This window comes from Novosphingobium sp. PASSN1, from assembly GCF_002278815.1.
This window is the reverse complement of record NZ_NKIS01000011.1, coordinates 1-56,098: the sequence shown is the minus strand read 5'-3', so window position 1 is coordinate 56,098 and position 56,098 is coordinate 1. Positions and strand designations below refer to the sequence as shown.

Genomic DNA, 56,098 nt, shown 5'->3' with positions numbered 1-56,098 from the left:
CTGATCGGTTCGACCAAGAATGGCGGCGTCGTCGCCCGAGCGGTCTATTCCGCCGGTCCAAACCGCGGCAAGGACGTGGCCGAAGCGTTCTACAACAACAACGTTTCGGTCTACACGCGGATCCGCGATGTCGGCAGCTTCGTCAACGATGCCAAGCTCAACTGGCAGGGTGATCTCGGCGCGATCAAGGCCAACCTCACCGCCGGCTGGTTCTACATGAACCAGAAGGTCGCGATGGACTGGCACCCCAACCAGTTCAACGCCTCGCTGACCCCGTCGGCCTCGCCGATCGATCTGCTTGATGCGGCGGGCAACCTGCTCAGCGCCAATGGCTTCACCGGCTACAACAACAACTGGGGCGGCTGCTGCGCCCGCACCTACGACTATACCTTCACCGACAACGCGCCTTACGCCGACTTCATCTTCGATGTGGGCAAGTTCGAACTCGACGCCTCGGTCCGTCACGACATCAACCGCGGCACGGGCTCGGGCATCAATGCCAACCCGCTGACGGGCGATCCGGTGACGCACTTCCTCACCCAGAACGCGGTGAACCCGGTGACCGGCGCGTCGCAGTCGGTCAGCCTGCCCTACTATCTGCCCGATGGCGCGCGTGAGGTGATCAACTACACCAAGGCCACCACCTCGTGGTCGGTGGGTGCCAGCTTCAAGCCGGCGGACAACCTCAACCTGTTCGTCCGCGCTTCGAAGGGCGTCCGCGCCAACGCCGACCGCCTGACCTTCAGCGGCTACTTCAACGCTGATGGCACGCTCAATGCCAAGGGCAACACGGCGGTTTCGAACAACGTCTATCAGTACGAAATCGGCCTGAAGAACCGCGGCAGCATCGGTGGCGCACGCTACACGGTCGAACTGACGGGCTATCACAGCCACTTCAACATCACGACCTTCGAGCTCAGCCAGACGATCTGCCCGATCGTTACCGGCAGCCCGACGACGTTCACCTGCATCATCTCGGACAAGTACAAGACGACGGGTGCGGAGTTCTACGGCACGCTCAGCGCAGGCGGCTTCAGCCTCCTGGCGAACATGACGTACAACAAGTCGAAGAAGCAGCCCTCGGCGCCGGGTTCGGTGTTCCGCCGTTCGAACAACATTCCCGACCTCTCGTACACCTTCGCCGCCAACTACGACTTCAGCGACATGGTGGCGATCGGCGCGAACATCACCGGCGTGACCAGCACGCTCGATGGTGCGGGCAACCAGTGGCCGGGCGGCAACGTGGTCGGCGCGAACATCAAGGTTCGTCCGCTCAAGAACCTCGAACTGGGCCTCAACGCCTACAACCTGTTCGACAAGCTGACCCCGCTCGGGCCGGCCGGCACGGACTTCAATGCGGGCAACGGCCGCTTCGTCGGCGGTATTTCGCCGGTGTTGGGCCGCAACGTCAACGCCTCGGTCCGCTTCAGCTTCTGATGGCTGAAGCCCGCCCGCAAGGGTGAGGTGACTTCAAAAGGGGTGGGTGCGGCCAGATGGTTCCGCACTCACCCTTTTTTGCGTAAGGAACAGCCAGTGCCGGAAACACGGCGCGGCGTAGTGGAAGGGATTTGCGTGGTGAATCAGGGTGATCGCCGGATCCGTTCGGTGCTCGTCGTCGGCGGCGGCTCGGCGGGCTGGATGTCGGCGGCCATGCTCGGCACGATGCTCAAGCGCGATTGCAAGGTCACCCTCGTCGAATCCGATGAGATCGGCATCGTCGGCGTTGGCGAGGCTACGATCCCGCCGATCCGCCTGTTCAACGAGACGCTGGGCATCAGCGAGGCGGACTTCATCCGTGAGACGCGCGGTACCTTCAAGCTCGGCATCGAATTCGTCGATTGGGGCAGCGTTGGCAGCCGCTATTTCCACCCGTTCGGCCCGCACGGGCGCAATTTCGATATGGTGCCGCTTCACCAGTACTGGCTGAAGACGCGCGAGGAGCCGGGCGCGTTCCCGCTCGAAGAGCTTTCGATGGCGTGGCAGATCGCGCGCGCAGGCCGCATGGCGCGCCCCGTGCCCGACCAGCGCTCGCTGCTCTCCACTTTCGATTATGCCTATCATTTCGACGCCTCGCTCTACGCCGCGTTCCTGCGCCGCCATGCCGAAGCGCGCGGCGTCACTCGCGTCGAAGGCAAGATCGAGGGCGTCTCCCTGAACGGTGAAACCGGCTTTGTCGAAAGCGTCACGCTGGAAGGTGGCCGCAAACTGGAGGCCGATCTCTTCATCGATTGCTCGGGCCTGCGCGCGCTGCTCATCGAAGGCGCGCTCAAAACCGGTTTCGAGGACTGGAGCCACTGGCTGCCGTGCGACCGCGCGGTTGCCATGCCTTGCGCCAGCGCCGGTCCGCCCACGCCCTACACCCGCTCCACTGCCCGCGAGGCCGGGTGGCAGTGGCGCATCCCGCTCCAGCACCGCATCGGCAACGGCTATGTCTATTCCAGCCAGTTCATGGAGGATGACAAAGCTGCCGAATTGCTCGCTTCCCGGCTCGATGGCGCAGCGCTGGGCGATCCGCGCTTCGTGCGCTTCCGCACCGGGCGGCGCAAGCAGCACTGGAACCGCAATGTCATCGCCGTCGGCCTGTCCAGCGGCTTCCTCGAACCGCTCGAATCCACCTCGATCCATCTGATTCAGGCCAATATCTCCAAGCTCATCGGCTTGTTCCCGGACCGCGATTTCGGTCCCGCGACAATCGATGAATTCAACCGCATCGCCCATGCCGAAACGGACCGCATCCGCGATTTCCTGATCCTGCACTACAAGCTGACCCAGCGGCAGGACCACGAGCTTTGGCGCTATGTCTCGGCGATGGAGGTGCCGGAAACGCTGGCGCTCAAGATGGAGCATTTCCGCCGCAATGGCCGCCTGATCGCGCGCGAGATGGATCTGTTCGCGCCGCCGTCGTGGCTCGCGGTCCACATCGGCCAGCACCATTATCCCGAAGGGCTCGATCCCCTCATCGAGCATCGCGGGATCGACGCGCGCGAGTACCTCGCCAAGCTGCGCGCCGGCATGGCGGCGGAAGCAGCGCGGTTGCCCAGCCACGAAGCCTATATCGCGGGCCTTACCGGCGCGGCGGCAGCGGCCTGAAGCCAGTGGCTGATCCGGCCACCGCCCCAGCTACCGCCGAAGTGTGGCGCGAACGGGCACGCGCTGCGCGCGCCATGCAGGACATGGCGGGCGCCGATCAGGCGATTGCCGAAGCCGCGCGGCTTGCCCCCGATGATCCGCTGACGACCTTCCTGCGCGCGCAATCGGCCTACGAACTCGGCTACCCCGCCGCCGCGCTGTTCGCCAAGGCGGTGCAGCTCTGGCCGGACAACCCCGACGCGCTGCGCAACCACGCGCTCGCGCTCGCCTCCGAAGGCCATCAAGCAGAAGCCGAGGCCATGCTCGCCCATGCGCTCGCCGCCCGGCCAGACTGGCTCGACGGCCAGCGCGTCCTTGCCAGCTTGCGCTACAGCTACGGCGATGCCGAAACGTATGACGCGGGCTTTGCCGCAGCGGTGAAGGCCATGCCGCGCCATCAGGGCCTCTGGCTCGGCTGGTTCACCTTGCGCGCCCAGCAGCGCGATTGGCCCGCTGCCCGGCGCATCCTCGATGCCGCCACTGCCCAGCTTGGCGAAACGCGCGCCCTCGCGGTTGCCTGCGCCTTCCTTTCCAGCGAAAGCGGCGATCTGGCGCAGGCGCAGGCGCGCCTAGCGGCGCTAACCGGCGCGGACGATGAATTCCTCGCGCTGTGCCGCATTCGCACTGCCCTGCGCGCGGGTGATGCCGCCGCCGCGCGCGATCTGGCCCTGCCGCTCACCGCCACGCGCCTGGCCGGGCAGGTATGGCCTTATCTTTCCACCGCCTGGCGCCTGCTCGGCGATCCAAATGCCGCGTGGTTGGACGGGGGGCTCGATGGCGATCCCGTGCTCCACGGCGTGCTCGATCCCGGCCTTCCCGCAGCCGAGATCAGCGATCTCGCCGCGCTGCTGCGCCGCCTCCACACTGCTTCGCTGCCTTATGCCGAACAATCGGTGCGCCACGGCACCCAGACCGACCGTTCGATCCTGCTGCGCCACGAACCGCTGCTCGGCACGGTTCGCGCGAAGCTGATGGAAGCGCTGCGGGCTTTCGTCAGCACCCTGCCGCCGCCCGATCCGCGCCAACCGCTGCCCCATCCGACTCTGGGCCGCCCGCGCGGGGGGCTGCAAATCTCGGGCAGCTGGTCAGTGCGGCTCGGGGCAGGGGGCTTCAACGTCACGCATAGCCATCCCGTCGGCTGGCTTTCCGCCGTGCTCTATGTCGGGCTGCCGGATGATCCCGGCCCGGCGCCCGCCGGAGCGCTGCACCTCGGGGCGCCGCCGCCCGAGCTTGGCGTGCAGTTGGAGCCCTATGCAGTAATACCACCACGCGCAGGTCAGCTAGTGGTCTTCCCCTCATTCCTGTGGCATGGCACCTATCCGTTCGCGGCGGGAGAACGGCTCAATATCGCCTTCGATGTGGTTCCCACCTCCGCCTGAAGACACCTTGATACGATGACCCATTTACGATGACTGGGCCCAAGACCCTCAAGGAACTCGCCGAGATCGCCGGTGTCACCAGCGGCACGGTTTCGCGCGCGCTTTCGGGTTCGAATCTGGTGACGCCTGCCACGCGCGACATGATCGTGGCGCTGGCGCGCCAGCATGGCTTCACGCCCAACGCTACCGCGCGCAACTTGCGCATGCGCAAGACCAACACCATCGGCGTGGTCATCCCGCTCGGCCACGAAGTGCGCCAGAACATCTCCGATCCGTTCTTCATCACGATGCTGGGCCTCTTGGCGGACAAGCTGACGGGGCGCGGCTACAGCCTGCTCCTTTCGCGCGTTGTGCCCACGGACGAGGACTGGCTGCTCAAGCTGGCGCGCTCGGGCCAGTCGGACGGGATCATCGTGATCGGCCAGTCGGACCAGTCGGCCGTGCTTGACCGGGTCGCGGAACTTTATCGCCCGCTTGTGGTCTGGGGCTCGCATATCGCGGGGCAGGCGCATTGTTCGGTGGGGTCTGACAACTTCCGCGGCGGCGCGCTGGCCGCGCAGCACCTGATCGAGCGCGGCTGCCGCAACATCGTGTTCTTCGGCGATCCGCGCGCCATCGAAATCGGCCAGCGCCTCGAAGGCTGCCGCTCGGTCGTCTCCAAGGCGGATGGGGTGCAGTTCGGCGTGGTGCCCACGCACCTTGTCGCCGATGCCGCGCAGAGCGAGATCGCCAAGTACTTCCGGTCGAAGGCCCACCGCCCGGACGGCGTGGTCGCCGCGTCCGACGTCATTGCCGTCACCGCCATGCGCGTGCTGGCCGAACAGGGGCTGTCGGTTCCTGTTGACGTCAAGGTGATCGGCTACGACGGCCTGCCGCTGGGCGAACACACCATGCCCCCGCTGACGACCATCGCGCAGGATCTGGAGCAGGGCGCGGAAAACCTCGTCACCAGCGTGATCCAGCGCATCGCGGGGGAGGAAATACCCTCCGTCGTTCTCCAGCCGCGCCTGCTGCTGCGGGAATCTACCTGAGCGCCAACGCCAGCGCGCCCAGCAGCCCGGCGTTGTCACCAAGGCCCGGCGGCACGATCAGTTCGTCGATCTTGCCCACCGTATAGCCGCCGTTCGCCGCCAAGGCCTCGGCACGGATCAGGTCCAGCAGGCCTTCCGTTCCCGTAACACCCCCGCCCAGCACGATCCGCGCGGGTTCTATCACCGTCTGGAATGTCGCCAGCGCGCGGCCGATGTACCACGCGATGATCCGCTTGCCGGGATGCCCTTCCGGCAATTCCGAAAGCGATTTGCCCCACCGCGCGATAACTGCCGGTCCGCAAGCGAGCCCTTCGAGGCAATCGCCATGAAACGGGCAGGTGCCCGCGAAGTCCAAGTCCTCCGGATGGCGAGGCATGCGGATATGCCCCATCTCGGGGTGCGAAAGCCCGCGCAGCAAGTGCCCTTCGCTGCAAAAGCCGCCGCCGATCCCGGTGCCGATGGTGAGATAGAGCACCGAACCTAATCCGGCCCCGGCCCCCCACAGCGCCTCCGACAGCGCCGCGCCGTTCACATCGGTATCGATGGCCACCGGCACGCCGAACCGCTCATGAAACGGTGCGGTCAGGCTCGCCCCGCTCCAGTGCGGCTTGGGCGTGGGGCGCACGCAGCCGAAGTTCGGCGAAGCGGGATCGAGATCAAGCGGCCCGAACGAGGCAATGCCGAATGCGGTGTACTCTACGCCCTGCGCCGCGAACCATTCCGCCGCCGCGCCCAGCGTTTCTTCCGGCGTCGTTGTCGGGATGCGTTCCCGCGCGTGGATGGTGCGCTCTGCGTCCGCCACGCCGAGCACGAATTTGGTGCCGCCCGCCTCGATCAGGCCGTAGCGCGCGCCCGTCATGCGGCCACCTCGGCGCGCGTACCATCCAGCACCAGCTTGAACACGGGTGCGGGCACCCCGGCAAAGTGCGCCCGCCGCCACGCGGCATCGCCAAAGTCATTGCCTTTCAGCGAATTGGGGTAATCCACAAAGCCATGCACGGTGAGCTCGCCCGTCACCCACCAGCTATATGTCTGCACCGGTGCCTCGGCCGGATTGCCAGCGACGAGCCCGCTGCCATTGAGCGGCAGCCACGGCCCCTCCATCCGCTCTGCCACCATGCCATACAGCCCGTTCGGCCCGCTGGGGCCATCGGGCGCAAACACCTTCCGCTGCGTCGACCAGAACAGGTAGTAGCGCCCGGCATGGAACACGATGTGCGGCCGCTCCTGCTCGTTGTTGAGCCCGTCCGCGCTCAGCAGCGGCGGCAGCACCGCCCAGCTATCGCCCTCACGCCGCAGCAGGCCTATGCAGCCGTTCCACGGATTGACCGAACCCTTCAGCGAACCGGTGAACAGGAGGTAGTCCGCCCCATCTGCTGGATCGCGGAAATGCGCCGGATCGCGGAAACCCTTGATCATGCCCGGCACGCCTTCTGACGCCGTCACCAGCACATAGTGCGGGATCGGCCCACCCGCGATCTCGCGCGGTGCGCTCCAGCCTGCGATGGTGAAGGCGGCTGCGTCCGCAGTCAGCGTGCCCGTGGTCTCGAACATGCGCTGGGTGAACGTGCGCGGTTCCTCGCCGCGCAGGCCCGATGGTGTCCAGTAGAGCGTCACCGCGCCCGCCTCGGGATCATAGAGCGAAGAACCCGCCCATTCGCGGCTTCCGGGATTGAGGTCGTCCGGCAGCGCGTTGCCATGATCGCGCCACTGCCCATCGCGTTCCGCCATCAGCCGGATGCGGACAATGTCGTGCCGCGCTTCGGGGTCTTCCCCGGCAGGCGCGGACAACACGAACCACAGCGTCCATCCCTCGACCACCGCCGTGCTGCCATCCGCCAATTGCAGCGGCCACAAGTCCCACAGATCAAAGCCGGGCAAGGGATGATGCAGCGCCTTGCCATCGACAAGCGGGATCTGATGGTGCGGCCCCGCTTGCAGCGCGCGCAAGTGCTCGCCGGTCCAGAGCGTGGTCGAGGAAGTGAGTACGGGCATCGAACGGGGATCCTGAAGCAATCGATTGGAAATGGCCGCAGCCATCGGAAAGGCGGGGACGGTGGAAACTCAAGGCATGACGAGGCCAGCCCCGCCGCAAGCGGTTTCGCGCAGCACCAGCGGCGGCGTGCCGTCGGGCTTGCGGTAGGTGAGGGCGTCCAGCACTGCATCGGCGCGGCCTGCCGGGCACAGCGCGACGACCGCGCCGCCAAAGCCGCCGCCGGTCATCCGCGCGCCGCCTTCGGGGCCGATCAGCGCGCGCAGTTCGGCCACCAGCGCATCGATCCGGGGCACGGTGATCTCGAAATCGTCGCGCATCGAACTGTGCGAAGCCGCCATCAGCGCGCCCATGCTGACGAGATCGCCCGCCGCGAGCGCCTCGCTTGCCGCCAGCACTCGGGCGTTCTCGGTAATGACATGCCGCGCCCGTGCCGTGGTCAGCGGATCGAGCCGCGCGCGTTCCAGCATGGCCAGATCGGCATCGCGCAGCGCCGCCACGCCCATCGCCGCCGCCGCTGCCTCGCACTGCGCGCGCCGTTCGTTGTAGGCGCCTTCGACCAGCCCGCGTTCCACGCCCGAATGGACTATCAGGATCTGCGCGCCCGCGGGCAGCGCCACTGGCTGCACATTCAGCGAGCGGCAATCGATCATCAGCGCATGGCCCCCCCGCCCCGCGGCCGAAGCCAGCTGATCCATGATCCCGCAGCGCACGCCGACATGGTCGCACTCGCCCGCCTGCGCCATCAGTGCCATGTCTGCGGGCGCAATGGTCAGGCCCGAAAGCGCCGCCAGCGCCGTGCCGATGCCCACCATGAGCGAGGCGGAGGAGGAAAGCCCCGCGCCCTTCGGCACCGTTCCGCTCACCGCAATGTCTGCGCCGGTCAGCGTGTGCCCGCGCTCCGCCATCGCTGTCGTCATGGCGCGAATGTAGTCCGCCCATGGCTCGGCGGGATTGCCTGCGAATGGCGCGTTGACCGGCCATTCCGCCGTGGCTCCGCCAAAGTCGCAGGCCATCACCCGGATCAGGCCGTCGCTGCGCGGGCTGGCGGCAATGCGCGATTCCACGCTGATGGCGGCGGGCAGCACGAAGCCGTCGTTGTAATCGGTGTGCTCGCCGATCAGGTTCACCCGCCCTGGTGCGCGCGCGAGAAGGGCAGGGCGCGCGCCGAAGGCTGCCGCGAATTGCTGCGCGAGGACGCTCATGTGCCGCTCCTGAAATGCGGGCCGCCACAAGCACGCAGCCGCTCGGCGGCTTGCTCGGCGGTCAGATCGCGCTGCGTCTCAGCCAGAATCTCGAACCCCGCCATGAACTTGCGCACAGAGGCAGAGCGCAGCAGCGGCGGATGGAAATGCGCGTGCAGTCGCCAGTGGGCTGTCGCCTCCTGCCCGAACGGCGCGCCGTGCCAGCCCATCGAATAGGGGAACGGGCACTGGAACAAGTTGTCATAGCGCGTGGTGAGATCGGCGAGGATCACCGCCAGATCGCTGCGCTGCGCATTGGTCAGGTCCGGCAGCCGCGCGACATCGAAACGCGGCAGCAGCAGTGTCTCGAACGGCCAGACAGCCCACCACGGCACGATGGCCAGCCAATGCTCGGACTGGCAGACCACGCGCGGGCCATCCGCTTCCACCTCGACCAGCTCCGCCAGCATGGAGAGGCCCTTCTCGGCCAGCCATGCCGCCTGCGTGCGGTCTTCGGTCGCAATCAGCTGCGGGACATGGCTGGTTGCCCAGACCTGCCCGTGCGGATGGGGGTTCGAACACCCCATCATCGCGCCCTTGTTCTCGAAGATCGAGACCACGGAATAGCGCTGACCAAGGTCCGCCGTCTGCGCGCACCAGCAATCGATCACCGCGCGCAGTTCGTCTTGCGAAAGCTCGGGCAGCGTGCGGCCGTGATCGGGCGAGAAGCAGATCACCCGCGCCTCGCCGGTCGCCTGCTCGGCGCGGAACAGCCCGCTGCCCGCTGCGGGCGCGGGCGTGTCGGCCAGCAGCGCGGCAAAGTCGTTCGCGAACACGTAAGTCCCGGTATAGTCGGGATTGCGCTCCCCGTTCACCCGCGTGTTGCCTGCGCAGAGATAGCAGCCGGGATCATGCGCGGGCGGGCGCGTCACATCGGGCACGTCTTCCGCGCCCTGCCACGGCCGCTTGGCGCGGTGCGGGGACACCAGCAGCCAGGTATCGCTCAGCGGATCATAGCGCCGGTGCGGATGCTCCGCCGGATCGAAGCTCATGATCGCACCTCCAGCACCAGCACGGCCTCACCCGGCATTGGTGGAACCGCAAAGCCGACGCGCGAAAGCCAGCCGCCGTCCATGGTCATCAACTCGCCCTTGTCGGACGCAATCGTGTAGCTGCGCCCCGGCACCGCCATCGGAAGCTTCAGGTTGGGCTGGTGCCGCATCGTCGTGGGCGACGTGCGCGTCACCAGCACGACCATGTCCTCAGCCGAACCATGCGCCTGCCACACGGCGCCGTCACCCACTTCGCCCATCCAGACGCGGCCCTGATGCAGCCGTTCCCGCAGCGCCTTGTAGTGCTCGATTCCAGCCATCAGTTCCTTGCGCTCGGTCTCACCCAGCTTCCTCGCATCGAGTTCCACGCCGAAATGCCCCGGCAGCGCCACGCCGCAGCGAAACGCCATCGATTGCGAACGCCCGGTCGAATGCGCCGGGCTTGCCCCCACGTGGCTCCCCATCACTTCGGGCGGCATGAACTGGAGAAACCCGCGCTGCATCCCCGCGCGCGATACGGCGTCGATGCAGTCCGAGGTCCAGAAGCGGTGCGTGCGCTTCATGATCCCTGCATCGATCCGCCCCCCGCCACCGGCGCAAGCCTCGATCTCCACGTTCGGGAAGGCCGCCCGCAGCCGGTCCATAAGCGCATAGGTCGCCAGCACTTGCGCGCGGTAATGTGGGTGGTTCCCGGCATGGACGAGATCGCGGTTGTGGTCCCACTTGAGGTAGCCGATCGGCAGCTCGCGCAGCAGCGCGGCGATTGCGTCGAACAGGTACGCGCTCACCTCGGGCCGGGCGAGATCGAGCACCAGCTGATTGCGCGCCTCGAGCAGCGGACGCCCATCCACATGCAGCGCCCAATCGGGATGGCGGCGATAGAGGTCGCTGTTGCGGTTGACCATTTCCGGCTCGACCCACAGACCGAATTCCATGCCGAGGTCGGTCACCGTCTTCGCCAGCGGTCCCAGTCCGCGCGGGTATTTGCGCGTGTCGACCGTCCAGTCGCCGAGCGAGGAGGTGTCGTCATCGCGCTTGCCGAACCAGCCGTCATCGAGCACGAAGCGCTCGATCCCGATGCTGGCCGCTGCCCGCGCCAGGTCCATGAGCGCGGCTTCGTCGTGCTTGAAGTAGAAGCCTTCCCACGTGTTGATGTGCACTGGCCGCTTGGCGGCACCTTCAGGCCCGCCCGGCCATGTCATCCGCGCGCGAATGCCGCGATGGAACGCGTGGGCCACGCCGTTCTGCCCCTCGGCAGAGGCCGTTGCCAAGACTTCGGGGCTCTGCAGCACCGCGCCCGGCGCAAGAATCGCTTCGCCCGGGGCCAGCCATTCGCCCAGCTGCCATTGGTGCCGCCCGTCATCGACCCACTCGATGGTCTGCACCGAATTGCCCGACCACGCGATCTGCGCGCCATAGGCGCTGCCATCGCCGCAGGTCACCACCGCGCCGGGGAAGCAATCGTGCGAGGTCAGTCCGCGCCGGTTCTCGCGCCGCCAGATGCTGCGGGTGAGCGGATCGCGCACGGGCACGAATTCGGAATTGTGCCGCCCGGCCAACGAATGGACTTCGGCGGCATCCTCGGGCAGCGGCAGCGCGGCGGCGGCCAGCCACTGCACGTGCAGCGGTGCATCGCCAAGGTTGGAAAGCGCTGTCCGCACGGTCATCACATCGGTCGCGGGATCGAGCGAATAGCTTGTCGTCACCGCGATCTTCGCCACTGTATCATGCAGCACGAAGCGCACGGTCTGCGCATCGGGGCGCTCGACCTTGCATTCGCCCGCCTGAAACGACCAGTCGCGCCCGCCCCGGTCCGCCAGCAGCGCGCTCTGGCCAAACCAGCCCATGCCGAAGCCGGGAAACACCGTCAGCGGCTGATCGAAATGGAGCGAAAAACTCGGTTCGGGCCGCTCGCTGCGCAAGCTGGCAGAAGGGCGCGCGCCGTCCGGCAGACGCGGACCCCAATATCGCCACAGCGGTGCCTCGCCGGGGGGAAGTTCCCACACGGCGCTGCATCCGGGGCTTTCCAGCGCGATGATCTGCGGCGTTGCCTCAGGCATGTGCCAGCCCTGCCGCCCGGCGCGGATCGGGCACGCGCAGCATCGTTACCGCCGCAGCTACCAGCAGCACACCGGCAAAGGTCAGCGCATTGCGCGGGTCTGCGCCGAGCACGTGGTTGTAGATCCACCCGAAGGTCAGCCCGTTCAGCAGCATCGGAATCACGATCATCATGTTGAAAATGCCCATGTATACGCCGGTCCGCTCTGGCGGGATCGATCCGGCGAGGATGATGTAGGGGTTGCCCATGATGCTCGCCCAGCAAAAGCCCAGCGTCACCGCGATCAGTAGAAGCGGGGTGTGGCTGCCGAGGTCCGGCATGGCGAGCGCGGAGAAGATCGGCCCCGGCGCGTTCGCCGCGCCCGATACGTGGGCCAGCGCCGCCATGCCGATGCCGCCCGCAGCAAGGCAGGCCATGTGCACGCGCGAGGCACCCAGCGCGCGCGAGATCGGCACCATCGCGAGCGCCGCGACAAAGCCGACGAGGTTGTAGAACGCGCCCAGTTGCTGCGTCGTCAGCACCGCCGCGCGGAACGCCTCGCTGCTCTTGTCGGCGGTATCGTAGATCGAACGCCCGATCGAAAGCGAGCTGTACGACCAGTAGATCGAGAAGCCGTACCACTGGAACAGGCTCATCCACGCCATGCTGCGCATCGCTTGCGGCATTTCCACGATGGCGCGCCCAATCTCGCCCAGCGTCGCGCCCGCCGAACGCGGGGCGGCGGCAATGCGCGCCTTCTCGTCCTCGCTCAGCGGCAATTCGGGCACGCGCCAGATCGACCACAGGATCGTGGTGATCGAAAGCACCGCGCCGATCATGAACGAGATGTGCGTGATCGTCGGGATATTGTGCGCGTCCACCGCATTGCGATCAATCCCGACCCAGTAGACGAGGATCGAGGGCGAAAGGAACGCAAGGCACTGCGCCAGGCCGGTGAACGCGCTCTGGCTCAGGTAGCCGATCTCGTGCTGGCTCTCGTCCAGCCGGTCGCTGACATAGGCGCGGTAGGGCTCCATCGTGATGTTGTTGCCCGCATCGAGCAGCCACAAGAGGCTCGCCGCCATCAGGATGCTGGCAGAAAACGGCATGAACAGCAGGCCAAGGCTGCACATCACCGCGCCGATCAGGAAATAGGGCGTGCGGCGGCCAAAGCGCGAATTGGTGCGATCAGACAGCGCGCCCACAAGCGGCTGGATCAGCAGGCCGGTCATCGGCCCGGCGAGTTGCAGGATGGGCAGATTGGATTCATCCGCGCCGAGCCAGGAATAGATCGGCACCATGTTGCCCTGCTGCAGACCAAAGCTGAATTGCAGGCCGAGGAACCCGAGGTTCATCTCGACGACACGCAGCAGCGAGAGGATCGGCTTGCGCTTGGTCTCCGTCCGCTCGGTTCCGGTTGGGGTGGCTATGCTCAAGGGCTCTCTCCCGCGCGACTCTCGATGGAGCCTTTGCCCACCCGCTTACCCTAAGGTTTACCGTGATTCAATCGAGTGAATCAAATTGTTTGCGTTCACTCCGCCTCGTCCGTCCACGCCACGGCCGGCTTGGCGCGCCGGTCCACCGTCAGGCGGAACACATCGGGCCGGGAATAATGGCCCACCGGATCGAAATCATAGCGTGCGCGGGCGATTTCGGCGGGATCGATCTCGGCATAGAGCACCGTTTCGCCGCTGTAGTCCGGCCCTGCCAGCACTTCGCCCAGAGGCCCGATGATCAGGCTGCCGCCGCGCATCAGCACGGTGTCGGGGTCTTCGCCCAGCACGCATTCCTGCCCTTCAGGCAGATTGCGCCGCTGCAGGAACTGGCAGGCGGAGAGCACATGGCAGCGCCCTTCGAGCGCGATGTGCCGCATGGTCGAAACCCACCCGTCGCGGTCATCGGCGGTCGGCGCGCAGTAGAGCGTCACGCCCTGGCCATACATCGCCATGCGCAGCATCGGCATGTAGTTTTCCCAGCAGATCACCGCGCCCACGGTGCCCAGCGCAGTTTCCACCGCAGGCAGGGTGGAGCCATCGCCAAAGCCCCAGACCAGCCGCTCCGCCGCTGTCGGCATCAGCTTGCGGTGGTGCGCCATGGTGCCGCTCGCGCCGTCGATGATGAGGGCAGTGCAATAGAGCGTCGAACCCAGCCGTTCGATCACGCCGATCACCACGACCATGCCCGCCGCGCCTGCCGCCTCGCGCACCAGCGCAATCTCCGGCCCGTCCAGCGCTACGGCTGCGGCAAAATACCGTGCAAAAGCCTCGCGCCCCTCCGGCTGCCGCAACCCGATGGGCGCGCCAAACCGCGCGCCCTTGGGATAGCCGCCGATGAAGGCTTCGGGAAACACCGCCAGCCGCGCCCCTGCCGCATGGGCCTCTGCAATCAGGCGGGCGGCCTTGGCTGCGGAAGCGCCGCTGCCGGCCGGATCAGATGCTGCCTGCACAACGGCGGCGCGAAAGGGAGAACTGCTCATGGGCCGCAAACCTAGCAGCGACAATTCGTTCCCGCGATTGCTATCTGCACACTGCGCAAGCTACCAAGCGCATGGGAGAACGGGAGAGAGGCATGAGCGAAGCACCGGCAAGCGGCGTCTGCCTTGTCATCGGCGCGGGTGACGGGCTCGGCGGTGCCATCGCGCGGGCCTTTGCGCGCACCGGCCTCACCGTCTGCGTCACGCGCCGCGCACGCCATATCAATCAACTCGAAGCGCTCTGCGCCGAAATCCGCGCCGAGGGCGGCCAGGCCCATGCCTTTGGCGTAGACGCCCGCTCCGAAGAGGAAACCGCGGCTTTGTTCGATCAGATCGAGCGCGAGATCGGCCCCATTGCCGTCACCGTGTTCAACATCGGCGCCAATGTCCGCTTTGGCATCCGCGAGACGACCGCGCGCGTGTTCCACAAGGTCTGGGAAATGGCCTGTTTCGCCGGTTTCCTCGCGGGCCGGGAAGCCGCGCGCGTGATGGCCCCGCGCGGGGAGGGCACGATCCTGTTCACCGGTGCAACCGGCTCCTTGCGCGGCGGCGCGGGGTTTGCCGCTTTCGCGGCTGCCAAGCACGGCCTGCGCGCGCTCGCCCAATCCATGGCGCGCGAACTCGGCCCCGAGGGCATTCACGTCGCCCACGTCGTCTGCGACGGCGCCATCGACGGCACCTTCCTGCGCTCACGGGTTGAAGACGTTGCCCCGCTTCTCGCTGAAGATTCCGTGCTCAAGCCCGAAGACGCCGCACAGGCCTTCGTCTGGCTGCACCAGCAACCCCGCTCGTCATGGACGCACGAGCTTGACCTTCGCCCTTGGCAGGAGCGCTTCTGACATGACCAAAACTCCCGAAACCCGGACCGTCGAGTTCATTTTCGATTTTGTGAGCCCCAACGGCTATCTCGCGTGGTGGCCCTTGAAAGAGATTGCCGCGCGCAAGGGCGCAGCCATCACCATCACGCCCGTGCTGCTCGGCGGCATGCACAAGCTGACCGGCAATGCGCCGCCGTTCGTCCGCGATGCTGACGTGAAGGGCAAGAACGCCTATGCGCAGCTCGAAATGCAGCGCTTCATCGCCCGCCACGGCCTGACGAAGTTCCGCATGAACCCGGCTTTCCCGTTCCGCTCGGTCGAACTGCTGCGCCTGCTTCTCGCCGCCATCGATCTCGGCTGCGGCGAAGCCTTCGCGGAAGCGTTCCTGCGCGCGATCTGGGAGCAGGGTCTCGATCCGTCAGACAGCGCCGCCATTGATGCCGTCATCGCTGCCGCCGGCCTTCCCGCCGCTGCGCTCGCTGAGGCCAGCCAATCCGCCCCGGTCAAGGACCGGCTCGCGGCCAACACGCAGAACGCGGTCGATCGCGGCACCTTTGGCATCCCCACCTTCTTCGTGGGTGATGAGATGTTCTTCGGCAAGGAACGCCTCGCCCAGATCGAGGAACTGCTGGGCTAGGCGGCCACGGGAATCGGCGGCAGGCCCTCGTCGCCGCGATCCACATCCGGCCCGGCCTGCGTGATCGGCGGTTCAGCCTCGGCGGTCATGTTCCCGCTGCGCTGCTGCGTGCCCCACCGCACCTTTACCCCGTGCAGCGCCGAGCCGACCGCACGGATCACGACGGCATAGAGTAGCTGGCGATAGCCAAAGCGCATCGCCAGCATGCGCAGCACCGGCAGGCGGCCCTCCCGGCCATCGATGCGATAGGCCAAGGCCCCGCAGGCGCATTCCACCACCGAAAAGACCAGCCAGAACGCCAGCATCCGCGTCAGATCCTCTGACATCACACCCCAGCCGTGGCTGAACGTGCGCAAGCCTGCATCGGCAAGGCCCACAACCAACGCCACGTCGACGATCGGTGAGATCAGCCCAAGCCCGATCTGGAACAGCCACGCTTGCGGCAGTCCGAACCATGCCAGACCGCGCGGCTGCCCCTGGCCCATCACGGCGGCGTGCTTCCACAGGCACTGCAAGGTGCCAAAGGCCCAGCGATAGCGCTGGCGGAATAGTGCGCGCACGGTCTCGGGCGCTTCGGTCCACGCGATCGCATCGTATTCGCAGGCCACCCGCCAGCCCGCGCGCTGGATGGCGATGGTCAGATCCTGATCCTCGGCCAGCGTGTCCGATGGGTAGCCGCCCACCGCGTCCAGCGCCGCGCGCCGCCACGCGCCCACGGCGCCGGGCACCACCGTCACCGCGCCCAGCGCCTCCAGTGCGCGCCGCTCCAGCGCCTGCGCCGTGATGTATTCCAGCGATTGCCAGCGGGTGAGCCAGTTGACCCGGTTGCCGATCTTCGCATTGCCTGCCACCGCGCCGATCCCGGGGTCGGCAAACCACGCGGCCAGCTTCGCAATCGTGTCCGGTTCGAAGCGGGTATCGGCATCGAGCGCGACGATCACATCGCCTTTCGCAATCGCCAGCCCCGCGTTCAGCGCGCGGGCCTTGCCGCCGTTTTCCAGTGTCAGCAGGCGCACGCGCGGATCGAGGCCGAACGCCTCCCGCACAATCGCGCTCGTGCGGTCGGACGAGCCATCGTCGATCACGATGATCTCGACCCGCATCCCCTGCGTGGCCAGCGCCCGGCGCACCGATGCCGCGATCACGCGTTCTTCGTTGAAGGCCGGGATCAGCACCGAGATGAAGCGCGGCACAAGGTGCGCTGGCGCTGCCACGCGGTGCAGGCCCTGCGCGATCCGGCGGGTCTGCCAGACGGCCAGCGCCGAAAGCAGCAGCACGCGCAGCAGCCCGAGCGCAACCGCCGCCACAAACAGCCAACCGATGGCCCCGCGCCCCACGCGCAGCGCCTCGAACAGCAGGCCGTCCATGCTTGCGGGCTTCGCCTTGCTGCCTGCCACCACCGGCATCGCGGCATCGCGGGTCAGCCCGGCGAGGGTTGAAACCGGCACGAATTCATAGCCGCGCGCACGCAGTCCGCGGATGATGGCGGGCAAGGCCGCCACGGTTGCGCTGCGATCACCGCCCGAATCATGCAGCAGCACGATCCGGCGCGCATAGCTGGTGGTCCCGGCCTCGATCTGGGCAATCGTGCGCGCGGTGATCGTGGCGGCATCGGTGGTCTGCCAATCCAGCGGATCGACATTGAGCCCCACGGTCAGATAGCCCAGCTTCGCCGCAATCTGCGCAACCCGCAATTCGGCTGCCGTATCTGGGTCTGCGTCACCCAGATAAGGCGCGCGGAACAAGTGCATCGAACGGCCGGTATAGGTTTCCACCAGCCGCTGGGTCGCGTTGATTTCCAGTGCGACCGCCGCATCCGAAATGCGGTCGAGGTCGGCGTGCGTGGTCGAATGGTTCGCCAGCTCCGAACCTTGCGCCACGATCCGCTGCACCAGTGCGGGCTGGTCCAGCACGTGCGTGCCCGTGACGAAGAACGTGGCGGGCACGTGGTAGCGGTTCAGCACATCGAGGATTTGCGGTGTCCAGCGCGGGTCCGGCCCATCATCGAACGTCAGCGCGATCTGGTGCGGTGCATTGCCGCGCCGCTCGACGATATGCCCGTGCGGCAACTTGTCATAGCTGGCCGTGCGGATCAGCCCGTCGGTATCGGCGCGGATGGTGCGCGCGCCGCCCGCCGCTGGGCCGCCCATGCGCAGGACTTCGCCGGTGCCGCGCAAGTCCACGCCCTGCCCGGCGGGCAGCTGCTGCAGGGCGGCCAGCGGAGGCTGCGTGCCTGCCCGGGCCGCTGAGAGCACGGACCAGAACGCGGGGTCTTCGCTGCCGAGGCGCCACAGCGCCACGCCCGCCGGGCGCACATCGCGTAGCACGCGCAGCTGGTTCCACGCGCTGAGCGCATCCAGCATCCACACCTCGTGCCGCACGCCTGATTGCATGTAGGCAAAGCCGGTGTTGCCACTGCGCGGATCGAACAGCGGCACTGTCCGGGCCTGCGCTGCGCGGGCCCAAGCCTGCTCCACGGTGATCGAATCCGCCAGCGCCTGCCCCTTGGCCCAATCGAACGCATAACTGCCAACCGCCACGATTGCGCGATCGGCTCCGGTGCGCGCCACCGCGCTTGCCACGACCTGCGCATACCACGCCTGCGATGCGATCGGGCCGGGCGATCCCGATTGCCAGTGTTCATCATAGGCCATCAGCACGATGCGGTCCGCCGCGCGGGCATAAGCGCCAAGGTCCCAGTTCTCGTCGGCCACGGGGGCCGCGATCATCACCGTCGCCGCGCCGCCACCCCGCAGCGCGGGCAGGCGGGTGCGGGCTTCGGAGAGAAGCGCGCGGTAATCATCGTGGGCCGATGCGGGCAAGTTTTCGATATCGAAGAACACACCGGCGGCCTTGTGCCGGGTCATGGCTTTCGCCAGCTGCTCGATCAGGGATTGGCGTTGCTGCGGACTGGCGAGCAGCCGCGCCATGTTTGCGCCGTCCCAGCCGGTTTCGCTATCGTTCTGGATCATCAGCAGCAGCTGCGTCCGGGGGCTGCCTGCCAGAATTTCCATCAGCGCGTCGTTACGCGCCTCGATCCATTCGTGATCGCGCCCCCGCACAGAGACCATGCCCGCGGCAACCCACGCCAATTGCCCCACGTTGGCGCGGAGCGAGCGGCGGCTGGCCTCATCCCACGGCATGTAGAAACCCAGCGTCTCATCAGCCGGTGGCCGTCCTCCGCGCTGCATCATGGCGGGCAGCCATGCCTTGGAAGATATGCTGGCAGGAGAAGGGGGTATCGCAGCGGCATGCGCCTGCTCGCCAGAAAGCGCGGCAGCCAGCTTCGGGGCCGTGCGCGGCTCAAGCGATGTGAGGGTCCATGCCAGCAGGGCAAAACACAGGCCTGCCATCACCAGCAAGCCCCATCCAACCCATCGCATCCGGCGCCCACGGAGTCCGGTGGGATCATGGAACACCTGAAGTTTCACACGCTAGCCTTGCCGGTTGCCCACTTGAGGCCTGCGGATAGGTCGAGCGCGGCTGAAATGGGCTTAAGTGCGGCCTGTGCGCAAAACCTCCCTCCCGGCGAAGGAAAAATTAATTTTCGCCCGCCGCCTGCGCCCGGCTTACCCCGATACGGGCTGCCTACCGGGGGACGACCGCCAGCGGGGGAAGCGGGTGCCAGCCCCAGGGGTTTGGCGCGAAACCGGTCACGCCGCTGCGCACCAGAGACCAGCGCAGCGGGCGGGCGATCGGAATATAGGCGTTGGCGGTCGTGATTTCGGCCACGGCCTGCCCGAGCAGGCGTGCGCGTTCGGGCATGTCTGCCGTCCGCCGCGCCTCGGCGAGGAGGTCATCGGCGAGCGGACTGCAGGCCGGCTTGTGGACCGAACAGGCGAGCTGGTTGAGGAACCAGCTGACGCGGCCGTAGCGGGCGGTCGTGTCGATCAGGCGCAGTTCGGCGGGCTTGTCTTCGCCGACTTGCACGGCGACCACGCCGATGGCCTTGAAATCAGCGGCCAGCCGATCGATCACGCGGCGCGTGCCGGGGCCACTTGCGGCGGCGATGCGCAGCACCGGGGCCGATTTCCCGCCAGACATGAACTTGGCAACGCGCTGCGCGGCCAAGGCGCGGCGGGCTTCGAGCGCCACGCCGACCCAGCGTTCGCCAACCGTGCCGGGATCGCCTTCGATCCCCGGTGAAACGATGCGGGTGGTGGGCTGCCAGCCGCCGATGTTGAACGCGGCGATGATGGCATCGCGGTCTATCGCCAGCGCCAGCGCCTCGCGGTTCGGGGCATCGGCGAGGAAACCGGCCTCGCTTTCGACCAACAGGCCGAACATGCCGACGACCGGATCGAGCTGGACGTTGCCGCGCGCAAGGCTGGTCGCCTCGGCCAGCGGGAGCGAATCGATCCGCCCGCCCAAGACGAGATCGGCATCGCCGTCGTTGAACCGCTTGACCGCCTTTGGTGCGGGCAGGAACTCCACGATCAGGGGGCGGCCATGGCTGGTGAAGCCTTCTTCGGGGACGAGCCCGCGCTTTTCCGGCGGTATCAGCGCAAGCTCGATGCCATCGCTGCGCCGCGCGATGGCCATCGGGCCGGACCCGCGCCGGGCATAGGGCAGGCCAAGCTCGGGCTGGGCGAGCAGGGTGAGCAGATCGGGAACCGGGCCGCTGAGATCGATCTCGATGACCCGGTCGGCCATGACGCGGACTTGTTCGATACTGGCGAGATCGAGCCCGAGCGCAGTGCCCTTGAGCCGGGCGAGGGCTGCCTGCAGCGCGGCAGCGGCGGTTTCTGCGGTGATCCGCGCGCCGCCGGGCCATGTCCCGTCACGCAGGCGGAAGATGTAGCTTTCCCCATCGTCGGTGATGATCCAGCGATCGGCGATGGCCGGGACAATGTGGCCCTCTGCATCGAAGGCGACCAGCCCTTCGACCGTGGCGCCGCGCAGGGTGCGCGCGGCGGGCGAGAGGCGCACGCCGCTGGAATCGAGCGCGGTGCTATCACCGATGAGCACGATCGGCAGCGGACCTTCGCTGCGCCGCCCGCACGCCGCAATGCCGAGGATGAGCAAGCCGAGCCCGGCGAGGGCCAGGCCGGCGATCAGGGGCCGAAAGGGCACGGAAAGGCTGAAGGCGCGCACCATTGCCTGCAAGTACTAGCACGCGGCGGAGCGCGGGTCAGCGCCGGGTATGCCCGCCACCGCCAGAATCCTCAGATTTTTAGCCGGTCTCTTGCCCTGGGGCGCTGGCGCGCGATCAGATCTTGCGCAGGCGGGCCGGGTCAACAGTGGCAAGCACCGGTTTGACGAAGCGCGGCGTGCTGCTCTCGGCCTTGGCGGCGACCGGTTCGCGCGCGAGTTTGGGGTCGATGTCTTCCATGAAGGCGATGCCGAAGCGGTTTTCCTGAATCCACGCGACCACGCCTTCGACCCAGCCGATATTGCGCAAGTTGATCTCCAGCTTTGCGCCGCGGGTCACCTTGACATGGCCCTCGGCCATCATGCCGCCACCCGAAAGGTTGCGCACCTTGACCCGGTGTTCATCGCCGGCGCCAAGCAGGCGCACGTCTGCCATGAGAAAGAGGCTGTCACGCCCCACCTGCCGATGATCGAGTTCAGTCACGCCCGGTTTCCGTCGCATCAGCCCAAAACAGGCTCCCCTGATCGGACCAGACAATCCGGGCCGAACTTCACAAGGAAGCCTCTCGACTTCCACGAGGATTGCTAAGCGATGCTGCCTAACGAAACCTTAAATCGCCGCCGTGTTTACCGGGAAATGCCTAGTGTGTACCGGACCGGGACAGTGTTTGGCGCAATGCTTGCGGGTCGTGTTCGAGAGGCGGGCCTGCTGCCCGCGCGCCCCCGGAGCGCCTCACATATCGCGTGAAATCTTCTCGCGCCGCTCGTGTGCTTCCTGCGCCTCGACCGTCATGGTGGCGATCGGGCGGGCGATCAGGCGGCCAAGGCCGATGGGTTCGCCCGTGACTTCGCAGTAACCATATTCGCCTTCATCGATCCGGCGCATCGCGGCATCGATCTTGGCGATCAGCTTGCGCTGCCGATCCCGCGTGCGCAGTTCGATGCCCCATTCGGTTTCGCTGGAGGCGCGGTCATTGAGATCGGGTTCGCGGATCGGGCCATCCTGCAGCGCGGAAAGCGTACCGGCGGAGGCCGAGAGGATCGACCTCTTCCATTCGAGCAGCAGGCGGCGGAAATAATCCTGCTGCGCCTCGTTCATGTAAGGCTCTGCATCGGAAGGGAGATAGTCGCTGGGCATGGCCCGGCGGGCTTTGGCCAGCACGTCGATTTCATCACCCAACACACCAGCCATTCGGCCCTCCAAGCAGCCGCTCTTGCGCTTCGGAACGCCGTGTCGCCCGCGAATGGACGATCAAGGCATCCGGTTGGCGGGCCTATAGGCAAGTGCCCGAATCCGCACAAGGTTTTCCTAAGCGGAAGGCGCATAGTTGTACCCGGTTCGGACATTCGAGCGGTTTTTTTGCGCGTTAACCACTTGTTGACCATGTTTGGCGACTTTGTGCCTGCATGGGCCAGCCGGATGGTGGCCCTGAGGGACAGGGGTAGAATTGATGACACAGACCTGGATCAAGTTGGTCGCCGAGACCGAGACTTCTGCTGATGGCACCGATTGCGCGGCGACCGATACGCTTGTCGCCACTTGCCTCGCGGCCGCTGCGGCCGGGGACATGGACGCTCTCTTCGATCTGGGTGTGGCGTTCTCCACCGGCAGCCACGGCGCGCCGTGCGATCTGATCGAGGCGCACAAGTGGTTCAATCTGGCCGCGGTGGGCGGACATGAGGAAGCCGCGATGTGCCGCGCCGAAGTTTCGGACGACATGACCGCGCGCGAGATCGCCGAAGCCCAGCGCCGCGCCCGCGAATGGCTGCGCATGACCCGCACGGACAGCCGCGCGGCCTGATCTTCCGCCTGTTTGCTAGGCGTTTACATCGGCATAGTGCGCGGGCGGCTGGATCACGTCCATGCGTTCGGTGAGCAGCGGGCGGAAGCTCGGGCGGCTCTTGAACACGGAATACCAGCTGGCGGCCTGTTCGTGCAGCGACCAGTCGATCCCGCCGAGATAGTCCGCGACGGAAATTTGCGCAGCGGCGGCCAGATCGGCAAGGCTCATCGTGCTCCCCGCCAGCCACGGGCGGTTATCGATCAGGTAATCGATATAATAGAGGTGATCGTTGGCGAGCCGCATCGCATCGCGCAGGACGCGCGAATCGGGTGATTGGCGGTAGACCAGACGCTTCTTCATGCGCTCTTCCAGCAGGGGCTGGGTGACGGCGGCATAGAAATTCTCATCGAACATGGCGACAAGGCGGCGGATTTCGGCGCGGCCCACGGCGGTCCCGTTGATCATCGGGGTCTTGTCCACCGTCTCCTCGAAATATTCGCAGATGGCCCGGCTGTCGATCAGCGTGATCTGCTTTTCCGGGTTGTGGAGCACCGGGGTGCGGCCCGCCGGATTGAGCTTCTCGAACTCGTCGCGATGCTCCCACGGGTTTTCGCGGATGAGTTCATAGGCCACGCCCTTTTCGGCGAGGAGCAGGCGCACCTTGCGGCTGAACGGGCACAGCGGGAATTGATAGATCTGCCACATGCGGCTGACTCATGGACGAGGGCGGGCTGCCAAGTCCAGTGCGGGCTGGCGCGAGGGCGCGGATTTTTCGGAGGATTGTTGGCGGGGCTCACGCCGGGTTTCGCATTGCGGCCGCGCCTGCTAGGGGCGCGCACATGCTGACAATTCAGGGCCTCACCGTGCGACTGGGCGGACGCACCATTCTTGACCGCGCGAGCGCGACAATCCAGCCGGGCTCCAAGGTGGGGCTGATCGGCCGCAACGGCGCGGGCAAATCCACGCTGATGAAGGCGATCATCGGTGAACTGGAGCCGGATGACGGCGGGATCGAAATGCCCAAGCGCACGCGGCTGGGCTATATCGCGCAGTCTGCCCCGGCGGGCACGGCGACGCCCTTTGAAACCGTGCTGGCCGCCGATACCGAGCGTGCCGCGCTGATGGCAGAGGCGGAGACCTGCGAAGATCCGGACCGCATGGCTGCCGTCTATGACCGGCTGATCGCCATCGACGCCTACACGGCAGACGCCCGCGCCGCGCGCATCCTGATCGGGCTGGGTTTCGACGAGGCGATGCAGGCCCTGCCGCTCGACAGCTTTTCGGGCGGGTGGAAAATGCGCGTCGCGCTGGCCTCGCTGCTCTTCTCGGCGCCCGATCTGCTGCTGCTGGACGAACCTTCGAACCACCTCGATCTGGAAGCGACGCTGTGGCTGGAGAGCTTCCTCCAGAGCTATCCCGGCACGATGGTGGTGATCAGCCACGAGCGCGATCTGCTCAACAACGTGGTCGATACGATCCTCCACCTGCAGGGCGGGAAGATCGCGCTCTATGCGGGCGGCTATGACGCGTTCGAGCGGCAGAGGGCTGAGCGCGCGGCGCAGATTGCGGCGGCAAAGATCGCGCAGGATGCGCAGCGCAAGAAGCTGGCGGACTATGTTGCGCGTAATTCGGCGCGGGCTTCCACTGCCAAGCAGGCGCAATCGCGTGCGAAGATGCTGGCAAAGATGCAGCCCGTGACGGCGATGATGGAAGACCCGACGCTGAGCTTCGGGTTTCCGGATCCGGACGAACTGCGCCCCCCGCTGATCACGCTCGATCTGGCGGCGACCGGCTACAGCGCGGACAAGCCGATCCTGCGGCGGCTCAACCTGCGGATCGACCCGGACGACCGCATCGCGATGCTGGGCCGCAACGGCAACGGCAAGACCACGCTGGCGCGGCTGCTGGCGGGGCAACTGGCGGCAAGCGAGGGCGGGATGACCGCTTCGGGCAAGCTCAAGATCGGATACTTCACGCAGTATCAGGTGGAGGAACTGCCGGGGGATTCGACTCCGCTGGAACTGATGACGCGGGCCATGCCGGGCAAGGCCCCGGCAGCGGTGCGTGCGCAACTGGGCCGCTTCGGCTTTTCAGGGCCGCGCGCCGAATCGAAAACGGCGACGCTTTCGGGCGGGGAGCGCGCACGGCTGGCGCTGGCGCTCGTCACGCGCGATGCACCGCATCTCCTGATCCTCGACGAGCCGACCAACCACCTTGACGTGGATGCGCGCGAAGCGCTGGTTCAGGCGCTGAACGACTATGCGGGCGCGGTGATCCTGATCAGCCACGATCGGCACATGGTGGAACTGACCGCGGACCGGCTGGTGCTGGTCGATGGCGGGACGGCCAAGGACTATCCCGGCAGCATCGAGGACTACATCGACTTCGTGCTCGGGCGGAACCAGCCGAAGGGCGATGGCGGCAAGGGCGGCGCTGGCGGCGCGAAGCCGAAGGGCGGGGCGAAAAGCCGCGAGGAAATGAAGGCGCTGCAGAAGGCGGTGAACGAGGCCGAAAGCGCGGTCGGCAAGGCCGAGGCGCGGCTGGCGGCCATCGATGCGGCGCTGGCCGGTTCCGGCAAGCCAGCCGCCGATCTAGCGCGGTTGAGCATGGCCGAACTGGGCAAGCTGCGCCGCGAAGTGGCCGAGGTGCTGGAGACAGCGGAAGCTGCGTGGATTGCGGCTGGCGAGGCGCTCGATACCTTCATGAACTGAGCGCCGTCAGGCCTGTAGCGAGGCCTGCATCGTCAGCTTCGCTTCGATCCCGTCCCACAGGCGCTGCAGGCGGGCGTTCACATCGCTGGCCGCGGCGAACGTGCCGAGCGGGGCGCGGCGCACAGCGGTCTGTTCGATGGCGCTGGCCATGGGAATGACCGGCCAGCCAGCCGCGAAGCCGGTGTGGACTTCGCGGTGCAGTTTGCGCCGGGCATCGTACATCGAGAGCACTGGCAGGATCGGCGGGTGGCGCGGATGTCGTTCGAGGATCTCCTCGCGGATCATCGGCAGCGCGCGGGCCGAAAGCGGCGAGGGGGGCAGCGGCACGATCAGCAGATCGGCGGCGGCGAAAATCTGTTCGCTGATCTCGTTCAGCACCGGCGGGCAATCGATCACGATGCGCGCATGTGTGGCGGCCAGCGCGGCGGCGGTGCGGGCCATGCGCTTGCGCTTGCCGATGCGGGCGAGCGCCGCGGGCAGCCCGCGCATGCTCTGATCCGCCGGGAGCAGCGAAAGGCCCGGATATGGGCTGGGCACGATGAAGTCTGCCGGGTTGCTGCCCTTGATGAACACCGCGGCCGCGTGGCTCTCCGGTGGCTCCTCGAGCCCGAGCAGCCAGCCAGCACCCCCTTGCGGATCCAGATCCCACAGCAGCGTGGAATGACCCGACCGCACCGCCGAGCGCCATGCCATATCGACCGCGAGGGTGGTTTTTCCGACGCCGCCTTTCACGCTGTAGACCGCGATGACCGCCATGGTGCCTGCCATTCCCAAGGAAAGCAGCTACTGTGATCATCCGCCGCGCCAAGCGCAACACGCGTGTTCTGCCATCACATTTTGGCCGTTCCCGATGCGGGACGGCCAGCACGGTCAGCGCAGCACGGTCAGCGCATAAGGCGCATCCGCTCGCGCAGGATATCAAGGCCGATCTGCTCCACTTCGGTTTCGAGGCAATCGGCAAGGAGCAGCTTGGCCAGGCTGCGCTGCTTCTGGGCGATCAGGTCGATCGCCTGCAGGCTGTCCATGTGCCGCATGGCCACGTCCATATCGCCGCAGAGCGACGCGCCAAGCCCTTCGACTTCCTGCGACAGTTCCTCGAGCACCAGGGCGATCTGGCGGTGCGAGGCGGTATTGGCGGGGGCCATCGGCGCAGTTTCCTTGCGTAGTGCGGCAGGTGGATCAGGCGGCAGATTGATCAGGCGGCAGCGGCGAGCTGGGCCCCATCGCTGAGCGCGAAGAGGTTGAGCACCATCACCATCTTGTCTTCGATCGCGGCGAGGCCTTCGAGGAACGGCACCACGCTGTCATTGCCGACACCCGGGGGCGGGGCCTGCAGCGTCTGATCGGGGATAGTGACGATATCGCTGACCGAATCGACGATCCAGCCGCCGACTTGCTGGCCGAGCTGGGTGACGATGATCGCATGGCGCGGAGTCGGCTCCGTCGCACGCCAGCCGAGGCGGGCGGCGAGATCGACTACCGGCAGCACGGTGCCGCGCAAGTTCACCACGCCCGCGACATAGTGCGGCACGCGCGGCAGGCGAGTCGTGGGCGTCCAGGCGCGGATCTCGCGGATCGACATGATGTCGAGCCCGAAGACCTGGCCTTCGACCTCGAAAGTGATGAGTTCGCGGATCATCGTGAGTATTCCTTGGACTTGAGGGATCAGTGCGCCACGCGGCGCACGGCGGCGACGAGCTTGGCGGCATCGAACGGCTTGACGATCCAGCCGGTCGCCCCGGCTTCGCGCGCCCGCGCCTTCTTCTCGTCCGAGCTTTCCGTGGTGAGTACGAGGATCGGCCGGTCGCGGTGGCGGGTGCCTTCGCGCAGGCGCTCAATCAGGCCGAAACCATCGAGCCGGGGCATGTTGATATCGGTGATGACGACATCGACTTCGTTGAGCGCGAGCCAATCGAGCGCGGCGAGGCCGTCTTCGGCCTGCGCCACTTCGAAGCCTTGCGTCGAAAGCGCATGGTTCAGAAGCGCCCGCATGCTCGGGCTGTCGTCTACAGTCAGGATTCGGGTGGTCTGGGTCATGATCAGGCTCGCTTGTTGCAAATCAGAAGAGTTCGACATCGCCAGACGCGCGGTCCGGGCGGGCGGTGGGGTTGACCGGCGGAGCGAGGCGATCCTCGACCGTGCGGCAGCGGATCTGGCCCGAGGCCGGACGGAAATCGACACGGCGGGCATTGGTGCCGCCAAGGTCTTCGCGCATCACCAGGATGCCTTCGCGGCGCAGGAACGCCTGCGCGAATTCGGCATTGGCCGTGCCGATGCGCATCATGTTGCGGTTGACGTTGGCCCCGCCATAGAGATGCGCCTTGAGCCGCGATTTGCGCGCGCCATAGCCGAGCATCTGGTTGACCAGCAGTTCCATGAGATAGACGCCGTAATGCTCGTCCACCGCCGTTGTTGCGGCCAGCGCGGCGGGCGGTTCGGACAGCAGGAAATGGTTCATCCCGCCGACCCGCGCTTCGGGATCATAGAGGCACGAGGCGACGCAGCTGCCGAGCACGGTCGAGAACTCGATATGCGGCTCGCTGCTGACGAGGGCCTGGCCCTGCATCACCGTGACGCGTTCGATGGGGCGTTCCAGAGCACCGGGAATAGGGCGTTCGAACATGGCTTCAGGCCGCCTTGCTGAAGGCGTGGCGGGCGATGTTGCCGATGGGGGCGACCACCCCCGCGGCGCCGAGCGCAATGGCTGCACGCGGCATGCCGAACACAGTGCAGGTGGCCTCGTCCTGCGCGATGGTGCGCGCACCGGCCCGGGCAAGCGCGAGCAGCCCTTCCGCGCCATCGGTGCCCATGCCGGTGAGCAGGATGCCGACCGCGCCGCCGCCGACGATCTCGGCGGCTGAATGGAACAGCATGTCGACGCTGGGGAGGTGGCCCGAGACCGGCTCGCCGTGGCGCAGGCGCTGGTGGAGAATGCCGCTGCGGCCGCCCACGGTGAGGTGCCGGTCATCGCCCGGTGCGATATAGACGTGGCCATCGCGCAGCGGCAGATCGGGCTCGGCGATCACGATCTTGGGCGGGCACGATTGATCGAGCGTGCGCGCGACAGCGGGTGCAAAGCGCGCGGAGATATGCTGGACGACCAGCGTGGGCGGGCAATCTGCGGGAAAGCCGCCGAGCAGGACTTGCAGAGCTTCCACGCCGCCGGTTGAGGAGCCGATAGCGATAAGGCGCGGCCGTTCGATCAGCGTGGGGCTGCGCGGCGCGGTGGAGGTGCGCGGCGGCGTCGGCGGTGCAGGCGGGGCGGGGCGGGTAACAAAGCGGACCTTCGAGGCATCGCGCACGAGATCGGCGAGCTTGCCCTGATCATCGAAGGAATAACCGCCCGCGCCTTCGCCCTTGGCATAACAGCCGACCGCGCCGATCGCGAGCGCGCGGGCCGTGGTTTCCGCGCCCTCATGCGTCGAGCCGGAGACGACGATGACGGGCGTGGGGCGCAGCGCCATGATTTTCTCGAGGAAATCGAGCCCGTTCATGCCGGGCATCTCGACATCGAGGGTGACGACATCGGGATCAAGCTCGCGGATCATCTGGCGGCCTTCCTGCGCATTGGCAGCGGCGCCGACGACGACGATATCCTCCTCGCGCTCAAAGCGGGCCTGAAGAATTGCGCGCATCGTCGGCGAATCCTCGACGATCACGACCCGGATCGGCTTGCTCACACGGCTCATGCCTCACTCCGACGATAGATGGTGGGGCCCGCAGTGGCGAGCATCTGGAGCGCGGGACCAGTGACGCGTTCGCTATGGCCGACATAGAGCCAGCCGCCGGGCACGAGCGCCTCGGCAAAGCGCGCGACAAGGCGCTCCTTGGTGGGATTATCGAAATAGATCATCACGTTGCGGCAGAAGATCACATCGAACTTGCCCTGCATTGGCCAGGGGCCATGCAAGTTGAGCGTGCGGAACCGCGCCAGCGAGCGCACGGTTGGCGCAATTTCGGCATCCTCGCCGGCGGGGACGGTCCAGATGCGCGAGAGGGCATCCGGCACGGCTTTGAGGTCTTCGGCGCGGTAGCGGGCGGCCTCGGCCTTGCGCAGCGCGTGGGCGGCAATGTCGCTGGCGAGCAGGCGCACATCGCCGCGCGCGATGCGCTCCCCGGCAGCGCGATCCGGCCCGAGCAGGGTCATCAGCAGCGACCAGGTCTCCTCTCCGCTGGAACTGCCAGCGGACCACAGCCGCGCCTTGCCGCCGCGCGCAAGGCTGTCGACAAGGCCCGGACGAACATGGCTGGCGAAGTGCTCGAAGTGGTGCGCCTCGCGGTAGAAGAAGGTGTGGTTGGTGGTCAGCGCCATGATCGCGCGGTTGCGCTCGGCAGCGTCCTCGCGGATGCGCAGGATATAGGAGCCGAACGTGGCGCACCCCGAATCGCGCACCAGTGGGGCGAGGCGCGAATAGACCAGCATCGCCTTGCCTTCGGCCAGCACGATCCCGGCTTCGGCATGCGCGATGGCGCTCACCGCAGCGAAGTCTTCCGCGCTATAGACGCCGGGGCTGATCCCGGGCAGCGTTTCTGGGGCGGCCAGCATGATGATTACGCCGCCTCGGCCAGCAATTGGCCTGCGTTCTGGCCGGAAAGGCTGCGCGCGACGAGGCTGTCCACATCGACGATCAGTGCGACCATGCCATCGCCCAGAATGGTGGCGCCCGAGACGCCTTCGACCGAGCGGTAGTGGGTATCGAGGCTCTTGATCACGACCTGACGCTGATCGCAGATGGCATCGACGAGGAGGGCTGCGCGCCCCGCGCCTTCGGTTTCGACGACAATCAGCACGCCTTCATGCGCCTGCTCGATCGCGCCTTGTGCGCCGACTGCGGCGTGGAGCGGCAGCACCGGGATGAACCGCCCGCGCACGTTGATCATCGCGCGGTGCGCGCCCAGGCCCTGCACTTCGGCCTCGGTCGGGCGCAGGCTTTCAACCACGTTGGCCAGCGGCACGACCAGCGTCTGATCGCCGACGTTGACGACCATACCGTCCGAAATGGCGAGCGTGAGCGGCAGGGTGAGCGTGAAGGTGGTGCCGCTGCCGGGTTCGCTGTCGATGGTGATGCGCCCGCCCAGTTCCTTTACGTTCTGGCGCACCACGTCCATGCCGACACCGCGGCCCGAGACATTGGTGACCTGCGCGGCGGTGGAGAAGCCGGGGGCGAAGATCAGGTGATCGATCTCTTCCTTGGAAAGCTGCGCATCGGGGGCAATCAGGCCCTTTTCGACCGCTTTGGCGAACACGCGCTCGCGGTTGATGCCCGCGCCATCATCGGCAATGCGGATCAGGATGCGGCCCGAACGGTGCTCGGCCGAAAGGGTGAGCGTGCCTTCGGCGGGCTTGCCTGCGGCAATGCGCGGCTCGGCGCTTTCGATGCCGTGATCGACCGCATTGCGGATGAGGTGGGTGAGCGGCTCGCCAAGGCGTTCGATCACGGTCTTGTCGAGCTCGGTGCTTTCGCCCGAGACTTCGAGGCGGACGTGCTTGCCGGTGGATGTGGTCAGTTCGCGCAGGATGCGCGGCACGCGGCTGAACACCGAACCGATCGGTTGGGCGCGGATCGACATCGCCGATTCCTGGATATCGCGGGTCAGCCCTTCGAGAACGGTCAGTTCTTCCTTCACCGCAAGGCCATCACCCGCGAGGCGCTGGGCCATCATCGCCTGCGCGATGACGAGTTCGCCGACCGCGTCGATCAGCTTGTCGAGCTTGCCGAGTTCGATGCGAATCGACTGGCCGAGCGCGGGCGGGGCAGGCGGCGCTGCCACCGGGGCAGGCGCGGCGCCGGGCTGCGCGGCATTGGCCGCGGCAGGTGCGGGTGCGGCGGGTGCGGCGCTGGCGGCCGGAGTGGGGGCCGGAGCGGGGCGAATCGCGGGCATCGGCGCATCGCTGCCAACCGCGAGGCCGCAATCATCGCCGACGAATTCGAAGATATCGCGCGCCGCGCCTTCGCTGACATCGGCATCGAGCGCGAACGTCCAGCCGAGGTAGCCGGTGCCGGGATCGAGCGTATCGAGCGGGGGAACGCTGCCGCACTCGCATTCGACGCAGCGCGCGCCAAGCGCGGCGAGTTCGCGCAGGAGCAGCAGTGGTTCGCCGCCATTGCGCATGGCTCCGGCGTGGGGCCGGACCTTGAGCAGCCATGCCGGAGCAGGAGCGGATGGCTCCATCGCGCCGGTAATGTCATCGAGCATGGCATCGAGATCGAAGGGATCGCCGCCGTCCTCATCATCCACGGCGGCCGGAGCAGAAGCGACGGTCAGCGGGGCAGGCGCGGGCGCTGCTTCTGGCACGGCACCCGCATTGGCGGCCTGCGCGGCGGTCAGCTCGGCAAGCAGGCCGACGTCATCGGGCACTTCGCCCAGCCCGCGCGCGGCAGAGACGTGATCGCTCAGCGTATCGAGCGCGCGCAGGAGCAGGTCGATCAGGGGATCGCTGAGCGGGACAGCGCCTTCGCGCACATCGGACAGCAGCGTTTCGAACGTGTGGGTAAACGCCTGGAGTGCGACATAGCCGAACGCGCCCGCGCCGCCCTTGATCGAGTGGACCGCGCGGAACACGGCGTTAACGGTGTCATCGTCCTGTGTGCCTGCGCGGCAGGCAGCAAGGCCCGCCTCGGCGGCAGCCAGCGATTCCTCGCATTCGGCGAAGAAGATGGCCTGGATTTCCTCGGCGTTCATGCCGCTACTCCGTCGAAAAGCTCTGCCTCAAGCCCCAGGTGGCGGGCGGTTTCGCGCAAGGCGTCCGAAGGCTCGATCACCGCGCCATCGCCAGTGCGGCGCGCGCTGACGAGGAGCTGGAGCATGGCCTGCCCGATCTGGGTGCAATCGCGCGCATTGATGTGGAGCGCGCCCGAACCAAGGCCGGCAACCATTTCAGGCAGCAGCGCTTCGGCTGCGGCGCGGTCGCACCGGGGGGGCAGGGTGATCGTCGGCATAGAGGCGGTTTCCCTCGCTGGCCCCCAGGGGAGGCAGGCTGTTCCGTCTGATCTAGAGGGGAAGCGGCAAAGGGCGGCTTGCACCGGAGTTAAGGTGAGATACTTAACGGCCTGAGCAGGATTTGCTGGGGAGCCGCGCGCTAGCACGGGCGGGATAGAGCGCCGCCCTCCTTGCGGTGCCAGCAGGAAGGGTATCCTCCCCATGCACGAAGCCCGGGTTCTCGTGGTCGATGATTCCGCCGCGATGCGCGCGCTGTTTTCCGATATTCTGGACGAGGCGAAGAACGTCCGCGTGGTCGGCGTTGCCGCCAACGCGGGCGCTGCGCGCGATCAGATTGCCGAGCTCAAGCCCAACGTCATCACGCTGGACGTGGAAATGCCGGGCATGAGCGGTATCGAATTTCTGGCCGAGATCATGGAAACCAATCCGCTGCCGGTGGTGATGCTTTCCAGCCTTACGCAGGCTGGCACCGAAACATCGCTCAAGGCTTATGAATTGGGCGCGGTGGAATGTTTTCCCAAGCCGCTGAAAGCCACGCCGGAGCAGTTCAGCAAGACTGTGGGCAAGCTGGGCAAGATCGTGCTGGCGGCAGCGAACAGCAACGTCCACGACCGCAAGGCGCGCACCGATCACAAGAGCGCGGCTGATGCGCCGTTCGAATGGAACGGCCATATCGCGGCGTTCAGCGCCTCGATGGGCGGGATCGATGCGCTGACGACGATTCTGGGCGGCTTTCCCGCCAACTGCCCGCCAACGGTGGTGTGCCTGCAGGCCGAACCGATGGTGGTCGACACGTTCATCAAGCGGCTTGATACCGACCTCAAGTGCAACGTGCGCGCGGCGAAGGATGGTGCAAACCTCACGCCGGGCACGATCCACATCGCTGCCGATCCTGATCGCCACGTGGTGGTAGAACCCGGCCAGCCGGCGCGCATTCGCCTGATGGAGCGCGATCCCGTGGACGGCGCGCGGCCCTCGGCCAACCTGCTGTTCGGCTCCATCGCGCGTAGTGCTGTGCCGTCGGTCGGCGCAGTGTTGACCGGCATGGGCGCTGACGGCGCGCGCGGGCTCAAGCTGATGCGCGATGCGGGGCAGCACACGCTGGTGCAGGACCGCGCAACCGCGATGGTTTCCGAAGCACCGACGGCTGCCATCGAGCTTGGCGCTGCGGACCGCGAAGTAGGCCTTGGCGAGCTTGGCGGCGAAGTGCTGAAAGCCTGCGCGATCGGCTGATCCTTCGCCAAACCTTTACCCCGAGGCGTTTCCATTCCCCCCGGAACGCCGACCCTGGCCCGTCCCCACCCCGCGTGGGGGCGGGCTTTTTCTATCTGGCTGGGGCCTTGCGCTGCTGCGCTTCATAGCCCCCCCGCTGCGTATTGATGAGGTAGGCTTGGATCGCCTCGACATCATATTCGCTGACCATGTCGTTCAGCGGCGCCATGCCCGATCCGGCCAGCGCGCCTTTGAGCACGATATCCTTGAACATGCCGTGGACTTCACGCGGCAGCCGCGAGAGATCGGGCGTGACGCCGGGGCCGAGCACGTGGCAGCGCGAACAGAATTCGGTGAACTTCGCCTCGCCATGCGCCAGCAGCGCGGGCGTGGTCTTCAGCGCCGGCGGTTCGGGATAAGTGAACGGATCGGGGCGCGGTTCGGGTTGCGGCACCGGGCTGCCGCCCAGCTTGAACACAAGAATGCGGTTGGCGTTGCGATTGCGATAGGCTGCCTGCGCCGGGGTCAGCGGATAGCTGATGCCAACCCCGCCATAACCTGCCTGCACGGCGATATATTGCACTCCGCCGATCCGGTAGGTCATCGGGGCGGCCATGATGTGCGATCCGGTCTGGATCGCAGCGAGCTGCGCGCCGGTGGCGGCGTTATAGACCCGCAAGGTGCCATCGCCGCGGCCCTGCACCACGATATTGCCGGCAGTTGAGAGCACCCCGCCATCATAGCCGCGATTGCCTTCGGAGGTGACCTGTTCCCACACCACCTTGCGGGCGACCGGATCCCACGCCTTGAGCACTTCGCGCACGAGACTGGTCTTGCCGCGTTCCTGCTGCAGTTCGGCTTTGGTCGGGATCGGGCCGAACAGGCGGGTCAGCGTCGCTTCGTCATAGGTGTCGTCCGGGATGATGCCGTTGGCATTGAAGAAGCCTTCGAGGTGATCGAGCTTGCCCTTGTTGGCGGGCAGGTTGATCATGACATTGGGCTGGTCGATCGTCGGGATATAGACGAGCCCGGTCTTCGGGCTGAACGACATCGGGTTCCACGTGTGCGCCCCGGCCCAAGATGGGTAGACGTTCTTCGGCTTGGCCGAATAGTCAGCGGTTTCAGTGAATTGCGGCCGCCCGGTGGCGAGGTCCACGCGCGTTGCCCAGTTGACATAGGCGAAGGGATCGGCTGCCAGCAGCTTTCCGGTCTTGAGGTCCAGCGTGTAGAAGAAGCCGTTCTTCGAGGCCTGCATCACCACCCGGCGCGCTTCGCCCCCACCAACAGGGATATTGGCGAAGACGAACTTCTGCACTGCGTCATAGTCCCACGCGTCGCCCGGCGTTTCCTGATAGTACCAGTTCATCCGCCCGGTCTTGGCGTTGACCGCGATGATCGAGGCGTTGAACAAGTCATCGCGCCGCTCTGCCGCATTCTGGACGCGCGAATAGGGCGATGCGTTGGCCGTGCCGAACACGATCTGGTCGGTCTGAGCGTCATAGGACAGCCCGTCCCACACGGTTCCGCCGTTCTGATAGCGGCCATCATGGCCAGCGCCCCACGACTTCGCCGCCATTTCCAGCTCGGGATGTTCGAAGGGCTGGCCGGGCGGCGGCGGCACGGTGAAAAAGCGCCACTTGAACGCGCCCGTCCGGATGTCCCAGGCCGAGATGTAGCCGCGGGTCGAACCATCACCCAGATCGGCGCCCGAATTGCCGATGACCACCGAATCGCTGGTTAGCAGCACGGCGCCAGTGGAGGCGTAGGTGTACTTTTCGCGGCTGATGATCGTGTCGGCGGTCCACTTTTCCGCACCGGTCTTCGCATCGAGCGCGTGGAGCCGCCCGTCCTCGCTGGCGACGAATACCACACCGCCGCGCACGGCGACGCCGCGGTTCACCGTATCGCAGCAGGCATTGCGCGCCGAGGCCGGATCGATGCCCGGATGGAACGTCCACAGCAGCTTCCCGGTGGCGGCATCCAGCGCATAGACGATGCCCCAGACGCCCGAGGTATACATCACCCCGTCGATGACGAGCGGCGTGGCTTCCTGCCCGCGTTCTGTGCCCATGTCGTAGACCCAGGCAAAGCCGAGCGTACTTGCATTGCGATCATTGATATCGGTCAGGCCTGAAAACCACGTGCCCGCTGGATCTCCGCCGACATGGGGCCATTCATCGCCCGCAACGGGGTGCGTGGCGGCGGGGAATGCTGCCTCGAGGCCGGGCAGGCCAGCCTGAAGCGACGATGCGGCGACGGCGAAGGCGCAGAGCAGGCCGAGCGCGGGAAGACGCGGTTTGATGCGAAGCATGGGCCAAGTGTCCGTCCGAACGGCGGGCTTGGCAAGCGGGTTCTGCGAAGCTTCAGTTTGCCGTTGCCAGCATCGCCTCGCGGATTTCCAGCAGATCGGTGCGGATCGTTTCAAGGCGCGGGGCGTCGAAGCGCAGCGCGCTATCGAGGATCGTGCGGCGGGCGGCCTGATAGAGCTGCAGCAGCGGCTGGCCCGCAGGATGCGCGCTGTCCACGCCGAGCTCGAGCGCGGTGATCGCGGCGACGGCGCGGGTGAGCGCGGCGCTCTTCGCTGAGTTGTCGGCGTGGTCCTGCGCGTAGATCGCGCGGCCGAGCGAACCGGCCGCTTGTTCGAGGCACAGCGCGACGAGCTGGAGCGAACTGGCGCCCTTGACCCGCGCATCGAAATCGACGCGGCGGTAGGTCTCTCCGGGATCGCGGCGCAGCTGCATCAGTTGTTCTTTCCGTTCCAGGCGTCGATCTGCGCCTGCAGGAACGACAGGGTCGATTTCGAGCCGGTGACATTGGTATCAAGCTTGGCGAAGCGCGAGACGAGGCGCTGGCGCAGGTCTTCCTGCTTGGTCGCCATCGTGCTCTTCTGCGTGCCAAGCGTGGTCTGCAGCTTGGTCAGCCGCGCGATCGTGCCGCCGAGCGAGGAAGGATCGCTGCTGGAGGAGACAGTGCGAGCAAGCTTGTCGAACGTGGAGTAGACACCGAACAGCCCGGTGGTGAACATCGCGCCCGTGCCGATGGGATCGCGCTTGAGCGTGGCGGCGAGGCGGTCGGTATCGAGGCTGAACGAGCCATCGCGGTTGGTCTTGAGGCCAAGGTCCGCCAGCGTGGTGGGCGCGCCGGTGGTGTTCGCGGGCATGACTTGCGCGCTGGCCAGCGTGGTGAGCTGGCGGCGCAAGGTGCGCGCGCCGGGATCGTTGCTGAGCGCGCCGGTGGCGGGGTTGGTATCGGAATTGAGCTCGGTCACCATCTCGTTGAGCGCTGAGGTCAGGTCCTGCATCGCGCTGGTGATCGCCGCGCCCGGATCGCTGTAGGTGATCGTGGTGGGCGCGCCCGTGTTGGTGGCGGTGAGCTTCAGCGAAAGGCCGGGGGCGGCATCGCTGATGACGTTGGTGGCCGAAGTGCGCGCCACACCGTCGAGCACATAGGCTGCGTCCGTGGCGGGCGTCTTGAGGCGCGTGAGGTTGGTGGCCGGATTCCAGGCGAGCGCGGCAAGGCCGGGTTCGGTGGGGCTTTCGGTGGCTTCGAGCACGAAGCCATTGGCCGAGCCGTCCTGCCCTTTGAGCACCAGCTGCGGCCCGCTCGTCCCGGCGGCGACATAGGCCGTCACGCCCGCACCGCTGGCGTTGATGGCGCTGGCGACGGTATCGAGCGTCGCGCCCGTGGGCACCGTGATATCGACCGCCGTGCGCGCCGTATCGGCGGTGAAGGTGTTGCCGCTGATGGTGCCGAAGCGCACGGTAAGCGTGCCCGCACCGACGGGCGTGGTGGCGCTGGCAACGGCGGGCGAGACGAGCGTCTGCGCCTTGGCGAGCGAGGTGACTTCGAGCAGCGAAGTGCCGCGCCCGGTGGCCGCGCCCTTGCTGACTTGCGCAACCGAGGCATTGGCGATCTGCGGCGTCGCGGCCAGATCGCCCGTGCGCACGCGGTCCCCCAGCGAGGAGGCAAGGCTGGAGATCATGCTCTTCAGCGTGGATGCGGACGAGATCTGAGTTGTGAGCTTGTCCGACTTCGCGGTGATCTGATCGAGCCGCGCGGCATATTGCGCGGCGGCGAGCTGCTCCGCCAGGCTCGCCATGTTGATCCCGCTGCCCGCGCCGAGCGTGGACACCAGACTGGCGGTGGCCGAAGACGAGGACGTGGCGGAGGTGGTAGCCATGCTTTCCAGTACGGCGGATGTTCAGGCGGATTAAGCCGCCGGAGTACCCAATTCCGGACGGCCTTCGGCATCGAAGCGCAGTTCGAGCGGGACATCGACGTTTGGCTGCAGCGGGGCATCGCCGCGCTTCAGGGCCAGCACGAAGGCGAGGACCGCAGCGATGGCGGCATAGAGCTCCTCGCGGATCATCTGGTTTTCGCGCGTAGTGAAATAGACCGAGCGGGTGAGGGCCGGGGAGGACAGCATCGGCAGCGCCATTTCGGCGGCCATTTCGCGCATCGCCAGCGCCTTTTCCCCTCGCCCCTTGGCAAGCACGACGGGGGCGGGGGCCTTCTCCGGATCATAGGCAAGCGCGACACTGAAGTGCGTCGGGTTGGTGATGACGAACTGCGCTTCCTTCATCGCCGAGGCGAGGCCGCCCATCGCGATCTGGCGCTGGCGCTGGCGGATCATCGCCTTGCGTTCGGGCGAGCCTTCGCTTTCCTTCGATTCGTCCTTGAGATCCTGCAGCGACATCTTGAGGCGCATCATCCGGCGCAGCCACTGCACGGGATAATCGATCAGCGCGATGACGACGAGGCCGCCGCCCAGCGCATAGAGCAGGGCCAGCAGCGCATCCCAGCTATAGGCCAGTTGCCCGCCGAGGCTGCCATTGCCGAGACCGGCGAGCGCGGGCAGGCGGCCCTTGAACCAGACCCAGGCAATCGTGCCGAGGAGCACGAGCTTGGCAAGGCCCTTGGCGAGTTCGATCCAGCCTTGCGGCCCGAACATGCGCTTGAGGCCCGAAAGCGGATTGAGGCGTGAGGCCTTGGGCGCAAGATTGCCGCCTACCCAGCGTCCTTCGCCAAGGCCCAGCTGCGAGATCAGCGCGGCGGCCATCAGCAGGCCGCCCAGCGTGAACACTGGCGGCAGCGCGGTCAGCAGCGCAGCATGGATCAGCGGGGCAGCATCAAACCGTTCGATGCTCGCGCGGTCCCACACAAGGCCGGTGCGCGCGGTGCGTTGCAGGCTGGCGAGCACCCAGGGGCCTGCGAACTGGAGCCACGCCGCGCCGCCCAGCACGCTGACCGCGATGCCGAGTTCGCGCGGGCGGAGAACGTCGCCGTTCTGGGCGGCGTCCTTGCGGCGCTTCTCGGTGGGGTCGAACGTCTTTTCGCCCGGCGTTTCCTCAGCCATGGGCGGGCTTCAGGATCTGCGCCGCCTGCGTGACGGCGGCGAGCGAGAGGTCGCTCAACCGGTCGGTCAGCAGCGGGGCGGTGAGGATCAGCGCGGCGATCCCCGCAAGCACGCCTGCGGGCAGGCCCAGCGAAAAGAGATTGAGGCTGGGGGCCGAGCGGCTGATCACGCCGGTCATGACCTGCACCAGCAGGAGCAGCAGCGTGACCGGCAGCGCGATGGCAATCGCGGCGGTGAGCATCTGCGCGCCGAACCCGGTGACGAGCAGCATCCGTTCCGGCGTGAACCACGCGGCTCCCGGCGGAAAGGCCTGATAGCTTTCCACGATCAGCGCAAACCACGTGAGATGCGCACCAAGGCCGAGGAACAGCACGGTGAGCATGACCGAGAAATACTGGCCCAGCACCGGCGAATGCGCGCCGCTGACCGGATCGGCGGTGGAGGCGATGCTCATGCCCATCGAGCCCCCGATCACTTCAGCGGCAATCAGCGGGGCGGCAAAGCTCCATTGCAGCACGAAGCCCAAGGAGAGTCCGATGAGCACTTCCTGCGCGGTGATAAGCAGGCCCGAAAGGGTGAACAGCGCGGGCGGCGCAGCGACCGGCGTCCACGCGCAGATCATTACCGCGATGGCCCCGGCAAGGCTGATGCGCAGCTGCATCGGCACCGTATTGGCGCCGAACAACGGGGCGGCCAGCAGCGCCGCGCCGATCCGCGTCATCACGAACAGCAGCCGCCAGAATTCCGCTTCCAGCGCGCCGAAGCCGAAGTTGAGCGCGATCATTTGCCGGTCCTCACTTCCCGGTCTGCGCAATCTGGGCGAAGATCTCGACGAGGAAATCCCCGATCAGCCCCATCATCGCGCTGCCCAGAATCACCAGCACGAGCGCGATGGCGGCGAGCTTTGGCACGAAAGTCAGCGTCTGTTCGTTGATCGAGGTGGCGGCCTGGACCACGCCGACGACAAGGCCGACGGCAAGGCTGGCGAGCAGCACGGGCGCGGCGACAAGCGCGGTGACCCAGAGCATCCGGTCAGCCAGAGCGAGGAGAGCGGCGGTGTCGTTCATCAGCCGAAACTTGCCGCGAGGCTGCCCATGAGCAGCGCCCAGCCATCGACGAGGACGAAGAGCAGCAGCTTGAACGGCAAGGAAACCACGGTGGGCGACATCATCATCATGCCAAGGCTCATCAGCACCGACGAGACGACGAGATCGATCACGAGGAACGGCAGGAACAGCATGAAGCCGATCTGGAACGCGGTCTTGAGCTCGCTCGTCACGAAGGCGGGGAGGAGGATCGAGAAGGGTACGTCCACCGTGCGGGCAAACTTGGGCGCCTTGGCCATGGCGGCGAACATCTGGAGATCGTGTTCGCGCGTCTGGCGGATCATGAAGGCGTGAAATTCGGTCCCGGCCGAGGCGACGGCTTGTTCGGCGTTGATGGTGCCCGCTGAATAGGGCTGGATCGCGTTGGCGTTCACCTTGTCGAGCGTGGGGGCCATGATGAACAGCGAGAGAAACAGCGAAAGCCCGATCAGCACCTGATTGGGCGGTGATTGCTGAAGGCCCAGCGCCTGCCGCAGGATCGCCAGCACCACGAGGATGCGCGTGAAGCTGGTCATCATCAGCACGAGGCTGGGCAGGATGGTGAGCAGCCCCATGATGAGGAGCAGCTGGAGCGACAAGGACAGCGAGCCGCCCGATTGCGCGCCCGCGATCTGGCCGAAGGCGCGGTCGAGCGCGCCGGGAATGGCGGTGCCCGTGGGGGTAGCCACAGGCGCGGCGGCTGCGGCGACATCGGCGGCATGGGCCGGAAGCGCGAGGCCGAGGAGCAGGACTGCCGCGAAGGCGAGGAGATGCCTGAGCTTCACCGGATCAATCCTCGCTGACCGCGCGCGCGGGCACTTCGGCGAGCCGAACAAGGCCCTGCCGCGAGGCGGAGACGAGGATCTCGCGCCCCCGAAACTCCAGCACGGCAATGCGCTGGCCGGGTCCAAGCCACTGCGTTTCGATGATCTTGACGCTGCGCTGCCCGCCGGTGGGGCTGAAGCGCCTTTCCATGCGCCGCGCGAACTTCAGGCTGGCCCACGCCAGCCCCGCGATCAGCGGCAGGACAACCGCGAGCTTGAGCAGATACCACAGCATCAGGCCTTGCCCTCTTCCTGCCCGAGCAGCTCGACGATGCGCAGGCCGAAGCGTTCACCCTGCGCCACGACTTCGCCGCGCGCGATGAGCTTGCCGTTGACCATCACATCGAGCAGTTCGTCGGTCAGCCGGTCGAGCATGACGACGCTTTCCTCGGTGAGCGACAGCACGTCCTTGAGCTTCATTTCGGTGCGGCCAAGCTCGACAGTCAGGCGGACGTCGACATCCTTGAGGAATTCGAAGCCGCGGGTCTGGAAGGTCATGTCTCTATCCTGCAAAAGCGCGCCGGATCAGGCGAGCTGGGTGAGTTGAAGGGCGACGCGGTCGTCCACCGCGCCGATGGTGCCGTGGCCGACAAGCGTTTCGCCGATGCGCAAGGGCACGCTGCGCGCAACGGAAACGGCGAGGACTTGCCCCACTTCGAGCGCGGAGAGCGTGGACAGCGGCAGTGGCACATCGACCAGCACTGCGCGCACGCAGAGCGGCATTTCGGCAAACGGCGCATCGAGCGGGCTGGCGGGCGCGGCTGCCCGTTTGGGGGCAGGCGCGGTGCGCGCGGCACCGGTAAGATCGGCCAGCGCGGCCATCGGAAAGCCGAGTCGCAAGGTCCAGGGCGGACGCGCGCCTTCGCGGATCGCGAAAGTGAGCACCGCCAGCGCGGTGTCCTCGGCCATGGCGGCGAGTTCGGCCAGCGTGGCGGCGCGGCGCAGTGGCCTGATGCCCGGTTCAAGGCCCAGCGTCGCGGCCAGCGGAGCCGCGATCAGCGTTTCGATGCGCTGGACCATCAGTTCAGCGGAAAGCGGGAGTTCGCGCGGGAGCGGCGAGGGGGCTTCGCCCGGACCGCCGAAGGCGCGGTCCAGCAGGCGCAGCACGGTATCGCCTTCGACCACCGAGAGCAGCGGATGGTTTTCCCCGCCGGCAGCGTGGAGACTAATGGAAACGAGGCCCTGCGGCGCAAAGCCGCCTGCGATCATTTCTTCCGGCTGGCTGCATTCAACCGCCACCGCTTCGCCGCCATGCAGCGGCGCGAGCGTAAGGCGCAGCTTGCGCGCCAGTTGATCGCCCGCACGCGCCAGCAGGGGCAGCAGCTCTGCTGCGGCGGGGGCCGGGCGGAGCAGCGCCGCGCTGTGGCGGGCAAGCGGCCGCTGGGCGACGAGGGAGCGTTCAGGTTTCATGGGGCTGGTTTCATGGCAGGATGCGCGCGGCTTACTGGACGATGAAGGTCTTGAAGTAGACGGAGTCGACCCCGCCAAACCCTTCGGCATCGGTGAGGACTTTGTTGATCGTGGCGACCAGCCGCTTCTGCAGCCGGGCCTTGCCCTCGGCCGACTGGACTTCCTCACCGGGCGTATCGGCGAGCGCAGTAAGCAGCGCGGAGCGCACTGCCAGCTCGTGCTTCTGCAGCCACAGGATCACGCGGTAATCGCGGTGCGTGGAGCAGGCGAGGCTGACCTGCACCAGCATGTCGGAATCCTTCATGTTCGAGGTGAAGTCTTCGGAGAAGCTGAAATAGGCCGCGCGGTATTCGCTGCCGCCTTCACCATCGACTTCATGGCCGCCGCCACCTTCGCCGCCATGTTCGCCTTCCTTGGCGGCGGGCGCATAGGGATCTTCCTCGCCCTTCTTGATGAGCTTGGGGTTCTTGTCTTCATGGCTGGAGCCGTGTTCGCCGCCGCCGCCGATGATCCCGGCTGCAACCAGGCCATAGGCACCGCCGCCGCCGACCGCGAGGAGTGCCCCGGCCGCGCCAACCTTGAGCATCATGCCGCCGCCCTTCTTCTTGGGCTTGGCTTCCTTTTCCTTCTTGTCGCTCATCGTGGGTCCTTAAGGGTCTTGCGGAAGGGGATCAGGCGAAGATGCCGCTGCGGCGTTCAGCCGGTGTGGCGGACGCGTGGGCCGGATTGCCGGTGGGATCGTTGGTCGTGCGCTGGGCCGGGGCGGGTTGGCGTTGCTGGCCGGTGCCCGCGCCAGAACCAGCCCCCGTGCCCAACCCCGTGCCGGAGCTGGTCTGGCCTTGGGTGTCGGTCCGGGCTTCCGAGGCGGCCGGGCGGGCGGTTTCGGTGCTGGCGGCAGCAGCGTGCGCAGCGGCGACGGCAGGGGCAAAGGCAGGATCGGCGCTGGCCATCGCGACCGAGAGCCCGGCACCGTCGCTTTCGATGCTGAGCGAGACGCGGCCAAATTCGACATGGCGCATGGCGAATGCGACCGGGCCAGCCTGATCGGCCCCATCGCGCGCACGGGCGATGGAATCGACGAGCTGATCGAAGCTGAGTGCCTGAGCGGGGGCCGGATCGGCAGCTGCGGATTGCCCCGCTGCGGGTGCTGGCGCGGATGTCGGCGCGGGCTGGACCAGCGCGAGCGCACTGGCGGTATCAGCCATCGGCGCGAAATCGGCTGAGCGCACGGGTTCGGCCTCGCTGCGCGGAACCGCGCGGGTTGCCTTGGGCGGGGGGGCGCTCTGGGCCGTGCCGGAATTGCCGGTGGGCGCGCCGGGCGTTTGCGGCTGGGCGCGGGCGGGAGCCTGCGTCGAGAGCATGGCGTCCGGGGTGGGGGCTTCTGACGCGGACGCTGCCGGGGTGGGCGCGCCGAATGCGGGCTGGGCCAATGCAGGCACTGCTTCGAGTGCCAACGTGGTGAGCGAGGGCAAGGTTGGGGCCCGGCGCACGGTGGGTGTTGACGCGGGCGCAAGCTGAGCAGTGGCGGCTTGAGTATCTGCAGTGCTCTGGGAGCCGATCTGCGCGGCAGTGGCAGAAGGAGGAGCCATGGGCGCGGGAATCGGGCTCGCGGCAGCGCGGGCGCGGCTTACCTGAAGCGCGGGGGTGAGCTTTGATGTGGGTGCGGGCTGCGGAGACGGCGGGAGGGCGATGGCCATGGGGGGTACAGCCAGCGCGGCGACGGGTAGCCACGCTTCCGTGGCGGGCAGCATCTGCGCTTCCGGCTCAGCGGTTTCGGCAGCCGGCGCAGCGCGCGCCGGATCCATGGCCTTTGCCCCAGCCTGAAACGTCTGTGCGGCAGCGAGGAAATCCTGCGCGGTTGCTATATGGATGGCGGGGTTTTGCCGCATGACCGGCAAGACTTTGCCGGGTGCAGCATCGCTATTGCCGGGGACGGCAAAGTCATCTCCATCGGCGGCAGGCGGCGCAATGAAGGCAGCGGGCGCGGAAGGGGCCGGGGTGGGCACTGCGGCAGATGCGGGAACAAGCCCGAAAAGGGGAGCTGCGCCCGGCGTTTCGCGCGCCAGAAGCGCCGCGAAATCGGCGGTTTCGCCCACATCCGTAGCAGGATTGGCCGCGATGCGCGCGTTCTGTGAAGGCTGTGCAGTCGGGGCTGGTGATGAGATCAGGACGGGGGCGGGCGCGGTCATCGGCGGGGCGGATCCTTGAGCAGCAAGCTTGGTTAACGGCTGCTATTCAAGAGGCGTGCCAACCGCCCCTGATGGCCCTGATCCTGATGCGGCGGGCTGCGCATTTTCTGCAACCTTCCGTGCAATCCGTTGGCGGGCAGCCTCGATCCGCTCGTCCACCGCGGCGCGGCGGCGCTCGGCCTCGGCGGCTTCGGCGGCGCGGGCATCGGCCGCTTCGCGCGCGCGGACGAGATCGGCGGCCGTGCTATCGGCGATGCGGGTGAGGCCGGAGACGAACTGCTGCGTTTGCTGAAGCTCTTGTCCATCGCGCGCGTCGCGGCGCAGGCGGTAGGCCCCGATCAGCGCGGCAGTGCGCGCCTCCAGATTGGCGACTTGCGCAAGGGTCGCTTCGGCGCGGGCGGCTTCGGTCAACGCGGACTGGCGGGCAATGTCGCGCAGGCGCTCCAGTCGGCGCAGGCGCTTGAGCTTGGTTCGCTCGGCGTTCATCCGGCCATCAGCGCGGCAAGTTCAGCCACGCTGCGCTCCATGGGGACGACTTCGCGCTGCGGCTGGCTGAGGAACTGGGTCAGCGCGCCGTGCATCGCAATCGCGCGGTCCAGCTGCGGATCGGCCCCGGCGCGGTAGGCGCCCATCAGCACGAGATCGCGGTTGGCTTCATAATTGGCAATCAGCGCACGGAAGGCGCGGGCGTCGATCTGGTGCAGCGGATCGACGATATCGTTCATCACGCGGCTGAGCGAGGCGGCGATGTCGATCGCCGGATACTGCCCGCGCTGCGCCAGATCGCGCGAGAGCACGACGTGGCCATCGAGGATCGCGCGTGCGGTATCGACGACGGGGTCGTCCTGGTTGTCGCCATCGGCCAGCACGGTGTAGAGCCCGGTGACCGAGCCGCCGCTGGCCGCCGAATTGCCCGCGCGCTCCACCAGCTTGGTGATCGTGGCGAGCGCGGACGGGGGATAGCCGCGCGCCGCGCCGGGTTCGCCCAGCAGCAGCGCAATCTCGCGGCCCGCGTGGGCGACGCGGGTGAGGCTGTCCATGATCAGCAGCACCTGATGCCCGGCGGCGCGGAAGTATTCGGCCATCGAAGTGGCCAGCATCGCGCCGCGAATGCGCAAGTTGGGCGCATGATCGGCAGGCACGGCGACGACGACCGAACGCGCGCGGCGCGGGCCGGACATATGCTTTTCGACGAAATCCGAGACTTCGCGCGCGCGTTCGCCGATTAGGCCGACGATCACGATTTCCGCCTCTGTGCCATGCGCGATCATATCGAGCAGCACGGACTTGCCGACGCCCGATCCGGCCATCACGCCGATGCGCTGGCCGACCCCGAAGGTGGTGAGCGCATTCAGCGCGCGCACGCCGACATCGAACGGTTCGCGCACGGGCGCGCGGTCGAGCGCGCTGGTGCGCACGCCGCCCGATGGCCATTCGGCGCGCGCGGCAATGGGCGGGCCGCCGTCGATGGGCAGGCCCTCGCCATCCACCGCACGGCCAAGGAAGGCCTCGCCCACCGGCAGCATGCCGGGGCGGCCTTCGGGGCGGACGCGTGCGCCGGGGCGCAGCAGCACAGTATCGCCGAGCAGCATCATCAGCATCCGACCGGCGCGAAAGCCGATGGTTTCGGCGAGGAGGGAACCGGAGCCATGCGCAATGCGGCACTGCGCACCGATGGGGAGCGAAAGCCCGCTGACTTCGAGCAGCCCGCCATCGCAGGCGGTGACGAGCCCGTAGCGGCGCGGGGCGAAATCGGGCTGGGCTTCCTCGCAGCGGCTGAGGAGCGGGATGGCGGCATTCAGCATGAAGAGAGCGCCTCGCTGAGCGCGCGGGTCCAGGTGCCGGGGCCGTCTTCTACCCCGCCAGCCGTGCCTTCGATGCGCAGCGCGCCGCGTTCAAGGCCGGGATCGGGTTCGAAGTGCCAGTCTTCGGGTAGGCGCGCGGCAAGCAGCGCGAGGTCTTCCGGGTGAAGGCGGATCACGCGTTCGTCCGCCGCGCGCGCGAGCATGGCGGCGGCGGTCTTGACGCGCGCGGCAAGGGCCTCGGCATCGGCGGCATAGTCCGCCAGCAGCGGCGTGCACAGGGCGAGCACGGTATCGCGCAGCCGCGCTTCGAGTTCGCGAGTCAGGTCTGCATCGAGGCGGCCAAACGCCACCTCGATCTTCGCGCGGGCGGCGTCCTGCGCAGCGATGGCTTCGCTGAAGGCCGCTTCGGCATCAGCGGCCCCTTGCGCATAACCGGCAGCGAACGCGCGGGTTTCGGGGTCTTCCTCCTCGGCGGGCGGGGCCTCCACCGGCTCGGGCAGAGCATCGCGCCCAAACCGGTGATCGCGGCGAAAGCCGCTGGGGCCAAGCCCGAGTTCGGCAAGCGAGAGGATGCGGACAGGTTCAGACATAGTCGTCGTCGCCCGCGCCGAACACGATCGTGCCTTCGGCGGCGAGGCGGCGGGCGGCGGTTACGACGGCCTTCTGCGCTTCGACCACTTCGGCCATCTTCATCCGGCCGCGTGCCTCGATCTCGTCGCGCACGCCTTCTGCGGCGCGGCTCGACATGGCGCGGAAGAAGCATTCGCGTTGATCGGCGGCAATGCCCTTGAGCGAGGCGATGAGCGTATCGGAATCGACCTCGCGCAGCAGCGAGCCCATCGATTTCTCGTCGAGCACGAACAAGTGCTCGAACTTGAACATCTCGTTTTCGATGGCTTTGGCGAGCTGTTTGTCGGCCTTGGCGATTTCCGGCATGACCCGCTTTTCCACTGCGCGGGCCGAGGCGTTGATGATATCCGCGGCCTCGCGCACGCCGCCCATCGTGAGCGCGGCGCTGCCATGGCATTCGGTGATGCGGTGCGCGAGCAGGTCTTCCAGCATGGCGATGGCTTCGGGCGCAACCGGGCCAAGCGTGGCGATGCGCTGGAGCACTTGCGGCTGGAGGCTTTCGGGCAGGGCATGGAGCACGCCCGCCGCCACATCGGGATCGAGCTGGACCAGCAGCACCGCGAGGGCCTGCGGGTGTTCCCCCTGCACCAACGGTACTAGGGCACGCGGCGTGAGCCAGCGCGCGAGTTCGAGGCTGGAGCCGGGGCGCGGCGCATCGGGCGCAATGCGCTGCATCAGGTTGTCGGCCTTGAAATCGCCTACCGCGCTGGTCATCAGCTGGCGCACCTGATCGACACGGTCGGTGTTGCCGATGGTGACAGCCGCCGCATTGTCGACAAAGCCTTGCAGCGCCTGGGTGATGGAATCGGCGTCGATCTCGCCGATCTCGCACATCTTCGCGCCCAGCAGGCGCAGTTCGGCGGGTTCGAGCTGCGCGAGCAGCGATGCGGCGTGGTTGTCGTCCAGCAGCATCATCATCACGGCCGCGCGGACGGGGCCGCTGATTTCGCCGGCGGTTTCGGGTGCCTCGGTGGTCATTCCGTCCCCTCCGGCGCGGGTTCATTGAGCAGCTGGCGCAGGGCGTTGATGGCGCTGTCGGGCTGTTCGACGACGATGCGCTGGGCGACGCCGACCTGACGGCTGAGTGCATCGGGGTCGATCTCGCCGGTTTCGGGATCGATGATCGGCTCGATCTGCTGGATCTTCTTGCGGCGGCGTGCACGCACGGGCGCGTCCTCGTCCGCCTCGGCCCCCTCGCTGTCTTCGCCCTCTTCGCCGTCCTTCGCGGCGGCAGCGTCTTCGCTGTCCTTGACGATGACCGGGGCGGGATCCCGTTTGAGCGCCTTGATCAGCGGGCGCACGCCCAGCAGCAACGTGAGCAGCACCGCCAGCAAGGCGACGACATTGCGCACGATCATCGCGAACCACGGGGTTTCCCAGAACGCGGGCGGCGTGACTGCGACCGGGCTGAAATTGCGCACGACGACTGCAACCTGATCGCCGCGCGCCGGGTCTGCGCCGACAGCGGCGGTGACCAGCTGCTTGATCTGGTCGATTTCGGCGGGCTTGGCCTTGGCCATGATCGCGCCCGAAAGCGCGACGGCGACCGAGAGGCGCTTGATCTTGCCCGGCGTCTGGTTGGTCACGGCGACTTCGCGGCCCAGTTCATAGGTGCGCGCGGACGAGCTTTCGCCATTGGCGGCGGGCGCAGGCGTAGCGCCGGCAACGGGAGCTGCGCCGGGCGTGCCGGGGGCAGGCGGTGCACCGGGCGCGCCGGGCTGGGCGGTGGTCGGCGGGGGCGGTGTGTTGGAAAGCACGCCGGGAACGCCCGCCGCCGAACCCGCGCCGGGGCTCTGGCTGGCGGTCTGGGTTTCGGAACGGACCACGCCCTGCTTGTCATAGCTTTCGCGCGCGGAGGTGAGCTGGTCCATATCGAGATCGACCTGAATCTCGCTCGAAAAATTGCCTTCGCCCAGCATCGGCGTGAGGAGCTGCGCGACCTGGCTGCGCAGCTTTTCTTCCATGCGCGATTGCAGATCGAGGCGGTCGGTCTCACCGGGCTTGGCCGAAGAGAGCAGGCGGCCGTGCTGGTCGATCACCTTGACCGCATCGACCGACAGCGACGGAACCGAACCGGCCACGAGATTGACGATGGCGCTGACCTGGCTGTCTGCCAGCTGGCGTCCGCGTGCGAGCTTGACCATGACCGAGGCGGTGGGGGCGACGTTATCTCGCACGAACACGGACTTTTCCGGCTCGGCCAAGTGGACGCGCACGGCCTCGACGCCGTCGATCTGCATGATCGTGAGTTCGAGTTCGCGTTCGCGCGCGGCGAGCAGGCGTTCGCCTTCCAATGTGCGGCTCGCGCCCATTGGCAGTTTGTCGAGCATCTGCGCGCCGGTTTCGGGCGTGGCGAGCGCGCCATCGGAGGCGGCGACCATGCGCGCCTTGTAGAGATCGTTTTCGCCGACGGTGACCGCACCGGTCGAATTGTCGATGGTGTAGGCAATGGCGGCCTTGTCGAGCGCGGCGACAACTTGCGCGCGCTCGCTGTCGCTGAGATCGCTATAGAGCACGCGCTGCGGGGCCGGGGCCATCGCCAGATAGAGCAGCGCGGTGAGGCCTGCGGCAGAGACCCCGGCAAACCACGGTAGCGCGCGGCGCACCGGCGGCTGGCCGAGGAACGCTCCGGTGCGCGACAGCATGGAGCCGCCCGCCGGATCGGAGAGCGGGGCGAAGATCGAGAGACTGGGTGCAGCTGGATCAGCCATTTATCAGACCCCCATCCTCATGATGTCCTGGTAGGCAGTGAGCAGCTTGTTGCGCACCTGCAGCGTGGCTTCGAAGGCGACTCCGGCTTCCTGCCGCGCCAGCATGACCTTGGCGATGTCTGTCACTTCGCCCTTGTCATACGCTTCGCTGAGCTTGCTGGCGTTTTCCTGCGTGGCATTCACGTTATCGAGCGCCGACTTGAGCGCGGAGGTGAAGCCGCCAGATACACCTTTAGCACCAGGCGCTTCGGTCGCGGCTTCCGGTGCGCCCGCGGCCGGCGTGCGGACTTGCTGGAGCAACTGTGAGCGATCGATGATCTGCTGGCGCAGCGCCATGATCTGCTGGAGGCCACCAGCGCCTCCGATCCCCCCGATCCCGCTCATCGCCGATTACCGGCCACGGCGATGCCGTTCTCGCGGAATTCGGCGAGGCGGTAGCGCAAGGTGCGTTCGGAAATGCCGAGCTTGCGCGCGGCGGCAACGCGGCTGCCACCGCAGCTGTCGAGCGCGGCGAGGATGGCGCGGGTTTCGGAAAGCTGGACGATGTTGGAAAGTTTGCCGCCGGGCATGCTGCCTGCGGTAATCGGCACGACTTCGGCAGGCGTGGTGTCACCTGCTGCGCGCACCGGGCGGTCGAACACGATGTGCTGAATGCCGATTTCGGGCGCATCGCCCGCCAGCAGCAGCGCGCGGCGCATCACGTTTTCCAGTTCGCGCACATTGCCGGGCCAGGCGTGGGCTTCCAGCAGGGCCAGCGCGCCCTCGCCGATCCACGGCACGTTCGCGCCTTGCGGCACATGGCGCAGGACCATCGCGAAGGCGAGCGGGGCCACATCGGCCGGACGTTCGCGCAGCGCAGTGAGTTCAAGGGGGAAGACGTTGAGGCGGTAGAAAAGGTCGGCGCGGAAGCGGCCTTCCTCGACTTCGCTGGGCAGATCGCGGTTGGCGCAGGCGATCACGCGGACGTCCACCTTGATCGGCCTGGTTGCGCCGATCGGCACGACTTCGCCTTCCTGCAGCACGCGCAGCAGCTTGGACTGAAGCGCCAGCGGCATTTCGGCGATTTCATCGAGCAGCAGCGTGCCGCCGTGTGCGGCGCGGAAGAAACCCTCGGCAGCGGCATTGGCCCCGGTGAATGCGCCCTTCTGGTGGCCGAACAGCATGGCTTCCAGCATCGTTTCGGGCATCGCGGCGCAATTGATCGCAATGAACGGCGCGGCGGCGCGCGGTGAGCGCATGTGGATGAAGCGCGAAAGCACTTCCTTGCCGGTGCCGGTGGGGCCGTTGATGAGAACGGGGATCTCGCTCGCGGCAAGGCGTTCGGCCAGCGCGAGGATCGAAAGCGTTTCGGGATCGGCAGCAACCGGGCTGCCCGCCGGGGCGGCGCAGGCGATCAGCGCGGCGAGCACGGCGGGATCGGCGCTTTCGGCATAAGCCAGCTCGTGCCGCCCGCCGTGGCTGCGGGTGATGCCGCACTGCGCAGCGCGCCAAAGCAGCACCGTGCGATCGAACAGGCCGGGGGCGGCAGGTTCGCCCGCGCCGCGCAAGGTAAAGGTGCCTGCGGGGGTGAAACTGCCGAGCACGGAGCGCGCCCGTGCCAGCAAGGCGGCGTGGGCATCTCCCTTTCCGGCGGCAGCATGATCCATGTTCATTTTTATCAGCCCTGTCATGGCTGGTTTTCTAACCAGCGCCTTAACCATCGTGGTGGGCTGTTTTTCGCGCGAAAACGTCAAGCGGGCCGAAACTTTAAGCTCCGCGCGCGCCCTAAGCGTAACTACGTGGGTGCGGCAGGCCGCTGCCGATCCCCCCCTTAAATCCGGCAGCTTTTTGCCGGTCTTTGCCGTGGCTGCCGCGTCGATCCCCGACCGGCGTCAGACGGGGAACGACCCCTCTCACTGGAGACAGACCATGGCGGTTATCAACACCAACATCAGCGCCATCAAGGCGACCAATTCTTCGAACAGCGCAGCCAAGATGGCTGGCCAGGCGATGGAACGCCTCTCGACCGGCAAGCGCATCAACGGCGCGAAGGACGACGCGGCGGGCCTCGCCATTGCCACCACGATGACCTCGCAGATCAAGGGCATGAGCCAGGGCGTGCGCAACGCCAACGACGGCATCAGCCTTGCGCAGACCGCAGAAGGCGCGCTCAACGAAGTGACCAACATGCTGCAGCGTGTCCGCGAACTGGCCGTGCAGTCGAAGTCGGCCACGTATCAGCAGTCCGACCGTGACGCGATGCAGTCGGAAGTCGGCAACCTCAACGCTCAGATCTCTGACGTGCTCAACAACACCAAGTTCAACGGCAACGCCGTGTTCAAGGTGGTTGGCGCGGCTCCGGCGGCAACCGGTGCGGACGATGCCAAGTTCTCGATCCAGACCGGCGCCAACACCGGCGATACGGTCGATATCGTCAGCAAGGCGTTCGACGGCACGAAGATGTTCGGCGGCACGCTGACGGCCTATAGCTCCGCTGCGGCCACGCAGGCGCTCGACGTGACCGACGCCACCAAGGCCTCGACCACGATCGACAACGTCGACAGCGCGCTTGCCAACGTCAACTCGACCCGTGCGACGCTCGGTGCCGGCCAGAACCGTCTGGAATCGGCGGTCAACAACCTGAACGACAACATCACCAACCTGTCGGACGCCCGTTCGCGTATTCAGGACACCGACTATTCGGCAGAAACGACCGCGATGGCCAAGGCCCAGATCCTGAGCCAGGCTTCGACCGCGATGATCGCGCAGGCCAACCAGAGCCAGCAGAACGTGCTCTCGCTGCTGCGTTAAGACCCAAGTCCCCCCGCAAGCCCGTTCTCCACCGGGTGCGCATCAGGCCCGGCGATCCCTCCACGGATCGCCGGGTTTTTGGTGTTTAGCGCGGCTTCAGCACATGGGGCAGCGCCGCGCCCAGCACGGCCAGCATTTCAGGCGCATAGGCGCTGCTGTTCGCCTCGAACTCGGCCTGAGTGATGCGGTCGGTGCCTTGCGGGCCGAACAGCACCACTTCATCGCCCAGTTGCACATCGCGGTGCTCGGTGACGTCGACCATTAGCGTGTTCATGGTGACCTTGCCGACGACGGGCGCGCGGCGGCCGCGGATGAGGACTTCGGTGCGGTTTTTGCTGTCCGCCGGAAATTCGGGCCGGTTGGCATGGCTGAAGCCGCGCCGCATGCCGTCCGAATAGCCGATGGGCACATTCGCCAGCCAGCTTTCGCGCTCCAACCGGAAGGTGCGATCATAGGCGACGGTCTGGCCCGCAGGGTAATGATTGACCGCCGCGACGCGCGACTTGATCGTGGGCACGGGAATGAACGCGCTCGTCCTCACCGTGCCGGGATCGCCATAGAGCGCGCCGCCGACGCGGACCATGTCGAGCCGGGTATCGGGCTGGGTCAGCGCCGCGAAGGTGTTGGCGGTGTGGCGGATCAGGCCCTCCGTCTTGAGGCCCTCGCCCGCCAGCCAGGCCAGATCGTCCTTGTAACGCGCGAGCTGGCCGAGAATGTCGGGCGCTTCCTCGCTGGGATAATGCGTCATCGCGCCCGCGATGCGCAGCCCTTTGAGCGCCAGCAGCGCGCGGGCATCGGCCTTGCCGTAACCGGCTGAAAGCTCCACCCCGTTGCGCGACATGCCGCCCGCGTTGAGCGCGAGGTGGACGGGGCGGGGGAAGCGCGGGCGGCGCTTCAGCCACATCGCTTCGAGCCGGGCGGCGCTTTCGGGATTGCCGATCAATTCGACCATGCCCAGCCCAAGCGCGTCTTCCATCTCGTCCGGCGCGGCAAGGCGGATGCGGTAGAGGCGGCCCTTGTAGCCCAGCTGGCGGGCAACGCGCGCCTCGTCGTTCGAGGTGATCGCGACATCGCCGATCCCGGCCTTGATGACCGAGGGGATCAGCAGCGCGATGCCATTGCCATAGGCATCTGCCTTCATCACCGCGCAGATGCGCGATGGCGCGACCAGCCCGCGCAGCGTGGCGATATTGGCCTCGAACGCGGCGGCATCGACCTCGATCCAACCATTGCGCCGCTGCGCCTGCGCGAGCGTGAGGCCGAAGTTTGTGGCGGAAAGGACCGGCGCAGCGGCGGCCCGCGCGGCGGCAAGGGTCGCGCCCGCTGCGCCTGCGGCCAGAAATGTGCGCCTGTGGATCATGCCTCTATTCCCCGCCCCGTGGTGTGCGGAAGGCTAGGCGGGGTGGAGGCGTGGGTGCAAGCGGTTTGGCAGGCGGGTGCGATGGCGGGTTTTGGGGAGCGCTGCGATTGGGTTGTATGGCGGTAATTGGGTGGAAAGCAGTCATTGCCGCTGGCCGACTTTTATATCTATTCTCCGCCTGCGTCGCCGTATCCAGAATGTAGAAGCCAAGATTGCAAACAGCCCGATTGCTCCCGTGAGCATTGCAGGACTTGCTGCCTGTTCTGTGCGATGAGTCGCAGGCGTTGTTCGAAAAGAAATCTTGTCTGTAGGACCAATCCTATCGTAAATATCGACCTTCTTTCCCGCCAAAAAATCGCGCACATTCTTTGCAGTGCTGTTGGTAAACGGTAACATGAACGCACCTGCGCAAGGTGCCTGCATCACTTCCCAAAGGTCCGCACGACGGGTTGGGAATATTGTTCCGCTAGGCGCTCGCAACGGAAGAGCTTTTTTGCCCGGAGCTACTGCCGCAAACAAGGCTGGTTCCGTGAGATGCAGCTCTTCAGGCATGCCGAAAGTGGAGTTCCACCAGTAGAGTTGGACGTCTCCCGAAGCATCGCCTTTCAAGGACTCCACCACGCGAACTTTGATCACGCCATAATCATCAAGAGTATCCGGACGACCGGGGGAGACAATTTCATAACTCAAGACCTTACCGCTGAATATGGCGTCGGCTTGTCTAATGTCTTCAATCGCCATTGCTGCACTGGTGACGCAGGCATTTGCAACATGCGGCATCAGGAGCAGGCCCGAAAAAACAAAGCCGTAGAGCCATACTGACAAATCAGAGAGACTTATTCGCGCAGAGCATGAAGCAATCAAATCGAACATCTCCGGTTGAGGAAATCAGGTTAATTGACATGTCCAATGTCCGCAATGGGGTCGTGTCCGGAAAGTCCGGTTTCGGTTCAGATTGCTGGAAAGCGGCCCTTCGCAGCCAGGCTGAACCAACGGCAGCTATCGGACCTTGTGCGTCGGAGCGGCTATGGCCGGAAAGTCGTGGGAAGCGGACATCCGGTTAGGCGTCGTTTTCTGCGTAATCGATCAGCCGTTGACACCGCTGGTCGGCTGACCCTGCCAGTTCTTCGATGACTTCGCGCGCAAGAAAGGTTTCCAAGAAATAGTCGTACAGCTTGCCGTTGCGCTCCACCGGCTCAGTAGAGGCTGGCGCTGGCGATACGAGCACCGCGTCCGCATCACATGACCAAGGGCGCGCAACGTAGATGGTCGTTTCATTGTCGGCCCAAGCTGATGCACCTTCGAGCAGTTCGACTAGCTGCATTCCACCCTCCGTCGCTTGCGGGAGTAACTCTAGCCGCGAACGACCGCAATGTTGTCGTCTCCGGAAAGACTGCTTTTGATGTAATCTGGCGCATAGCTGCCATCCCCGCTGCCCGCTCCACCACCGCTTTGCGGCGGTCCCCCTCCCCGAGCAAGCTCGGGGAGGACCATTCAGTTCATCAGCAGGATGCTCATCCGCCGGTTGCGCGGGTCGGTCGGGTTGTCCGGCAGCAGCGGTTCCTGATCGGCGACGCCTTCGATGCGGCGGAAGCGGTTTTCGGTGACGCCGCTTTTCATCAGGGCGAGGCGCGTCGCTTCGGCGCGGCCGGCGCTGAGCGACCAGTTGTTGGCCGCGTCTCCGGGCTTCCATTGCAGCGCATCGGTGTGGCCGCGCACGGAAAGGCCCGCAGCATCGGGGCCGATGGCCTGGCCGATGGCGCGCACCAGTTCGGCGGCTTCAGGCGTGAGCAGCGTGGTGCCGAGGCGGAACATCGAGAACTTGGCGTCATCCATCAGATCGAGGCGGATGCCCTCGGGCGTCTGGCTGACGCGGACCTGCTTGGCGAGCTTGCGCAAGGTCTCGCTCGCCGCCAGCTTTTGCTGGAGCCGCTGCTGCAGGCTGGCGGTGCGCTTGGCCTTGGTGCCGCCGTCCTTCGCGCCGCCAGTGGCATCGCGCGGGATCGTCATCGTCTTGGTGCCGGTCTGCCCGGCGCGGAACTGGTATTTGTCTGCGTCCGTCAGCGAGGAACCGCCGAGCAGGCCGTAAGAGCCCGCGCTGCCTTTCTTCACCGTGACCAGTGTGGGGGTGAAATAGTCGGCAATGCCCTTGCGCTGCTTCTCGGTGGTCGCGCCCAGCAGCCACATCAGCAGGAAGAACGCCATCATCGCGGTCACGAAGTCCGCATAAGCGACCTTCCACGCGCCGCCATGGTGGCCCGCAGCGACGACGGTGACTTTCTTGACGATGATCGGGCGAACCGGCTCGTTCTTGCCCTTGGGCGCTTTTGCCATGGCTTACCGCCCGCGCAGCGCGTCGAGCAGTTCCGAAAGGCCCGGACGGAACGAGTGGCCAAGCCCCGAACGCGCGCTTTCCACGACGAGCGGCTGCGGCCAGCCATGCAAGCTGGCGATGATCACCTGC

The 56,098-nt window shown here is 66.8% G+C and carries 54 protein-coding genes and 1 pseudogene (1 of these 55 cut by a window edge); 10 read left to right on the top strand and 45 right to left on the bottom strand.

The features are described 5' to 3' along the window. The 4 genes from CFE35_RS17230 to CFE35_RS17215 all read left to right on the top strand — a co-directional run. Positions 1–1,437, top strand: partial view of a TonB-dependent receptor gene (locus CFE35_RS17230; protein ID WP_292932432.1) — the 3' portion only. The gene continues 1,041 nt to the left of window position 1, outside the view; only the last 1,437 of its 2,478 coding nucleotides appear in the window; its start codon lies beyond the left edge, outside the window; its stop codon occupies positions 1,435–1,437. Positions 1,438–1,575: 138 nt separating this feature from the next. After that, positions 1,576–3,090: a tryptophan halogenase family protein gene (locus CFE35_RS17225; protein ID WP_292932430.1), complete on the top strand. Its 1,515-nt coding sequence runs from the start codon at positions 1,576–1,578 to the stop codon at positions 3,088–3,090. 5 nt (positions 3,091–3,095) lie between these two features. Continuing rightward, a complete protein-coding gene (locus CFE35_RS17220; RefSeq protein ID WP_292932428.1) occupies positions 3,096–4,508 on the top strand; it encodes a putative 2OG-Fe(II) oxygenase in 1,413 nt (470 codons plus the stop codon). A gap of 29 nt (positions 4,509–4,537) precedes the next feature. Then, complete coding sequence (locus tag CFE35_RS17215; RefSeq protein ID WP_292932426.1) at positions 4,538–5,539, top strand: substrate-binding domain-containing protein; 1,002 nt, start codon at positions 4,538–4,540, stop codon at positions 5,537–5,539. Here the strand turns inward: CFE35_RS17215 and CFE35_RS17210 are convergent. The 7 genes from CFE35_RS17210 to CFE35_RS17180 form a co-directional block, all read right to left on the bottom strand. Next, positions 5,532–6,398 (bottom strand): ROK family protein, encoded by an 867-nt coding sequence (locus tag CFE35_RS17210; RefSeq protein WP_292932425.1) that lies wholly within the window; start codon positions 6,396–6,398, stop codon positions 5,532–5,534. The two genes, CFE35_RS17215 and CFE35_RS17210, sit on opposite strands and share 8 nt — an antisense overlap. Then, a complete protein-coding gene (locus CFE35_RS17205; RefSeq protein ID WP_292932423.1) occupies positions 6,395–7,534 on the bottom strand; it encodes a glycoside hydrolase family 68 protein in 1,140 nt (379 codons plus the stop codon). The genes CFE35_RS17210 and CFE35_RS17205 overlap by 4 nt, the downstream gene beginning before the upstream one ends. A 69-nt stretch (positions 7,535–7,603) precedes the next feature. Then, a complete protein-coding gene (gene galK, locus CFE35_RS17200; protein WP_292932421.1) occupies positions 7,604–8,737 on the bottom strand; it encodes a galactokinase in 1,134 nt (377 codons plus the stop codon). Beyond that, positions 8,734–9,768: a UDP-glucose--hexose-1-phosphate uridylyltransferase gene (locus CFE35_RS17195; protein ID WP_292932419.1), complete on the bottom strand. Its 1,035-nt coding sequence runs from the start codon at positions 9,766–9,768 to the stop codon at positions 8,734–8,736. The genes galK and CFE35_RS17195 overlap by 4 nt, the downstream gene beginning before the upstream one ends. Next, positions 9,765–11,828: an alpha-galactosidase gene (locus CFE35_RS17190; RefSeq protein WP_292932418.1), complete on the bottom strand. Its 2,064-nt coding sequence runs from the start codon at positions 11,826–11,828 to the stop codon at positions 9,765–9,767. The genes CFE35_RS17195 and CFE35_RS17190 overlap by 4 nt, the downstream gene beginning before the upstream one ends. After that, entirely contained in the window at positions 11,821–13,161 is a 1,341-nt protein-coding gene (locus CFE35_RS17185) for an MFS transporter (protein ID WP_292932620.1), read from the bottom strand. The genes CFE35_RS17190 and CFE35_RS17185 overlap by 8 nt, the downstream gene beginning before the upstream one ends. A 176-nt stretch (positions 13,162–13,337) precedes the next feature. After that, positions 13,338–14,282 (bottom strand): carbon-nitrogen hydrolase family protein, encoded by a 945-nt coding sequence (locus CFE35_RS17180; protein ID WP_292932416.1) that lies wholly within the window; start codon positions 14,280–14,282, stop codon positions 13,338–13,340. 92 nt (positions 14,283–14,374) lie between these two features. On the opposite strand from CFE35_RS17180, the gene CFE35_RS17175 reads away from it, so the two are divergent. Together CFE35_RS17175 and CFE35_RS17170 are read left to right on the top strand one after the other, a co-directional pair. Further along, the gene (locus CFE35_RS17175; protein ID WP_292932414.1) at positions 14,375–15,118 is read left to right on the top strand and encodes an SDR family NAD(P)-dependent oxidoreductase; all 744 of its coding nucleotides are present in this window, start codon (positions 14,375–14,377) and stop codon (positions 15,116–15,118) included. Between the two features lies 1 nt (position 15,119). Further along, the gene (locus tag CFE35_RS17170) at positions 15,120–15,734 is read left to right on the top strand and encodes a 2-hydroxychromene-2-carboxylate isomerase (protein WP_292932412.1); all 615 of its coding nucleotides are present in this window, start codon (positions 15,120–15,122) and stop codon (positions 15,732–15,734) included. Here CFE35_RS17170 and CFE35_RS17165 read toward each other — a convergent pair. From CFE35_RS17165 to dksA, 4 genes are all read right to left on the bottom strand, one after another. Then, positions 15,731–19,087, bottom strand: coding sequence for a glycosyltransferase (locus tag CFE35_RS17165; RefSeq protein WP_292932411.1), 3,357 nt, complete (start codon positions 19,085–19,087; stop codon positions 15,731–15,733). The two genes, CFE35_RS17170 and CFE35_RS17165, sit on opposite strands and share 4 nt — an antisense overlap. 235 nt (positions 19,088–19,322) lie before the next feature. Next, on the bottom strand, positions 19,323–20,807 hold the full coding sequence (locus CFE35_RS17160; RefSeq protein WP_292932410.1) for an ABC transporter substrate-binding protein: 1,485 nt from the start codon (positions 20,805–20,807) through the stop codon (positions 19,323–19,325). A gap of 136 nt (positions 20,808–20,943) precedes the next feature. Further along, the gene (locus tag CFE35_RS17155) at positions 20,944–21,309 is read right to left on the bottom strand and encodes a PilZ domain-containing protein (RefSeq protein WP_292932409.1); all 366 of its coding nucleotides are present in this window, start codon (positions 21,307–21,309) and stop codon (positions 20,944–20,946) included. A 249-nt stretch (positions 21,310–21,558) separates the two neighbouring features. Continuing rightward, on the bottom strand, positions 21,559–22,017 hold the full coding sequence (gene dksA / locus CFE35_RS17150; RefSeq protein ID WP_292932408.1) for an RNA polymerase-binding protein DksA: 459 nt from the start codon (positions 22,015–22,017) through the stop codon (positions 21,559–21,561). Between the two features lie 259 nt (positions 22,018–22,276). Between dksA and CFE35_RS17145 the strand changes: the two genes are divergently transcribed. Beyond that, positions 22,277–22,627: a hypothetical protein gene (locus tag CFE35_RS17145; protein ID WP_292932407.1), complete on the top strand. Its 351-nt coding sequence runs from the start codon at positions 22,277–22,279 to the stop codon at positions 22,625–22,627. A gap of 15 nt (positions 22,628–22,642) precedes the next feature. On the opposite strand, the gene CFE35_RS17140 is transcribed toward CFE35_RS17145, so the two are convergent. After that, positions 22,643–23,314, bottom strand: a complete 672-nt coding sequence (locus CFE35_RS17140; protein WP_292932405.1) for a glutathione S-transferase family protein — start codon at positions 23,312–23,314, stop codon at positions 22,643–22,645. Between the two features lie 134 nt (positions 23,315–23,448). Between CFE35_RS17140 and CFE35_RS17135 the strand changes: the two genes are divergently transcribed. Beyond that, positions 23,449–25,320: an ABC-F family ATP-binding cassette domain-containing protein gene (locus tag CFE35_RS17135; RefSeq protein ID WP_292932403.1), complete on the top strand. Its 1,872-nt coding sequence runs from the start codon at positions 23,449–23,451 to the stop codon at positions 25,318–25,320. A 6-nt stretch (positions 25,321–25,326) separates the two neighbouring features. Here CFE35_RS17135 and CFE35_RS17130 read toward each other — a convergent pair whose 3' ends face one another. The 9 genes from CFE35_RS17130 to CFE35_RS17090 form a co-directional block, all read right to left on the bottom strand. Next, complete coding sequence (locus tag CFE35_RS17130; RefSeq protein WP_292932401.1) at positions 25,327–26,088, bottom strand: ParA family protein; 762 nt, start codon at positions 26,086–26,088, stop codon at positions 25,327–25,329. Positions 26,089–26,204: 116 nt separating this feature from the next. Then, entirely contained in the window at positions 26,205–26,465 is a 261-nt protein-coding gene (locus CFE35_RS17125) for a hypothetical protein (protein ID WP_292932399.1), read from the bottom strand. Positions 26,466–26,515: 50 nt separating this feature from the next. Beyond that, the gene (locus CFE35_RS17120; protein WP_292932397.1) at positions 26,516–26,959 is read right to left on the bottom strand and encodes a chemotaxis protein CheW; all 444 of its coding nucleotides are present in this window, start codon (positions 26,957–26,959) and stop codon (positions 26,516–26,518) included. Positions 26,960–26,985: 26 nt separating this feature from the next. Then, entirely contained in the window at positions 26,986–27,357 is a 372-nt protein-coding gene (locus tag CFE35_RS17115; RefSeq protein WP_054121927.1) for a response regulator, read from the bottom strand. Between the two features lie 22 nt (positions 27,358–27,379). Further along, a complete protein-coding gene (locus tag CFE35_RS17110) occupies positions 27,380–27,943 on the bottom strand; it encodes a chemotaxis protein CheD (protein ID WP_292932394.1) in 564 nt (187 codons plus the stop codon). A gap of 4 nt (positions 27,944–27,947) precedes the next feature. Continuing rightward, the gene (gene cheB / locus CFE35_RS17105) at positions 27,948–29,009 is read right to left on the bottom strand and encodes a chemotaxis-specific protein-glutamate methyltransferase CheB (protein ID WP_292932392.1); all 1,062 of its coding nucleotides are present in this window, start codon (positions 29,007–29,009) and stop codon (positions 27,948–27,950) included. Continuing rightward, positions 29,006–29,866, bottom strand: coding sequence for a protein-glutamate O-methyltransferase CheR (locus tag CFE35_RS17100; protein ID WP_292932390.1), 861 nt, complete (start codon positions 29,864–29,866; stop codon positions 29,006–29,008). Before CFE35_RS17100 ends, cheB begins: the two co-directional genes overlap by 4 nt. A 5-nt stretch (positions 29,867–29,871) precedes the next feature. Then, complete coding sequence (locus CFE35_RS17095; protein WP_292932389.1) at positions 29,872–32,004, bottom strand: chemotaxis protein CheA; 2,133 nt, start codon at positions 32,002–32,004, stop codon at positions 29,872–29,874. Further along, positions 32,001–32,261 carry a chemotaxis protein CheX gene (locus CFE35_RS17090; protein ID WP_292932387.1) on the bottom strand — a complete coding sequence of 87 codons (261 nt, stop codon included), beginning with the start codon at positions 32,259–32,261 and terminating at the stop codon, positions 32,001–32,003. Before CFE35_RS17090 ends, CFE35_RS17095 begins: the two co-directional genes overlap by 4 nt. A 202-nt stretch (positions 32,262–32,463) precedes the next feature. On the opposite strand from CFE35_RS17090, the gene CFE35_RS17085 reads away from it, so the two are divergent. Then, the gene (locus CFE35_RS17085) at positions 32,464–33,495 is read left to right on the top strand and encodes a chemotaxis protein CheB (RefSeq protein ID WP_292932385.1); all 1,032 of its coding nucleotides are present in this window, start codon (positions 32,464–32,466) and stop codon (positions 33,493–33,495) included. 91 nt (positions 33,496–33,586) lie between these two features. Here the strand turns inward: CFE35_RS17085 and CFE35_RS17080 are convergent, their stop codons facing one another. Genes CFE35_RS17080 through CFE35_RS16990 form a run of 19 tightly spaced genes read right to left on the bottom strand, consistent with a single transcriptional unit; the run spans position 33,587 to position 51,136 of the window. After that, positions 33,587–35,785: a PQQ-binding-like beta-propeller repeat protein gene (locus CFE35_RS17080; protein WP_292932383.1), complete on the bottom strand. Its 2,199-nt coding sequence runs from the start codon at positions 35,783–35,785 to the stop codon at positions 33,587–33,589. Between the two features lie 52 nt (positions 35,786–35,837). Then, positions 35,838–36,215: a flagellar protein FliS gene (locus tag CFE35_RS17075; RefSeq protein WP_292932381.1), complete on the bottom strand. Its 378-nt coding sequence runs from the start codon at positions 36,213–36,215 to the stop codon at positions 35,838–35,840. Continuing rightward, on the bottom strand, positions 36,215–37,654 hold the full coding sequence (fliD, locus tag CFE35_RS17070; RefSeq protein WP_292932379.1) for a flagellar filament capping protein FliD: 1,440 nt from the start codon (positions 37,652–37,654) through the stop codon (positions 36,215–36,217). Before fliD ends, CFE35_RS17075 begins: the two co-directional genes overlap by 1 nt. Positions 37,655–37,684: 30 nt before the next feature. Continuing rightward, on the bottom strand, positions 37,685–38,830 hold the full coding sequence (locus CFE35_RS17065; protein ID WP_292932377.1) for a flagellar biosynthesis protein FlhB: 1,146 nt from the start codon (positions 38,828–38,830) through the stop codon (positions 37,685–37,687). Beyond that, on the bottom strand, positions 38,823–39,614 hold the full coding sequence (gene fliR / locus CFE35_RS17060; RefSeq protein ID WP_292932375.1) for a flagellar biosynthetic protein FliR: 792 nt from the start codon (positions 39,612–39,614) through the stop codon (positions 38,823–38,825). The genes CFE35_RS17065 and fliR overlap by 8 nt, the downstream gene beginning before the upstream one ends. 10 nt (positions 39,615–39,624) lie before the next feature. Then, the gene (locus CFE35_RS17055; protein WP_292932373.1) at positions 39,625–39,897 is read right to left on the bottom strand and encodes a flagellar biosynthetic protein FliQ; all 273 of its coding nucleotides are present in this window, start codon (positions 39,895–39,897) and stop codon (positions 39,625–39,627) included. Next, positions 39,897–40,700, bottom strand: coding sequence for a flagellar type III secretion system pore protein FliP (fliP, locus tag CFE35_RS17050; protein ID WP_292932371.1), 804 nt, complete (start codon positions 40,698–40,700; stop codon positions 39,897–39,899). The genes CFE35_RS17055 and fliP overlap by 1 nt, the downstream gene beginning before the upstream one ends. A gap of 4 nt (positions 40,701–40,704) precedes the next feature. Next, positions 40,705–40,974, bottom strand: a complete 270-nt coding sequence (locus CFE35_RS17045; RefSeq protein WP_292932370.1) for a flagellar biosynthetic protein FliO — start codon at positions 40,972–40,974, stop codon at positions 40,705–40,707. Then, positions 40,974–41,237, bottom strand: a complete 264-nt coding sequence (gene fliN / locus CFE35_RS17040) for a flagellar motor switch protein FliN (protein ID WP_292932368.1) — start codon at positions 41,235–41,237, stop codon at positions 40,974–40,976. Before fliN ends, CFE35_RS17045 begins: the two co-directional genes overlap by 1 nt. 27 nt (positions 41,238–41,264) lie before the next feature. Continuing rightward, positions 41,265–42,149: a FliM/FliN family flagellar motor switch protein gene (locus CFE35_RS17035; protein WP_292932366.1), complete on the bottom strand. Its 885-nt coding sequence runs from the start codon at positions 42,147–42,149 to the stop codon at positions 41,265–41,267. 31 nt (positions 42,150–42,180) lie between these two features. Further along, the gene (locus tag CFE35_RS17030) at positions 42,181–42,789 is read right to left on the bottom strand and encodes a flagellar basal body-associated FliL family protein (protein WP_292932365.1); all 609 of its coding nucleotides are present in this window, start codon (positions 42,787–42,789) and stop codon (positions 42,181–42,183) included. A gap of 31 nt (positions 42,790–42,820) precedes the next feature. Further along, positions 42,821–44,338, bottom strand: coding sequence for a hypothetical protein (locus CFE35_RS17025; protein WP_292932363.1), 1,518 nt, complete (start codon positions 44,336–44,338; stop codon positions 42,821–42,823). 42 nt (positions 44,339–44,380) lie between these two features. Next, entirely contained in the window at positions 44,381–44,824 is a 444-nt protein-coding gene (locus CFE35_RS17020; RefSeq protein WP_292932361.1) for a hypothetical protein, read from the bottom strand. Beyond that, positions 44,821–46,143 (bottom strand): FliI/YscN family ATPase, encoded by a 1,323-nt coding sequence (locus CFE35_RS17015; protein ID WP_292932359.1) that lies wholly within the window; start codon positions 46,141–46,143, stop codon positions 44,821–44,823. Before CFE35_RS17015 ends, CFE35_RS17020 begins: the two co-directional genes overlap by 4 nt. Continuing rightward, on the bottom strand, positions 46,137–46,733 hold the full coding sequence (locus tag CFE35_RS17010; RefSeq protein ID WP_292932357.1) for a FliH/SctL family protein: 597 nt from the start codon (positions 46,731–46,733) through the stop codon (positions 46,137–46,139). Before CFE35_RS17010 ends, CFE35_RS17015 begins: the two co-directional genes overlap by 7 nt. After that, positions 46,726–47,751, bottom strand: a complete 1,026-nt coding sequence (gene fliG / locus CFE35_RS17005) for a flagellar motor switch protein FliG (RefSeq protein ID WP_292932355.1) — start codon at positions 47,749–47,751, stop codon at positions 46,726–46,728. The genes CFE35_RS17010 and fliG overlap by 8 nt, the downstream gene beginning before the upstream one ends. After that, entirely contained in the window at positions 47,748–49,484 is a 1,737-nt protein-coding gene (gene fliF / locus CFE35_RS17000) for a flagellar basal-body MS-ring/collar protein FliF (protein ID WP_292932353.1), read from the bottom strand. The genes fliG and fliF overlap by 4 nt, the downstream gene beginning before the upstream one ends. Positions 49,485–49,487: 3 nt before the next feature. Further along, positions 49,488–49,868 (bottom strand): flagellar hook-basal body complex protein FliE, encoded by a 381-nt coding sequence (gene fliE / locus CFE35_RS16995; RefSeq protein WP_292932351.1) that lies wholly within the window; start codon positions 49,866–49,868, stop codon positions 49,488–49,490. Further along, on the bottom strand, positions 49,865–51,136 hold the full coding sequence (locus CFE35_RS16990) for a sigma 54-interacting transcriptional regulator (protein WP_292932349.1): 1,272 nt from the start codon (positions 51,134–51,136) through the stop codon (positions 49,865–49,867). The genes fliE and CFE35_RS16990 overlap by 4 nt, the downstream gene beginning before the upstream one ends. Before the next feature lie 256 nt (positions 51,137–51,392). Here CFE35_RS16990 and CFE35_RS16985 point away from each other — a divergent pair, with 256 nt between their 5' ends. Next, complete coding sequence (locus CFE35_RS16985) at positions 51,393–52,274, top strand: flagellin (RefSeq protein ID WP_292932347.1); 882 nt, start codon at positions 51,393–51,395, stop codon at positions 52,272–52,274. A gap of 85 nt (positions 52,275–52,359) precedes the next feature. On the opposite strand, the gene alr is transcribed toward CFE35_RS16985, so the two are convergent. From alr to CFE35_RS16960, 5 genes and pseudogenes are all read right to left on the bottom strand, one after another. After that, a complete protein-coding gene (gene alr / locus CFE35_RS16980) occupies positions 52,360–53,634 on the bottom strand; it encodes an alanine racemase (protein ID WP_292932345.1) in 1,275 nt (424 codons plus the stop codon). A 141-nt stretch (positions 53,635–53,775) separates the two neighbouring features. After that, a complete protein-coding gene (locus CFE35_RS16975; RefSeq protein ID WP_292932343.1) occupies positions 53,776–54,507 on the bottom strand; it encodes a hypothetical protein in 732 nt (243 codons plus the stop codon). A gap of 187 nt (positions 54,508–54,694) precedes the next feature. Then, a complete protein-coding gene (locus CFE35_RS16970; protein WP_292932341.1) occupies positions 54,695–54,958 on the bottom strand; it encodes a hypothetical protein in 264 nt (87 codons plus the stop codon). Between the two features lie 170 nt (positions 54,959–55,128). Then, complete coding sequence (locus CFE35_RS16965; RefSeq protein ID WP_292932339.1) at positions 55,129–55,968, bottom strand: flagellar motor protein MotB; 840 nt, start codon at positions 55,966–55,968, stop codon at positions 55,129–55,131. A 3-nt stretch (positions 55,969–55,971) separates the two neighbouring features. Continuing rightward, a pseudogene (locus CFE35_RS16960) lies at positions 55,972–56,098 on the bottom strand (flagellar motor stator protein MotA); the annotation flags it as partial.

Coding starts and splice junctions, on each gene's coding strand:
- CFE35_RS17195 (WP_292932419.1), bottom strand. CDS start 9,768: ATGAGCTTCGATCCGGCGGAGCATCCGCACCGGCGCTATGATCCGCTG.
- CFE35_RS17135 (WP_292932403.1), top strand. CDS start 23,449: ATGCTGACAATTCAGGGCCTCACCGTGCGACTGGGCGGACGCACCATT.
- CFE35_RS17045 (WP_292932370.1), bottom strand. CDS start 40,974: ATGCTGTGGTATCTGCTCAAGCTCGCGGTTGTCCTGCCGCTGATCGCG.
- CFE35_RS16965 (WP_292932339.1), bottom strand. CDS start 55,968: ATGGCAAAAGCGCCCAAGGGCAAGAACGAGCCGGTTCGCCCGATCATC.
- CFE35_RS17100 (WP_292932390.1), bottom strand. CDS start 29,866: ATGCTGGCCGCCCCAGAAACGCTGCCCGGGATCAGCCCCGGCGTCTAT.
- CFE35_RS17110 (WP_292932394.1), bottom strand. CDS start 27,943: ATGTTCGAACGCCCTATTCCCGGTGCTCTGGAACGCCCCATCGAACGC.
- CFE35_RS16985 (WP_292932347.1), top strand. CDS start 51,393: ATGGCGGTTATCAACACCAACATCAGCGCCATCAAGGCGACCAATTCT.
- CFE35_RS17180 (WP_292932416.1), bottom strand. CDS start 14,282: ATGAGCAGTTCTCCCTTTCGCGCCGCCGTTGTGCAGGCAGCATCTGAT.
- CFE35_RS16975 (WP_292932343.1), bottom strand. CDS start 54,507: ATGTTCGATTTGATTGCTTCATGCTCTGCGCGAATAAGTCTCTCTGAT.
- fliN (WP_292932368.1), bottom strand. CDS start 41,237: ATGACCTTCCAGACCCGCGGCTTCGAATTCCTCAAGGATGTCGACGTC.
- CFE35_RS17140 (WP_292932405.1), bottom strand. CDS start 23,314: ATGTGGCAGATCTATCAATTCCCGCTGTGCCCGTTCAGCCGCAAGGTG.
- CFE35_RS16990 (WP_292932349.1), bottom strand. CDS start 51,136: ATGAACATGGATCATGCTGCCGCCGGAAAGGGAGATGCCCACGCCGCC.
- CFE35_RS17090 (WP_292932387.1), bottom strand. CDS start 32,261: ATGCCGACGATCACCCTGCCCCCCCGGTGCGACCGCGCCGCAGCCGAA.
- fliR (WP_292932375.1), bottom strand. CDS start 39,614: ATGATCGCGCTCAACTTCGGCTTCGGCGCGCTGGAAGCGGAATTCTGG.
- fliF (WP_292932353.1), bottom strand. CDS start 49,484: ATGGCTGATCCAGCTGCACCCAGTCTCTCGATCTTCGCCCCGCTCTCC.
- CFE35_RS17175 (WP_292932414.1), top strand. CDS start 14,375: ATGAGCGAAGCACCGGCAAGCGGCGTCTGCCTTGTCATCGGCGCGGGT.
- CFE35_RS17165 (WP_292932411.1), bottom strand. CDS start 19,087: ATGGCAGGCCTGTGTTTTGCCCTGCTGGCATGGACCCTCACATCGCTT.
- CFE35_RS17010 (WP_292932357.1), bottom strand. CDS start 46,733: ATGTCTGAACCTGTCCGCATCCTCTCGCTTGCCGAACTCGGGCTTGGC.
- CFE35_RS17120 (WP_292932397.1), bottom strand. CDS start 26,959: ATGATCCGCGAACTCATCACTTTCGAGGTCGAAGGCCAGGTCTTCGGG.
- galK (WP_292932421.1), bottom strand. CDS start 8,737: ATGAGCGTCCTCGCGCAGCAATTCGCGGCAGCCTTCGGCGCGCGCCCT.
- CFE35_RS17130 (WP_292932401.1), bottom strand. CDS start 26,088: ATGGCAGGCACCATGGCGGTCATCGCGGTCTACAGCGTGAAAGGCGGC.
- CFE35_RS17145 (WP_292932407.1), top strand. CDS start 22,277: ATGACACAGACCTGGATCAAGTTGGTCGCCGAGACCGAGACTTCTGCT.
- CFE35_RS17055 (WP_292932373.1), bottom strand. CDS start 39,897: ATGAACGACACCGCCGCTCTCCTCGCTCTGGCTGACCGGATGCTCTGG.
- dksA (WP_292932408.1), bottom strand. CDS start 22,017: ATGGCTGGTGTGTTGGGTGATGAAATCGACGTGCTGGCCAAAGCCCGC.
- CFE35_RS17030 (WP_292932365.1), bottom strand. CDS start 42,789: ATGAGCGACAAGAAGGAAAAGGAAGCCAAGCCCAAGAAGAAGGGCGGC.
- fliG (WP_292932355.1), bottom strand. CDS start 47,751: ATGACCACCGAGGCACCCGAAACCGCCGGCGAAATCAGCGGCCCCGTC.
- CFE35_RS17190 (WP_292932418.1), bottom strand. CDS start 11,828: ATGCCTGAGGCAACGCCGCAGATCATCGCGCTGGAAAGCCCCGGATGC.
- CFE35_RS17025 (WP_292932363.1), bottom strand. CDS start 44,338: ATGACCGCGCCCGCCCCCGTCCTGATCTCATCACCAGCCCCGACTGCA.
- CFE35_RS17185 (WP_292932620.1), bottom strand. CDS start 13,161: ATGAACCTCGGGTTCCTCGGCCTGCAATTCAGCTTTGGTCTGCAGCAG.
- CFE35_RS17085 (WP_292932385.1), top strand. CDS start 32,464: ATGCACGAAGCCCGGGTTCTCGTGGTCGATGATTCCGCCGCGATGCGC.
- CFE35_RS17205 (WP_292932423.1), bottom strand. CDS start 7,534: ATGCCCGTACTCACTTCCTCGACCACGCTCTGGACCGGCGAGCACTTG.
- CFE35_RS17020 (WP_292932361.1), bottom strand. CDS start 44,824: ATGAACGCCGAGCGAACCAAGCTCAAGCGCCTGCGCCGACTGGAGCGC.
- CFE35_RS17210 (WP_292932425.1), bottom strand. CDS start 6,398: ATGACGGGCGCGCGCTACGGCCTGATCGAGGCGGGCGGCACCAAATTC.
- CFE35_RS17015 (WP_292932359.1), bottom strand. CDS start 46,143: ATGCTGAATGCCGCCATCCCGCTCCTCAGCCGCTGCGAGGAAGCCCAG.
- fliD (WP_292932379.1), bottom strand. CDS start 37,654: ATGGCTACCACCTCCGCCACGTCCTCGTCTTCGGCCACCGCCAGTCTG.
- CFE35_RS17170 (WP_292932412.1), top strand. CDS start 15,120: ATGACCAAAACTCCCGAAACCCGGACCGTCGAGTTCATTTTCGATTTT.
- CFE35_RS17095 (WP_292932389.1), bottom strand. CDS start 32,004: ATGAACGCCGAGGAAATCCAGGCCATCTTCTTCGCCGAATGCGAGGAA.
- CFE35_RS17125 (WP_292932399.1), bottom strand. CDS start 26,465: ATGGCCCCCGCCAATACCGCCTCGCACCGCCAGATCGCCCTGGTGCTC.
- cheB (WP_292932392.1), bottom strand. CDS start 29,009: ATGAGCCGTGTGAGCAAGCCGATCCGGGTCGTGATCGTCGAGGATTCG.
- CFE35_RS16970 (WP_292932341.1), bottom strand. CDS start 54,958: ATGCAGCTAGTCGAACTGCTCGAAGGTGCATCAGCTTGGGCCGACAAT.
- CFE35_RS17080 (WP_292932383.1), bottom strand. CDS start 35,785: ATGCTTCGCATCAAACCGCGTCTTCCCGCGCTCGGCCTGCTCTGCGCC.
- CFE35_RS17035 (WP_292932366.1), bottom strand. CDS start 42,149: ATGAAACCTGAACGCTCCCTCGTCGCCCAGCGGCCGCTTGCCCGCCAC.
- CFE35_RS17115 (WP_054121927.1), bottom strand. CDS start 27,357: ATGACCCAGACCACCCGAATCCTGACTGTAGACGACAGCCCGAGCATG.
- CFE35_RS17215 (WP_292932426.1), top strand. CDS start 4,538: ATGACTGGGCCCAAGACCCTCAAGGAACTCGCCGAGATCGCCGGTGTC.
- alr (WP_292932345.1), bottom strand. CDS start 53,634: ATGATCCACAGGCGCACATTTCTGGCCGCAGGCGCAGCGGGCGCGACC.
- CFE35_RS17075 (WP_292932381.1), bottom strand. CDS start 36,215: ATGCAGCTGCGCCGCGATCCCGGAGAGACCTACCGCCGCGTCGATTTC.
- CFE35_RS17065 (WP_292932377.1), bottom strand. CDS start 38,830: ATGGCTGAGGAAACGCCGGGCGAAAAGACGTTCGACCCCACCGAGAAG.
- fliE (WP_292932351.1), bottom strand. CDS start 49,868: ATGAGCGGGATCGGGGGGATCGGAGGCGCTGGTGGCCTCCAGCAGATC.